Below are 57,671 nucleotides of genomic sequence, written 5' to 3'. Positions count from 1 at the left end.
AAACTAGCTGCAAAGTAGCCAGTTGTAGTTGATTCAAATAGTTTTGTACCAACAATCTTGGTTAGTAAAGTGGAAGCCATTATAAAGAGGATATTAATAAATTGAAAAGTTTTGATATCTGTCCCAAATAGTTGACCAATGAAAAAGTTGAGAAAATAAATAAACCGATTATTTTTGTTTGAAGATAGGTAATTTGACATATTAGCAGCTTTAGGATGATCGATTCCTGATAAAAGGCCACCAGCATCAAAATTAGGAGAAGCCTTCAGATAGTGAAGTAAGAACAGTTGATATAAAAACACAGAGAGGAAGAGAATCCAAAAAATGTAAGATTCTTGCTTATGAAGTCCAATTAATATTGATTTTAGATATTTTTTTTTGACGAAGAGAATAGAAATAAAGAGTACGATAAGAAAATAAAATAAAAACTTAATAAATAGATTTGTTAGCTTATCTATCGATAAAATGTCAGATTGTAAAGAAAAAAATAATGATATACCAATTAAGATGACAAGAATGGTGTTGATAAGTTTGTAAAATATACGGTTAAACTTTGTATAAGACATTTTGGCTCCTTTTTATTGCTATAGTATTGAATTAGTATAACATTATTCTAAGATTCTTTTTTTATTAATTAGTAATACAGAAACTTACCTCACAAAGGTGTATTCGTAAAAATGGGGTATAAGAAAGGATTTGGACAGGAAGAGGTCTTTTAATTTAAAAGTAATTCTAGTATTATTAAAAAGAAGTGGCCTTATTTGAGCTATATTGATATTTATTCAATATTAAAACAAGTTAGCACTTTTAATAAATACATATCCTAATGGGGGAAAGAACTAGATAATTAGTTAGAAGGTGTCTTTTTTTAGATACGAAGACTTGAATGAGGAGAATTTGAATGAAATTAATTAATCGAATTGCAATTGCCATAATCATCTTATTGCAAGTATCTTTCTTCTCGATTATTGAAACCACACCGAGAATGTTTTTGCTAAACTCAACTGTTTATAAGACGTTAACAATATTTTTGGTGATGTGTTTATTGATCTTTAATATTATCTTTAATTTTGATAGATTAAATAAGCCGAGAAGATATCATTTTATATTGTTTGTGGTTATCTCAATAATGGCATATTTACTTGTCTTGTGGGGGTCGCAGTGTGCGTATCAACAAAGTGTATTGGTCACTTTAAAAAATAGTTATGTTTATTTTATGTTTGTTTTATATTTGGTATTGGTTCTTTTCTTTAATGATGAACGAGAAACTAACTTTTTGTTGCAAGTTGTTAAGTATGTGGGAGGCATTTATTCAGTAGTACTTATTGTACAAGCAGTCCTTTTCAACCGTGGAATTACATTCTTAGATTTTGGATCATATGGATTGAACCCAATTTATGATAGTTTTGGACCAATATTCCACTTCATTAGAATTGCAAACGCTGCTGATTTTATTTCTTTTGCAATGCTAGTTACAGGTGTTGATGTGCTAATTCATAAAGAGAAAAAAAGAATGTTAATCGGCATTGGGCTATTATTGATTGACTATTTATACATTGTATTTGTTTCAGGAACTCGAATGTATATGATTGCAGATATGCTAATTATCATGGCGATAGTTGTCATTGTCGCGGTAAAAAAATATAAAGGATTAATATTTGGGTTACTGACAGTTATGACGGTTGGTGGATTTATGGGAATTCCGTTAGTAATCAATTCATTTATTGGTGGAAAGCGAAAATTAAGTTTTGATATGAGACTTGGTGAAATACAGTATTATGCAGATAAAATTTTTCATAACGGCTGGTTCGGAATAGGTTTTCCAGATTCAAAAAGATATGATCAATTGTTGCACGGCCCGGCAAATAGTCATATTCTGATGGCAAATGCGAACTATTTTCTTGAAGATATCGGAATTTTAGGGATAGTTGTTGTTTTCGGAGTTTTAGGGTTAATAGGCTTGATTTATTTTGGTTACTTATTAGTAACTGCGTTTATCCAAGCACAAGGTCGGTATAAGCAGGCAATTTTGCTAATTATTTTGTACTTAGTATCAACTGCTGCAACATTATCATTATTGGATCCACAAAGAATATTCTATTTATTCTTTATTGTCTACTTAATTGAATACCTAACAAACCACGCGCCATCAAAAGATTTGGAGGAAATATAATGAATTTATCAGTACATTCACATAGTGTAAAAGGATTATTAAAGGGAATGCTAAACTCATGGCGATTATTTGTTGCGACATTTGTTGTCTTGACACTTATTCTCGAAGCGGGAACATATGTCTACTCTCGTAGAGGGGTTGCTACAAACACTTATAGTGCGACTTCTAAAGTATTATTGACACCGAATAATAAGAAAACACTTGATGGTGGTAGCTTACAATTGTATTTAAATACTGAAAAGGCAATGATTGGATCAGAATCTTTTGCGAACTATGTTTCAAAACAAGTGACTGCAAAAGAAAAATTTTCTAAGTCTGAAGTTACTAATTACCAAATTGAAAGTGAAAATGGCACTTCAATTTTGAGTATTACAGCAACAGCTAATTCTGCTCAAAAAGCAAAACAGATTAGTAATTTTGTTTTAGAAGTGGTAGCCAATGCTTCAAGTGAGCAGTTACAAGGTGGTAATGCTACCGTGGTTGAAACAGCTGAAACAGCTAAGGTATTAGGTGGACAAAGTAATCGTAAGTTGTACGTTGTTGCCGGGTTAATGGCAGTAATCTTAAGTTTCATGGTTCTCTTTATTCGGGTATATTTCGATAATCGAATTTATGATTTTGAGATCGTTAAGATTGCCTTTCCAACAGCTGTTTTTTATGAACCAGCAGATGAAAATGAGTTTAAAAAGAATATTGCACGAATTTTTAAGGGGATAAAACAAAATGAAAACACGGTAAAAACAGATATTACAATCTTTGATGGTTTTTCAAAAATTATGGGACTGTTAAATGTGGAGGGCACTACTAATGTTTATAGTAATCAAAAATTAGCAATGCCAGAAGGCATGACTCAAATGAGTTTAGATAGCTTATATGAACAGCACGATGCAAACTTGAATGTCATTGATGCAACTGAGAAAGTGGCAATGGGTTTAAGTGAAACTCAAATTTTAGTATTTAATGAAAATGATTGTACTAAGAAGCAAGTATTGAAAGTGCTGCAAGAACTTAAGCAAATTTCCAATCTCAAACTAGTTGTTATTGGTTTAAAGTGAGGCCTTAAATGGAGAAATTAGTTGTAGTCATTGTTACTTATCGTCGTAATTTTACAGATACGCCAAGTGCTAATCTATTATTAAAGCAAGCTAGAGATAACCAAATAACGTTGGTGATTTATGATAATGAAAAAGTTGGTGCTAAAGTTATAGGCAAGAATATTATTAACATTCAAAATAATAGTAATGAAGGGTTAGTAAAAGGATACAACGTTGCATTAGAAGTTGCTAAAGACAAGGGTGCTCAATGGTTATTATTGTTAGATCATGATACGAAACTATCCACGGATTATTTTGATGAACTCTTTGCCAGATTAGATTCGAAGCAACCTGTTAAAGCAATTTTGCCAACAATCATTAGTAATGAAATAATTGTGTCTCCTTTAGAGTCGGATAAATATATTTCGTTAAGGACAAGTCAAGTGCTGCAACCGGGACAATTTAATGGTCAACTAATGGCTATTAATTCTGGAAGCACATTATCTGTCGATGCTTTACAATCAATCGGCGGTTTTAACGAAGCCTTCCCACTTGATTTTCTAGATCATTGGCTGTTCTGGCGGCTTAACCAAATTGATCAGCCTTATTTAATTTTGGAGACACAGCTTAAACATTCATTATCAGTGCAAACACCAAGTGCAATGTCGACAACGCGATATGCTAGTATTTTAGCGGGTGAAGCGTTGTACTATAGCCAATACAATCTCGATGAATTCAGTAACTATCGAAAACATCTAATGTTAAGAAGTGCTAAACAATTCCTGAAGTTTAAGAATCGACAGTTATGGCGAATGTCGCTCAAAACACTTATTCAATTGAGAAGGGGTAAATAAATGATTTCTGTTTGTATGGCAACTTACAACGGGCAACGCTCAATTCGTAAACAGTTGCAATCAATTATTGAACAGCTATCGGCTGATGATGAAATTATTATTGTCGATGATTCTTCAACAGATGAGACAGTGGCGATTATTGAAGCAATGTTAGCAGAGCATCCTGTTGCACATCAGATCATTGTTAATGACAACAATAGAGGGCCAATTGGTAGTTTTGAGGTAGCACTTCAAAAAGCTAATGGAGACTATATTTTCTTGTCAGATCAGGATGATATTTGGTTTGATAACAAGGTATCGACTGTGATGCAGGCATTTAAAGCTGGTGCTCAATTGGTGGTTCATGATGGGACAGTAGTGGACGGTGAAGGTAATGTGATTGATACATCTTGGAATCACTATAATCACAATCAAACAACACAATCGATTATGAGTAATATTGTTAAAAATGGCTATACGGGTGCGATGATGGCTTTTACTAAGCAGGTCAAAGAAGCCGCTTTACCATTTCCTAAATCCATAGTGATGCATGACCAGTGGCTATTTCAGGTTAGTAAATTAAGAAAACTTAAGATAATGTCCATTGACGAGCCGTTAATGTATTATGTAAGACATGGTAATAATGTCACTGGTATGCGTAAAAGAAAGAAGTCAGAACAATTAATTGATCGCTTAAATATGGTAAAATGTCTAATGTATGTAAATAGAAAGTGAGGCTTTAATAATGAAAGGTATTATTCTAGCAGGCGGTTCTGGGACACGTTTGTATCCCATCACACGCGCTTTATCAAAACAATTGATTCCAATCTATGACAAACCAATGATTTACTATCCAATGTCAGTGCTCATGTTGGCCGGGATTCAAGATATTATGATTATCTCAACCCCAACTGACACACCACGTTTCAAAGAGTTATTTGGCAACGGCAATGATTTGGGGTTAAACATCGAATACGCCGTTCAAGAACAACCCAATGGTTTGGCAGAAGCTTTCGTGATTGGGGCGGACTTCATCGGCGATGATTCAGTATGCTTAATCTTAGGTGACAATATCTATTATGGTGGTGGCCTTTCAGAAATGCTCCAAAGAGCGGCTCAAAAAGAATCAGGCGCAACCGTTTTTGGTTATCATGTGAATGATCCAGAACGCTTTGGCGTTGTTGATTTTGATGAAAATATGCATGCTAAATCAATCGTTGAAAAGCCAGAACATCCGGCAAGTAACTATGCGGTGACGGGGTTATACTTCTACGACAACCAAGTTGTCGACATTGCAAAGAATATTAAACCTTCACCACGTGGCGAACTAGAAATTACAGACATCAACAAAGCGTATCTTGAAAAAGGCCAGCTAGATGTTGAATTAATGGGCCGTGGGTTTGCTTGGTTAGATACTGGAACCCACGATTCATTACAAGAAGCCAGCAGTTTTATTGCGACCGTTCAAAAACGGCAAAACTTGAAAGTGGCGTGTCTAGAAGAAATTGCTTACCGCATGCATTACATCGATAAGGCAAAAGTGATTGAATTGGCACAACCACTCAAGAAGAACGACTACGGCCAATATTTATTGCGATTAGTAAAAGAAGATTAGGGGTAAGTAATCATGGGTAAGTTAAAAGTCACAACAACTAAATTACAAGACGTTAAAATTATTGAACCAGCCGTCTTTGGTGATCATCGTGGATTCTTTACAGAATCTTATTCAGATCGCGATTTCAAAGAAGCGGGCATCGATATTGATTTCATTCAAGATAATCACTCACTTTCAACGCAAGCAAGCGTTTTACGAGGTTTACATTTCCAACGCGGCAAAGCTGCGCAAACGAAATTAATTCGCGTAGTGACTGGGGCTGTCTTAGATGTCATTGTTGACGTTCGTGCAGGTTCACCAACTTACAAACAATGGGAAGGGTACATCCTTTCTGCCAGCAATCACCGTCAATTACTTGTTCCAAAGGGCTTCGCCCATGGCTTTGTCACTTTGACGGATAACGTTAACTTCTTGTATAAATGTGATGGCTACTATGATGCAGAAGCTGACGGCGGTATTTCATTCAAGACACCAGAATTAAACATTGATTGGCCAATTGATTTTGACCAAGCAATTACGTCTGAAAAAGATGCCAACCAACCAACCTTTACTGAATTTGAAAAAGATAATCCGTTTGTTTACGGTGAAATTTAAGGAGATCAACACACTATGAAAAATATTATTGTTACTGGTGGGGCCGGCTTTATCGGTTCTAACTTCGTGCATTATGTGGTGAATAACCACCCAGAAGTTCACGTGACGGTTTTAGATAAATTAACTTACGCTGGGAACCGTGCGAACTTGGCCGGTTTACCAGCAGACCGTGTGGAATTAGTTGTTGGCGATATTTGTGACGCTGAATTAGTCGATAAGTTAGTTCAAAAGACAGACGCAGTTGTACACTATGCTGCCGAAAGTCACAACGATAACTCTCTAAAGGATCCTTCACCTTTTATTCAAACGAACATCATCGGTTCATATACGTTGATCGAAGCTTGTCGGAAGTATAATGTGCGTTATCACCACGTTTCAACTGATGAAGTATACGGTGATTTACCATTGCGTGAAGACTTACCAGGACACGGCGAAGGCGTTGGTGAAAAATTCACCCCTGAAACGCGCTATAACCCAAGTAGTCCTTATTCATCATCAAAGGCGAGCTCAGACTTGTTAGTCCGGGCATGGGTGCGTTCATTCGGCCTACAAGCAACTATTTCAAACTGTTCAAACAACTATGGTCCTTACCAACACATTGAAAAATTCATTCCACGTCAAATTACCAATATTTTAAGTGGGATTCGACCAAAACTTTACGGTTCAGGTCAAAATGTGCGTGATTGGATTCATACGAATGATCATTCAAGTGCCGTTTGGGCAATCCTAACCAAAGGTAAAATCGGTGAAACTTACTTAATCGGTGCCGACGGCGAACAAAACAACAAAGATGTTTTGGAATTAATCTTAGAATTAATGGGGCAACCCAAAGATGCTTATGATCAAGTTAAAGACCGCCCAGGTCATGACTTACGGTATGCCATCGATTCAGCGAAATTACGTGAAGAATTAGGTTGGCAACCAGAATTCACTGATTTTAAATCAGGCTTACAACATACCATCGACTGGTATCGTGACAATGAAGACTGGTGGCAAGCAGAAAAAGCAGCCGTGGAAGCCAATTACGCTAAAAACGGTCAATAGGATTAAACAAAGGCAGTGCTAAAGCATTGCCTTTGTCTTTAGATAAAGTGAGGAAGCACATGATTTTTAATTATTTATATAATATGCTTTATCAGATTTTCGTTTTGATTGTTCCGCTAGTGACAATGCCTTATATTTCCCGGGTTATCGGACCAACCGGAATTGGTGTTAACACCTTTACTTATGCCATTACACAATATTTTATTCTTTTCGGGACTTTGGGTGTTAATTTGTATGGTAGTCGAGAGATTGCTTATCGTAGAGGTGATAAACATAAACTCAGTAAAGCCTTTTGGGAGATTGAAACGTTACTAATAACATCAATTACGATTGCGACCGTTGCATTTTTAGTTTATGTTTGGTTTTCAAAAGAATATCAAATGTACTATCTAGCGCAAGGTGTTGCACTGGTTGCTGTTGCATTTGATATTTCTTGGTTTTTTATGGGCTTAGAAAATTTCAAAGTAACGGTCACTCGGAATATTTTGGTTAAAGCCATCTCTTTAGTATTGATTTTCACGTTAGTTAAGAGCAAAGATGATTTATTCATCTATATTCTGATTACATCACTGTCAGTATTAATCGGAAATATCACATTGTGGCCGTATTTACGAAAACAAGTGACAATGATTAAGTTCTCTGAATTATCACCTATAACACACTTAAAACCATCATTAGTTTTATTCATTCCACAAGTTGCGATTAATGTTTATGCGCTACTGAATAAACCGATGTTGAAAATTTTTGATTCGATTCAAGGCACAGGATTTTTCGATAGTTCAGATAAAATTATTAAATTATTAGTCGCCTTACTGACTTCTTTAGCAACAGTTGTGATGCCTCGTGTGGCGAACAGTTTTATTAACGGGGATAATGAACAAATTGAACGCTTATTACGAAAAAGTTTCGATTATATCTCATTCTTATCGATTCCCTTGATGTTCGGATTGGCAGCAGTTTCTAAAAGCTTCTCCATTTGGTTCTTTGGACAAGAATTTGCGCCCGTTGGACAAGTATTACTGATTCAGTCAATGGTCATTCCAATCATTGCATGGGCAAGTATTACTGGGAATCAATATCTATTACCAACCAATCACAACAAGGAGTACACGATTTCAGTAATCGCTGGAGCAGTTGTTAACTTGATTTTAAATATTCCATTGATTATTAAGTTTGGTGTGTTTGGCGCGACGGTTTCTACTATTATTGCTGAATTAGTTGTTACAGGAATTCAAGTATATTACGTTGGCCAAGAGTTCTCTATTCGAATGTTATTTAAGGGGGCATGGCGCTATTGGGGTGCAGGGATACCGATGTTTGTTATCGTGTATTTATTAGATGCTCGCTTACCGATTTCTTTAGCTAGCCTAGTTATGGAAGTTATGTTAGGAATTTGTATATATTTTGTATTGTTGATTGCCATGAAAACACCAATCTTGAAAGATATCTACCAAATGCTAAGAAGTCGAATAAAACGTGTATAATAGTTTACAAAATAGCTTAATTTAGATAAAGGTCGTGACGATTATTAAACCGAGAGTTGCTGTTATTATTTTAAATTATAACAACCCAACAGATACAATCAGTTGTTTGCAAAATATCCGTGAAATCGATTATGATAACTTTCAAACAATCATCATTGATAATCATTCGACGGATGATTCTGTTAGTCGGATTAAGGACGCTTTATTGCCTTCCGAATTATTTATCAAAGCGCCAATTAATAAAGGCTATGCGGCCGGTAATAATTTAGGTATTAAGAAAATGCAAAATCAAGGAACAGATTATTTTTGTATTTTAAACAATGATGTTGAAGTAAGTCCGAATTTTCTTGATATTTTAGTAACAAAGATGACTGAAAATCCTAATTTAGGAATTGTAGGACCTAAAATCTGTGATTTTGATAACCGAGATTTGGTTCAAGCAACGGGATCCATTGTAGATATGAATTTTGGTCGTGCAACCGAGTTGAATAAGAATCAACCTGTAAGGGAAGTGGCCTCTGAAGTGATTAGTTGTGATTACGTTGGTGGGGCCTGTATGGTAGTTCGAAGTAAAGTAATTGAGCAAGTTGGATTGATTCCTGAAGATTATTTCCTATTTTATGAAGAGAATGAGTGGTGTGCTAAAGTAAAACAAGCAGGGTATCAAATTGCTTGTGTGACAGACGCAACTGTTTACCATAAGGGTTCTCATACGATTAATCAAATTAGTGGCTTATCAGAGTACTTTATGTATCGTAATTTGGTTATTTTTGTAAATCGAAATGGTTCCTTCAAGAATAGAATAATTTTCTTAACTTATTTCATCGGTTTTTGCTTTAAATCGTTGTTATTTAAGAAGCATGGTGGTCGATTCTTCTGTTACTTCTGGGATGCTATCACAGGAGTAAATCGTTATCAATATTTGCAGAAATGACGAGGGGATATTGAAGTGGAACCTAATGTAAGTATTATTATTCCCGTTTATAACGGTGAAAAGACAGTTGAGAGAGCGATTCGATCATGTTTAAATCAAACTTATCAATCGCTAGAAGTATTAGTAGTTGACAATGGTTCTGTAGATCAGTCTACTCAAATTATTGAGAATTTGAGTAGAGTTGATAAGCGCGTTAAGCTTGTAAAGTTAACCAAAAAGGGTCGAAGTAATGCACGCAATGTAGGTTTGAATCAGACCAAAGGAAAATTTATTCAGTTTTTGGATGCAGATGATGAGTTGCTACCTCATAAAATTGAAGCAGCAGTCAATTTTTTAGAAGCGCATGCTGCTTGTTTTGCATATGGAACTGGAATCGAATATGTAACTAATAAAGGTTCTATAATTCGAATTCCTGACACCAGCAATAATATTGAATTACTGATTCATAATATATTTCCAATTAATACGCTTGTTTTTCGGAAAAATCCAATTCGTTTTGATCGAATGATTGAATTTGATGAAGATTGGTTGTATTGGGTGGAGTTATTTAAAGATAACATGTCAGGTGTTACAATGACGCCAGAAATCGGGGCACGGGTGCATGTAACTGGTGAAAATACAATGAATGACACCAGTCGCATGTTATACTATGAAATTTTAATCCGAGGTATCATTCGCCAGAAATATCCAATCTCAAACGGCATATTATTGAAAACCGATGTTAAAAAGATGTTAATGCTAAATAGTTTGGCCCATTTTGGTAATATTACGAATAGTCAGTACGATGAAGCGGCTAAATATTTTATGAACCTAAACAAGGTAGCGAAGGTGTTATATACAATACCTATTATTCGAAGAAAAACTAATCAAGGTGTTAATGGTATTCTAGAAAAACAAACCTATCAAGGGTAAAATTTAGAAAGATAGAGGGCAATTTTACTATGAAAATTTTAATCACTGGTGCAAATGGTCAATTAGGGACCGAATTACGACATTTATTAGACGAAAACCAAATCGAATATGTGGGGACAGATGCAGCCGAATTAGACATTACTAATGCAGACGCAGTCACAACATACTTTGAAAAGAACAAGCCTGAATTGGTTTATCACTGCGCAGCTTATACAGCTGTCGATGCTGCTGAAGAAGAACCTGGCAAGTCAATCAATTACAAAGTGAACGTGGTTGGAACGCAAAACATTGCCAATGCTGCTGAAGCAATCGGCGCAACGCTTGTTTACATTAGTACGGATTATGTCTTTGATGGTACGAATGATCAAATGTACACAGAAGAAACCCCAGCTGCACCTAAGAATGAATATGGTCGCACAAAATTGGCTGGTGAAGAAGCCGTTGCAAATACAATGAGCAAATACTACATCATCCGGACTTCATGGGTCTTTGGTGAATATGGTAAGAACTTCGTTTACACGATGTTAAATCTTGCGAAGACGCATGATCATTTAACGGTTGTGAGTGATCAAGTCGGTCGTCCAACTTGGACCCGGACGTTGGCTGAATTCATGTTATACGCTGTTCAAAACGACGTGCCGTATGGCTTGTATCAACTTTCAAATGACAATTCATGTACTTGGTATGAATTTGCGAGCGAAATCTTGAAGGATAAAGACGTAGAAGTGAGTCCGGTAACATCAGACGAATATCCTCAAAAAGCATTCCGTCCAAGACATTCAATCATGGATTTAACGAAGATCAAGGCAACTGGATTCGAAGTACCAACCTGGCAAGATGCATTACAAAAATTTATGGCAAAAATTGATTAGGATGAGATGATGAGTAATAATCTGGATAAAACGGTGACGATTAGTATTGTGACCTATAATAGTCAATACGTCTTTAAGACGTTAGATAGTATCAAGGCAACTGTCTTGGGGCAATACCCGGTAAAAGTATTGGTTCATGATAATGGGTCAACACCTGGGTATTTGGCGCAATTAAAAGCCTATGCTGCAGATGATGTTGAAATCATTGAAGGCCAAGAGAATCTTGGGTTCGGTCATGGGCATAATGCCAACCTGAAGCTGACGGCATCCGATTATTTTCTGATTTGCAATCCGGATATTATTTTAAATCAAAACGCATTTGAACAGATGTATCGGATTTTAGCGGATCAAGATGCTAATGATAGCTTAGGGATGCTAACGCCGAAGATTGTTGGTCCGGATGGTACGACCCAACATTTAGTACGGCGGAAGCTAGATGTCTTCGATTATATGCTGCGCTTTGTACCTTTTAAATGGGTTAAGAAGCTATTTGAAAAACGCTTGGCGGCTTATGAATGCCGGAATTTAACGGATCGACGGCAAGTGATTCAATATGGATCTGGTGCGTTCATGTTTACGCGGACTGATGTGATTCGGGCTATTGATGGTTTCGATGAACGCTTCTTTATGTATTTCGAAGATAATGACCTTTGTGATCGAATTAACCAAAGCGGTCATACGATTTTATATGTACCAGATGCGGTTGTCACTCATTTTTATGGAATGGCATCCCACCGCAGTTTCAAGGGATTTAAGATCTTCTTGAAGTCCATGGCACAGTATTTTAATAAATGGGGTTGGCGTTTCTTCTAGTCTCAAACAAAAAAGACGGTTTTCTACCGTCTTTTTTTGTATGCCTCTTTTATTTTATGATATAGTTATACCAAATATATCTCTAATTAGGAGCTTAACATGCCAAACTTATACCCTGATGACAGTCTTTTGTTGCATACAGACTTGTATCAGCTGAATATGATGCTTACTTACTTTAAAAAGGACTTGCACAATCGCACAGCAGTTTTTGAATGTTATTTCAGAAAATTACCATTCGAAAATGGTTACGCAATTTTTGCTGGTTTAGAACACATCGTGAATTATCTAGAAAACTTACACTTCACCGAAAGTGACATCGCTTATCTACGTGATGAGGTGGGGTATCCAGCTGATTTTCTTGATTATTTAGCCAATCTTGATTTTGATTTAACAATTCGTTCAGCAGTTGAGGGCGAATTGGTTTTTGGGAATGAACCGATTTTACAAATCGAAGGGCCATTGGCGCAATGTCAGTTAATTGAAACGGCCTTGTTAAACATCATCAATTATCAAACACTAATCGCTACGAAAGCTGCACGGATTAAGTCCGTTGTCGGTAAGGATCCTGTTTTGGAATTCGGGACGCGCCGTGCCCAAGAAATGGACGCTGCCTTATGGGGCACTCGTGCCGCTTATATCGGCGGTTTTGACGCTACAAGTAACGTACGTGCTTCAAAGATTTTTGGGATTCCAGCCAGTGGGACGCATGCGCATTCACTCGTGCAAGTCTATCGCAATGATTATGAAGCATTCCGCGCTTATGCTGAAACGCATCACGATTGTGTTTTCTTGGTGGATACGTATGACACCCTCAAAAGTGGTGTGCCAAGTGCGATTCGGGTCGCTCAGGAATTTGGTAGCAAGATTAACTTCCAAGGGGTGCGGATTGATAGTGGCGACATGGCCTATATTTCAAAACGCGTGCGCCAACAATTGGACGAAGCCGGTTTTACCGATGCTAAAGTTTACGCTTCAAATGATTTAGATGAAAAGACCATCCAAAACTTGAAGATGCAAGAAGCCAAAATTGACGTTTGGGGTGTCGGCACGAAATTGATTACGGCTTATGATCAACCCGCGCTAGGGGCTGTCTATAAGCTTGTTTCGATTGAAAACGGCGACGGGAAGATGGTCGATACCATCAAGCTTTCAAGTAATGTTGAGAAAGTTTCCACACCAGGGCGCAAGCAAGTTTGGCGAATCACTAAAAAAGTTGATGGTAAATCTGAAGGGGATTACATTACGCTTTGGGATGAAGATCCACTGGAACAAGATTCAATTTATATGTTCCACCCAAATTACACGTACATTAATAAAACTGTGACGGACTTTAATGCGCGGCCAATTCTACGGACGATTTTTGAACACGGGCAACGCGTTTACAAATTACCCGAACTTGGCGCGATTAAGAAGTTCTGTAGTGAAAATCTCGACTCGTTATGGGATGAATACAAGCGGGACTTGAACCCGCAAGATTACCCAGTTGACCTTTCACAACGCACATGGGATCACAAAATGGCCCAAATCAGAAGAGTCAAAGAAGAAGTCCAAAATCAGAGTGGTTCATTCAACGGTTAGCTTTTGAGTATAGTGAAGTCTGGTGAATAAGTGCGCTAGCGCTTATTTGCCGGACAAAGCTGTTGAAGGAAGCGCGTTTCAAAAAAGTTAGCAATCTAACATTTAAAAAAGGTGGTATTTAATCATGAGACATTTACAAGCTGAAATTATCGCGGCCTTAAAGACCCAACCTACAATCGATCCGAAAGCGGAAATTCGACGGTCAGTTGATTTTCTAAAAAATTATTTAAAAAAGAATACATTTTTAAAAACATACGTCCTCGGGATTTCTGGTGGCCAAGATTCAACATTAGTCGGTGCTTTAGCTGAACAAGCGGTCCGTGAGATGCGTGCTGAAACGGGTGATGAAACCTATCAATTCATCGCTGTTCGATTACCATATGGTGAACAGGCAGACGAATCGGATGCAATGGCTGCCATTGATTTCATGCAAGCGGATCAGGTCCGGCGTGTGAATATCAAAGCGTCAGTGGATGCAATGGTTCAAGCACTGGCGGAAACAGAAGTGACAGTCAGTGATTTTAATAAAGGTAATATCAAGGCACGTGTGCGGATGATTGCGCAATACGGTATCGCTGGTGAAATGAAGGGTGCGGTTTTAGGCACGGATCATTCTGCTGAATCAATTACCGGTTTCTATACGAAGTTCGGTGATGGTGGTGCTGATCTCGTACCGATTTTCAGATTAGATAAGCGTCAAGGCAAAGCGATGCTGGCGGAATTAAAGGCACCAAAACACCTTTACGAAAAGATTCCAACCGCCGATCTTGAAGAAGACCGCCCAGCATTGCCAGATGAATTAGCACTCGGTGTCACTTATAATCAAATTGATGATTATTTAGAGGGTCGTGAAGTGGCAGAAGAGGCTGCTACCAAGATTGAAAAGTGGTACCAAAAGACAGCGCACAAGCGGCATTTACCAATTACTGTTTTTGATACATTTTGGCGTTAATCGGCTGGATTTTGTTTATCCGCTAAATTAATTGGACGTCAGAATAATGTTTTACTTGCGTTTTAGATTGGTTCTGTCTTATAATTAGTTTAACGATAAGGGAGTAACTAGCAGCTTGTCTGCGATAACGCCACCAACAAGGCAATATTCTGGTGTTATCTTAATTAGTGAGACTTATGGGGGATTCTTTGAATTCTCTATAGGTCTCTTTTTTTACCCCGAAATCTATCTATAGGAGGCACGACAATGACAGATCAACCAAGTTCATTCTTTACCCAATCAACGGATGAGACTTTAAAAAGTTTAGCCACAACAACTGATGGGCTAACGCAAGACCAAGTTGCTGAACGACTCGCTAAATACGGGCGTAATCAGTTGACTGAGACTAAACGAAAAAGCTTGTTCGTTCGTTTTTTAGAACAGTTCAAAGATTTCATGATTATCGTCTTATTAGTAGCGGCAATGATTGCCGGCTTTTTAGCACATGAATGGCCAGATGCGATTATTATTCTCGCCGTTGTTATCTTGAATGCCGTTTTTGGTGTTTTCCAAGAAGCCAAAGCGGAACAAGCAATTGATGCTTTAAAAGAGATGGCAACCCCGGACGCACATGTACGCCGTAACGGGCAGATTGTTAAAATCAAGAGTGAAGAACTGGTTGTCGGTGATATCGTGCTATTAGAAGCGGGCGATATCGTCCCAGCTGATTTACGCTTGTTAGAATCAGCGGCTTTGAAGATTGAGGAATCGGCTTTGACGGGTGAATCGGTGCCGGTCGATAAGACTGTTGCAACGTTAACCGATCCTGAAAGTGGGATTGGCGATCGGACCAACATGGCATTCATGAATAGTAATGTGACTTACGGTCGTGGTGTCGGGGTTGTGACGGGCACTGGGATGCAAACTGAAGTTGGTAAAATTGCTGGGATGTTAAATCAAGCTGGTGAAACCACAACGCCATTGCAAATGAATTTAAGTCAACTTGGTAAGAGTTTAACGATTATGATTTTAATCATTGCGGCTGTTGTATTTGTGGTCGGCTACTTACGCCACGCGCAATCACCAATTAATATGTTATTAACCTCAATCTCATTAGCGGTTGCCGCAATTCCAGAAGGATTACCGGCAATTGTGACGGTTATTTTAGCCCTTGGGACACAGAAGATGGTTAAACGAAATGCGTTGGTACGGAAGTTACCTGCTGTGGAAACACTGGGGAGTACCGACATTATTGCGTCCGATAAAACTGGGACGTTAACGATGAATCAAATGACGGTAGAAAAGATTTTTACCAATAATCAGTTGCAAGAAGCATCAGCCGACTTGGCAAGCGATGATTTAGCGTTAAGCATTATGAACCTTGCCAACGATACGAAAATCACAGAGGATGGCCAGTTAATTGGTGATCCAACGGAAACGGCTTTAATTGCTTATGGGCGTGATAAAGGCTTCGTGATTCAAGATGCCCTAGCAGCAGCACCACGCGTGGGTGAAGTGCCGTTTGATTCAGAACGGAAGCTGATGACAACGATTCATCAAGCCAAAGATGGTCAACTATTGATGACCACCAAGGGTGCACCGGATGAATTACTCAAACGCGTGAGTCATTTTATTGATGCCAATGGCGATGTTCAACCGTTAGATGAAGATGAACGCCAATTTTTACTCAAAACAAACCACGATTTAGCTAAACAAGCGTTACGTGTCTTGGCATTAGCGTATAAACCGTTAGATAGCTTACCAGCAACAATTGATCCGACGATTGAAGATGAGTTAATCTTTGCTGGTTTAGTCGGGATGATTGATCCAGAACGACCAGAAGCCAAACAAGCTGTAACTGATGCGCATTCAGCAGGGATTCGGACGTTAATGATTACCGGTGATCACCGTGATACTGCAGAAGCCATCGCCCTTCGTTTAGGGATTATCACACCTGAACAAGATGCGGATGCGGCCGTTGTGACAGGTGCCGAACTGGATCAAATGGATGACGAGACATTTGCTAAAAAAGTCAGTCAGTACGCAGTTTATGCGCGAGTTGCGCCAGAACATAAGGTGCGGATTGTTAAAGCTTGGCAAAAACATGGTAAAGTCGTTGCGATGACCGGGGATGGTGTCAATGATGCGCCAGCCTTGAAGTCCGCAGATATCGGGATTGGGATGGGGATTACCGGGACAGAAGTATCAAAAGGCGCCAGTGATATGGTGCTTGCCGATGATAACTTCTCAACGATTGTCGTGGCTGTTAAAGAAGGTCGTAAAGTCTTTGCCAACATTCAAAAATCAATTCAATATTTATTGTCAGCTAACCTAGGTGAAGTCCTTACCTTATTCATGATGACGATTTTAGGCTGGCAAATTCTGCAACCGGTGCACATCTTATGGATTAACTTAGTGACGGATACATTCCCAGCGATTGCGTTGGGGGTTGAGCCCACTGAACCGGGGATTATGAATCAAAAACCACGTGGGCGCAAGTCAAACTTCTTCTCCGGCGGTGTCTTCCAAGCGATTATCTATCAAGGTCTCTTAGAAGGTGGGATTACGCTTGGTGTGTATGCCTTAGCGATTACGTACCCAGTGCATCAAGCGAGCGGCTTAGCACATGCTGATGCGTTAACGATGGCCTATGCAACGTTAGGGATGATTCAACTCTTCCACGCGTTTAACGTGAAGTCAGTGCACCAATCAATCTTTACAGTTGGCTTTTTCAAGAATAAAGCTTTCAACTGGGCTGTCTTAGCTTCATTCCTCCTGTTAGCCGCAACGATTATGGTACCTGGCTTAAACGGCCTATTCCACGTGTCACATCTCGATATTCACCAATGGGGAATTGTCCTAGCAGCCTCATTCTCATTGATTGTGATTGTGGAAATTGTGAAGTTCTTCCAGCGGAGAATGGCTAAATAATTTGTTGCCAACCTTGTAAAGTGCTTGTCAATTAAACTATAATAAAGGTGATTAAATAACTTTTATGTTAGTGAGTTTTGTAAGGAGGATTACGTATGCAAATATTCTTACAGTTTCTGATATCACTTTTCATCTTTGGTGGTCTGGAACGGATTACTCACGTTCAAAATAATTGGTTGTTGAGTTTCTTACTTTATTTAGTTATTTTCGCTTGTATCGACTTATTGACAAAGTTAATGTTTGGTCAGTCGTGGACGAGTAGAATGTTGAAGAGAAGATAGGTAATAATCGACGCTAGTGACAAACGAGATTTTGTCGCTAGCGTTTTTTTAATGAGGTAAATGTCCTTTGATGAACTAAGCATGCCTTTTCTATTAATGACACATGCTTTAATATTTTAATTGCAAGCCGATTGGGAAATTAGTATACTAAACCATAGGAAACTAGGAGGATGGACATGAATAAAACGCAACAAAAGCTTGCCAAATACGGCCAAGCTGTCAACGATTTAATCGATAATACTGAAAAAGTACAAGAAGGGATGAGTAAGTATTTCACCCCTTTAAAAGCAGCCGTTGCTGATGGTAAGTTAGCCGAAATGAGCGAACAAGACTATCAAAAGACAGCACAAATCTTCAGAGATGGTGTTGATCAATATCACGAATTCTTAGCACAATTCAAAACAGTTGTTGCGCCCGCTCGTTTGATGGGGAACAACCAACGTTTAATCGGTGCTTACGCTGATTTCATTCAAGGCTGTGAAGATTTAATTACAAGCATGCATGATGATCAAACCGTTGATATGCAAGCTTTTGCAGCTTCAGAAATGAATCAAGACAAAGCAACGGAACGGATTTCTAAATACATCCAAAATATTTCAAGAATCGCTTAGGGCGAAAGTTGACAGTTCCCAAGTCGGGGGCTGTTTTTTTAATTGAAGCAAAAGGAGTGCAATCAGATGCCTGATATTCAAAATCTTGTGATTCAACAATTAACACAGTATGGACCACAACAAATCAAAGCAACGTTAGGTCTTTTAGAAGAAGGCAATACCGTACCGTTTGTTGCGCGGTATCGAAAAGAACGAACGGGAAGCCTCGATGAAGTTCAAATTCGTGAAATTGAAAGCACATTTCAATACTTAACGACGCTCGAAAAACGTAAAACCGATATTTTGAAAAATATCGCTGAACAAGAAAAATTAACGCCAAAACTCAAACAACAAATTGAAACGGCAACGCAACTGCAAGCTTTAGAGGATCTGTACTTACCCTATAAACAAAAACGACGGACCAAAGCAACCATCGCTAAAGAAGCCGGCTTGGAACCTTTTGCGCAGTTTATCGCAGGGTTACCTAGCTTAACCGAACAAGCATTATTGGCAAAAGCTGAAGCTTACCTCAATCCAGATCAAAAAATCAATGATACAGCTGCTGTTTTAGCTGGTGTTCATGAAATATTGGCGGAAAATATTAGTGAAACAGCAAAATATCGGAATTGGGTGCGCCAATATACTTGGCAAAATGGTCAGTTGGCCAGTCAAGTTAAAGACGAAGCAGCCGATGAGAAGCAAGTTTATCAAATCTATTATGATTTCACTGCCGATTTAACGAAGGTAGCGGAACATCAATATTTAGCGATTAATCGTGGTGAAAACGAAGGTATTTTGAAAGCTAAAATTATGATTGACGATCAAGTAATTGCCAGTCGAATCATCCAAGATCTGTTGTATGGACAAGATTCAGCGTCAGCAATGGTCATCAAGTCTGCGGTTGAAGATGCCTATAAGCGGTTTATTGGACCGGCAATTGAGCGTGAATTACGCAAGCAATTAAAGAAAAAAGCTGATCAACAAGCGATTAGTGTCTTTGGTGATAACTTGAAGCATCTCTTGTTGCAACCACCATTGAAGGGTAAAGTTGTATTAGGCTTTGATCCCGCTTATCGGACTGGGTGTAAATTAGCCGTTGTCGATGGTACTGGAAAATTCTTGGATAAGTTAGTCATTTACCCACACAAACCAGCTTCAGCTGACAAACGATCAAAAGCGGCGGATGAATTCACTGCTTTACTCGAGAAATATCAAGTTGAAATGATTGCAATCGGTAATGGGACTGCGAGTCGTGAATCAGAAGAATTCGTAGCGACGTGTTTGAAATCTATTTCCCGGGAAATTTTCTATGTGATTGTCAATGAAGCGGGGGCTTCTGTTTATTCTGCGAGTGATGCAGCACGGGCAGAATTTCCAGATTTACACGTTGAAGAACGAAGTGCGATTAGTATTGCCCGTCGTTTGCAAGATCCGTTAGCTGAATTGATCAAGATTGATCCACAAGCAGTGGGGGTTGGACAATATCAACACGATGTGGCGCAAAAAGAGCTCACTGTGCAACTCGATACAGTGATTGAGGATGTCGTGAATAGTGTGGGAGTCAACCTGAATACGGCTAGCCCTCAGCTGCTACAACATATCTCAGGGTTGTCAGCAACTACTGCTCAAAACATTGTGCAATATCGCAATGAAAACGGTCTTTATCAAAAGCGGAGTGCTTTGAAGAAAGTACCACGCTTAGGGCCTAAAGCTTATGAACAATCGGTCGGATTCTTGCGGATTATTAATGGGGACAATCCACTCGATAATACTGATATTCATCCAGAAAGTTATCCAACGGCTAAAGCCATTTTGAAATCATTTGGGTTAACCGTTGCTGCTTTAGGAAGCGATACGTTGAAGACGGCGATTGCACAAGTGCAAGTACCGGCTCTAGCGGCTGAATTAGAGGTCGGGATTGAAACAATCACCGACATCTTAAGTAGTTTGCAAAAACCAGGGCGTGATTTACGGGATCAGATGACGGCGCCATTGTTACGTCATGATGTCTTAACCTTGGCGGATTTGAAACCGAATATGGCGTTAGAAGGCACAGTCCGCAACGTGATTGATTTTGGGGCCTTTGTCGATATTGGTGTGAAACACGATGGCTTAGTGCACATTTCTCAACTGGCAAACCACTTTGTTAAACATCCTTCTGATGAAGTGGCAGTTGGCGACGTCGTTCAGGTTTGGGTGATGAGTGTTGATCAAGAACGTGAACGCGTACAACTGACAATGAAAGCGCCAAAGGCAAATGACTGATCAAGCCTTAACTGAATTGATTGAACGGTTATCGTTGCAGTTTTTTAATCGGCCGTTTGTGCATCAAGCAAATTTCAATCGGCGTTTAAAAACAACCGGCGGGCGCTATCATTTACAGGATCATCATATCGATATCAATCCAAAGATGTTGACCGAACATGATACACAGACCTTAGAAGGGGTGATTAAGCATGAGCTTTGCCATTATCACCTGCATCTGTTGCATCGCGGTTACCGTCATCGAGACGCAGAGTTTAAACAATTACTTGCACAAGTCGGGGGTGCGCGCCATGCACCAGCTGCACAAAAGACAGCTAAATCGAGCAAAGTTGTGATTTATAAATGTTCAGACTGTGGGCAAGTCTATCCACGTCGCCGTCGAATGAATACGGCTCGCTATGTTTGTCGGCGGTGTCATGGACGACTGATTTATCAAACCACACAAATTCAATGAAAAAAGGCCACCCCTATGTTTAGGGGTGGCCTTTTTTTAGTTGGCGCGTAAAGTTTGATTCTGAGTGGTGTAGCCCAGCTTCTGATAGAGGGCCAACGCAGCCGGATTATTCCCTAACACGGTTAGTTCTAAATAATCGAGCGCTTGTGTTTGTTGCCATTGCTTTGCGGACGATAGCAGTTGTGTAGCGACGTGGTGGCGGCGTGCCTCTGGTGCAACATACAGTGTTGTGAGATAAGCAAAGCGGTGTGCGATAAACAAGGGTGAGGGACTTGTTTGGGCTGTTGTAACGTGACAAAAGGCATCGATTTGCGCATCTTGGTTTTGATGAACAAAGACTGCTTGTAGTGGATCAGTTATCATTTGTTGCCAGTCAAAGAACTCAGGCGTGTAATCAGCTTGGTAATTAGTGGGTTGTAGCACATGCATTTCAGTCGTTAATTGTTGATACAGGGTGGTTAATTTGGCAATATCAGTTAGTTTAGCGGGGATAATGGGCATGTAATCGTCTCCAAAGTAAAATTTTAATTGACTTCAATCATCGTTTCTCTTATACTAATGTACGTGGCTTAAAGTGATAAAGCAAGTTACGCGGGTGTGGCGGAATGGCAGACGCGCAAGATTAAGGATCTTGTCGGGAATTTTCCCGGTGGAAGTTCGAGTCTTCTCACCCGCATCATAATTCAGTTAGGTAATTCCAATTGGAATTACCTTTTTTTGTCCCTTGATGTAAATGATTGAAACTAGGGTGACAAATCGCTATAATGAGCAATAAATTCAGTTTAGGAGTCAGTTAGGATGACACATAAAAATTCATCAGCTTATACGATTAGTATTATGGCGATTTTAACCGCTTTTTTAATCATTCAAAGTTTTATTCCGATGGTCGGTTATATTAATATCATTCCTGGGCTACCAGCCGTAACAACAATTCATTTAACGGTCATTATTGGGGCCGTGATCCTGGGCACACGCCAAGGGGCGATTCTAGGATTAATTTGGGGTTTGATTTCATTATTTAGAGCCTATACCTCTCCAGGCGATCCGCTTTCACTTTTAATCTTTCAAAATCCAATTATCGCTATTTTACCGCGGTTGATGGCTGGGATGATTGCTGGTTTTACGTTCCAACACTTATATCAAACTAAAATTCGTAAAACCGGTGCAATGGCTTTAGCTGGGATTTTCGGGGCTTTAATCAATACCATTTTAGTAATTGGCTTAACGCGTGTGCTTTACGGACACCAAGCGGCAGGGATGTATCATACTGATCCGACCCATTTAATCATCGTGATGCTTGGCGTTGTTGCGTTAAATGCTGTAATGGAAGCAACCTTAGCAGCTGTGGTGACACCACTAGTCGCAACACCACTCATGCGGTTTAAACGGACGCAATAACAAGTGCGGGTAGCTACAGCCGACGATTGTGGTCCGCCACGGGTTGAATAATTAAAGATTGAAAAAAGGAGTTGGACAAACGTGACTTTGTCCAACTCCTTTTTTGTTTATTCCAGTTGTTTTTGCACTTTCTTAGCATGCGCAGCAACTGTGTTCATGTTAACCTTAGCAATTTCGGCTTGTTGATAAACTGAACTGTAATATTGATTTAAACGATTGATTGGTGATTTAAGACTGTCTTCGTCTGCATCAGCATCTGTATGGTCGCTGTAAAATTTATCAGATGCTTTAGTGGCCGCGTTGTAGAAGGTGGCCAAGGTTGTATAATCAAGTGTCGAAATCTTAAGACTTTGATTTAAATCTTTGACTTGTTCAATCGGCAATTCATCGTTTTCTTGCTTGACCAGTTTGGTGAGGCGTTTAATGACCGGTTTGAGCACAGCTTGTTGTTCTTTAAGACTTTGAAAGGCTGCTTCGCGCTTGGCCGCAGTCGTCGCAATCTTAGTATCTTCAATCGTTAATAGATTTTCGTCGGGATATTTTTTTTGAATCGTGAGATAGTTATCAGGAACTGGATCGCCGATTGTTTCGAGGGTTGAAAGAGCTGTTCGTTGTTGCTTAGTCGCATTTTCAACGGTTTGCATATCGGCTTGGAGTTGATGTTTAGTATCCATCGGTTTTTGGCAAGCGGCTAGGCTTACCCCGATGAAGATAATTGGTAATAGCCGTTTCAATAGTTTTAGCATAAGCAAGCACTCCAATGAGAAAAAGTTATACTGCTATCTTAACGTAATTAAAGCAAAAAGCCAAATTATTTAGGGCATGATTCAACATATAAAATAACACTTGTCTAAAAACACGGATGCTGATTGTTCGTGATAGAAAACGGTTTATTTTTATTGCCAAATGGTTGCCAATGGTTGTTGCCTGTGTTACACTATGTTTGTACTTTTTGAATGGTTGCGGTACGAATGTTTCCAAAAGAACTTTCTTCCATCGGACCACCAGAAATACACAAATTTATAATGTGTCATCGACACAAGGAGGATTTTTCTCATGGAAAACGGAACTGTAAAATGGTTTAACGCAGAAAAAGGTTACGGCTTTGTAACTCGCGAAGATGGTAGTGATGTATTCGTACATTTCTCAGCTATCCAAGGTGAAGGCTACAAGACTCTTGAAGAAGGTCAAAGCGTTTCTTTCGATATCGAAGAAAGCGACCGCGGCCCACAAGCTGTTAACGTAAACAAAAACTAATTTAAAAATTAACCTAGGGGTCGCGGCAAAAGCAATTTTGTCGCGACCCCTTTTTTTGATTGGGTGGTGAGCTGGAGATGTTAACGTATCAATTGATTGAGGGCGCAGCACGGCGACAGTGGCTGGATGATCTATTGTTAGCGGATGAAGAAGTCGGCATGATTGAACGCTATTTGATGCATGGGCAATTTTACACCGTAAGCGATCAGCAGCAAGTCATCGGGGTCTTCCATCTGATGGCACTCAACAATCAGCAGGTAGAACTTAAAAATATTGCGGTACGGCCAGAATGGCAGCATCGAGGATTCGGTGGGCAAATGATGACTCAAATTCAGACGATTGCAATTGACCAAGGGTTTCAATCATTGCTAGTTGGCACTGAGGACGGCAGTTTGGCAGCAATTGGTTTTTATTTGCGTCAAGGCTTTCGGTTCGAACAAATTCGCAAAAACTTCTTCGACCAATATCAAACGCCAATCTATGAAAATGGGATTCGCCTAAAAGATATGGTGGTTCTCGCTAAAATACTCTAAAAAAACCTGACCAAATTGGCCAGGTTTTTTGAATGGATTAATTGAGATCAGTGCGTTTTTCAAATGGATAGACAAAGCCCCATTCAGCACGTGCGTCTGACATGATGTCCATGACATCGCTTGATAATTCGAGGGTATCGTTTGATTGATTTCCGCGCACTATTTCTTGGAAATCATGGAGTTCATAGTTCATTGCGTTGGTTGCGTCACCCGCTTGAATGGTCTCAACGCGACCATCTGGGAAAGTGAGGGTGGCTTTGTCAGGCCGTGGATAATCGTCAACGGTGACATAGCCATTTTCATAAACGAGAACACCTTGTTTAGGCATCTTCGCATGAATGTTTAAGGTAACAGTCACCATTTCATGCTTGGCATTATTTAAAAGTAATGTTGATTGCTGATCAACACCGGATTCTGATGGCACCCATTGCGTCGCTACAAGTTCTGGTTTAGCAGTTAACATCCGACGTGCAAATGAGAGGGCATAAACACCAATATCAAGCATTGCACCGCCGGCAAGTGCGGGACTGAAGAAGCGATTGTTTGGATCAAGCTCTTTATAACTTCCAAAAGAGACTTGAATTGATTTTAAAGCGCCCAAGTGATTAGCGACTTGTTGGCGTTCAATCTCAGCAAACAATGGCATGTGATAAATGGTCATTGCTTCAGCTAATATCAAGTGCTTTTCGTTAGCAAGAGCCTTTGCTGCATTGAGTTCGCGGCGGTTCATCGTAATCGCTTTTTCACAGAAGACGTGTTTACCGGCTTCAAGACTCGCCATAATGCTTTCGAAGTGATAATTGTGGGGGGTTGCAATGTAGACGATGTCGATGTTGTCATCATCGAGCATGTCGGCATAACTACCGAATGCATGTGGAATATTGTATTGGTCGGCAAAGGCTTGTGCCTTATCAAGTGAACGAGAAGCAGCCCCATAAATGTGACCATCAGGTTGGTTAAAATAAGTTGCGAAACTATTGGCGATATTGCCTAAGCCGATAATTCCCCAGTTAAGCGTTGTCAATAAAATCAGTCCTTTACTATCGTAATCGGTTACAGCCAATATTATAGCAATAAAAGCGCTAAATAGAAATTAAAGGGGGTACAAATTAAAGATTGGTGTTCTGAATGAATTTGTGTACAATATAGAATAGATTCAGATAAAGTTGAGGCAGAGGATTGGCAAAAAAACGTAAACGCAAGACGACAAAACGCAAACCAACAGCTAACTACTATTCTAAGAAGAGACGCCACCCAACCGATTGGCTAGTGGTCGTTTTAGTGAGTCTATTTATTCTCGGAATTGGGCTCGTTTTATTAGTTCGGTATAATGGACAAAAGGCCCAAGAAGAACTTGCCGATCAAGCCAGACAGGAACAACAATCGCGCCAAGCTAAGAAGCAAGCGTTTATTAAAAAAATGGTGCCATATGCCCAAGAATTACAGACGAAATATCATGTTTTACCAAGTATTACTTTAGCGCAAACCATTTTAGAAAGTGATTGGGGGAAGAGCTCACTTGCTGCGCAATACCATAATTATTTCGGTATTAAGGGTGATAATGAGGCCAACACCAAGGAAATGACGACCAAGGAATATTTAAATGGTCAGTGGGTAACGACAACAGCGCGTTTTAGAGTATATAACAATTATCAAGAATCGATGCTTGACCATGTACAATTGTTTGCTTATGGGACCTCTTGGAACCGGACGCAGTATGCACACGTAATCGCGGCCACTAATTATGAGCAAGCTGCCCATGCTTTACAACAAGACGGCTATGCGACTGACCCTGATTATCCAGCGAAGTTAATTGAGCTCGTTAAGGCTTACCACCTCGACCAATATGATCAATAAAGAATGCTGTGAAACAAATCATGGGAAATCTGCTACTAATTAATCTCAAAAGAGCCTGCCACAAATTTCGGTTTGTGACAGGCTCTTTTCCAATCGCTGAATAACTGGATTTGAGCTTGTTGTGTTGCTTTTTTTGTGGTAATCTATTTTTAATTCAATTTCAGAAAACATTATTAGTCGTTACTACTATCGGTAGTGATGTTTAACGATGCTACAAAGGAGGGTTCAGTGTGCGATTATTAGAGGAACGCATTAAAAAAGATGGTCAAGTATTAGGTCAAGACGTATTGAAGGTCGATAACTTCTTAAATCACCAAGTGGATCCAGATTTAATGGCTGCAATGGGTGAAGAATTCCAACGCTTATTTAAGGATAAGAAGATTACTAAAATCCTAACGGTTGAATCATCTGGCATTGCGCCCGCTGTTTTCGCGGGCTTAGCATTCCACGTTCCCGTTGTTTTTGCAAGAAAGCACAAGAGTTTGACGTTACAAGATAACATGTACAGTGCAACGGTTTATTCATATACGAAGAAAGTGAATAACCACATTTCAATTTCGAAGAAGTTTCTGAATGCAGACGATCGCGTTTTAGTGATTGATGATTTCTTAGCCAACGGGCAAGCGGTTGAAGGCTTACTTTCTATTATTGAAGAAGCCGGCGCACAACTTGAAGGTGTCGGGATTGTCATCGAAAAGACTTTCCAAAAAGGTCGCGAATTGTTAGATCAACGCGGCATTCAAGTGGAATCTTTAGCACGAATTGCAGCGTTTGAAGACGGTCAAGTCGTCTTTTTAGACGAAAATAAATAAATGTTATTTAACGGAGTGCTGAGAGGCACTCTTTTTTTGTCTAAAAATTTGTTATCATGGAAGAAAGTATTAGGCAGACAACGCTTAAATTCGCTATAATAAGGGTATACAGTTTGGTGAACAGGAAAGCAGGTAATATGATGCCAGTTATTTATCCAGGACAAACCATCGGAATTATTGGAAATGATCAACGGGCCTATATGTTGGCGCTCAAAGCAAAAGAAATGGGGTATCGGGTAGCCGCGATTGTGACCCCGCAGATGCAAAATACCTCATTTGCACGTTTAATTGATAGTCAGATCGATGGTGAATTCAATGATTATCAAACATTAGTCCAACTCGGTGAAGTCAGTCAAGTGTTGACCTATACGAATGAATTATTAGATGAGACGGTGCTCGAACAACTGGCACAACATTATTATCTACCTCAAGGCAGTAATGTGTTGTCTGTGACGCAAGATCGGTACCTCGAAAAAGTCTTTTTGAGTGATTTAAATATCAATATTCCGCCCTATGCGACAGTTGTTGATGTAGATGATATTCAAGATGCAATCGATTCAATCGGATATCCATGTATCTTAAAACCCATTCAAAAAGGTTACGGTAAGCAGTATCAACGTTTTATTCAACAACCGAGTGACCTTGAAAACATTGAAGCTGCCCTTGAGTTGGGGACTTATATTTTGGAATCTTGGATTCCCGACGCACAAGAACTATCAGTGATGGTCGTTAAAACTGAAGATGGTAAGTGTGTGACACTGCCAGTCATCGAAAATGAGTTTGAAGATCATCGCTTGAAAATGTCGCTTGTGCCAGCACGGATTAATCAAGATGTTGCGACTGAAATTAATCGATTAGCCCACTTAATTGGGGAAAAATTAGACTATACAGGTGTTTTTGGGGTTGAATTCTTTTTAACACCCGCTATGAATATTTATGTGAAACGAATTATGCCAACACCGCACGCAACGGGCGATGTCTTGACACATACCTTGAATTTCTCGCAATATGAATATCATTTGAAGGCCATCTGTCAGTTGGCAGTCGGCCCATCACGCCTCAATAATGCGGGGATGACCTTAGGGATTCAAGAAGCACAACGGTCATTAATTCAAACACAGATGAAGATCAAACCGGATTGGTACTTTAATTTGCACAACGTCACGACCAATCAACAGATTGGATCGGTCACAGCAACCGGACAAGCCATCCAACCCTTAATCGATAATTACGAAGCGGCAGACTTATATTAGAGTGCGACAGCGGGCGGTTATCTTTTGAGGACTAGCATAGGCCGGCGAATGAGCGACGCAGTCGATCGTTGGACGGACGTAGCTAGCCGCAGAAAGATGCCCGATGGAGCACGTTTCAAAACAGAGTGCATTTGTGGCGGTTATCTTTTGAGCATTAACTGGATTTGACGAGTTGGTGATGCAATCGCGAATTTGGCAAATTTGGTTAAGCACAGAAAGATGCCACAAAAAGCACGTTTTACCATCACCAGCATTTAGGTAGTATTTGGAGGAGAAGTTTATGTTAGAACGTTATACACGTCCCGAAATGGGCGCCATTTGGACAACGGAAAATCGGTATCAAGCTTGGTTGGAAGTTGAAATTCTAGCTGTCGAAGCGTGGGCAAAATTAGGCGATATTCCCACAGAGGATGCGCAGAAAATTCGCGCGAATGCTAGCTTTGATTTGGCAGAAGTCAATCGCTTAGAAGCCATCACACACCATGATGTGGTTGCATTCACCCGTGCCGTTTCAGAATCCTTAGCGGATGAAAAAAAGTGGGTCCACTATGGTCTAACTTCAACGGACGTTGTTGATACAGCACAAGGGTATATTTTGAAACAAGCGAACGATTTAATCCGGGCTGATATCGCCAATTTTATGGCTGTTCTAAAAGATAAAGCTTACGAATACCAAAATACCGTGATGATTGGGCGGACGCATGGCGTGCATGCTGAACCAACGACGTTTGGGTTAAAACTAGCAACCTGGTATGCTGAAATGAAACGCAATCAAGACCGTTTTGAACGCGCAGCAAAAGGCGTTGAAGCCGGTAAAATCAGTGGTGCAGTTGGGACTTTCGCCAATATTCCGCCTGAAATTGAAGCCTATGTGACAGAACACTTAGGGATCCGGGCCCAAGATATTTCAACGCAAGTGCTCCCACGAGATCTACATGCTGATTACATTAACACGATGGCGGTCGTGGCGACCTCAATCGAACATTTTGCGACTGAAATCCGGCATTTACAACGAACAGAAGTCCGCGAAGTGGAAGAATTCTTTGCTAAAGGTCAAAAAGGCTCATCAGCGATGCCGCATAAACGCAATCCTATTAGTTCTGAAAACGTTAGTGGCTTAGCCCGTGTGATTCGCGGTCATGTGATTACCGGGATGGAAGATGTGTCATTATGGCACGAACGCGATATCTCACATAGCTCAGCTGAACGGATTATTTTACCCGATACTACGATTTTATTGGACTACATCTTGAATCGCTTCACGCGGATTGTGAAGACGTTGACGGTCTTCCCTGAAAAGATGAAGGCTGACATGAACATCACCCATGGTTTAATTTACAGCCAACGTGTCTTGTTGAAGTTAGTGGATGCGGGTCTGAGCCGTGAAGCAGCCTATGATTTGGTCCAACCGAAGACAGCCTTAGCATGGGATGAACAAAAAGATTTCCGCCAATTATTAGAAGCCGATCCGAAAGTGACGAGTGAACTTTCAAAAGCCGATTTAGACGACGCCTTTGATTACCAATGGCACTTAAAACAAGTTCAAACAATTTTTGATCGGGTGTTTGCATAAGCATCCGACATAAAAAGCCACCTTAGCCTAAAAGTTAGGTTAAGGTGGCTTTTTTTATGGCAAAATAAATTCTGATTCGAAACGACAAACTTGGTGATGGTTACTGAGGGCGACTTCAAACGCTTTTTGCCCTAGGGTGAAGAAGTGATGGTCAATTGTTGGCAGTTACAATAAAAAACTGGATAATTGTTTTTCTTGACCAATTAAAAGCGGGGTCGGCAGTTGATGATCCAGATGATATTGGCGGACACCAGCGGCAATGTCGTCGCCATTTGTAAAATAGCAAGTGAGGGTTGGCTGTTTTTCAACCAGTTGTTCAGCGGCACGATAGCCATCTTCAAATGAACGCATGCCACCGACCATTAACTCGGAATCAGGTTGGCAGTTGAAAACTTGTTGATAAGCGTTCGTGACGGCAATCCAGGTCGGGCTTTGCGCTAAATTACGACTTAATAGTAGACCAATTTGCTGTGCTTTGTGGGCTTTAAGGTACTTGAATGCCGCTAAATAGGCGGGCTCACGGTGAGAATAAACGGCCGAGATATGATGGGTCCCCGGGTCTTCACAACAGACAATTTGACCATAACGCGTGTACTCTGCTAAGACTGAGAGTGAAATACCATGTGAAGTAAAAATGAGTGCGGTAAAATTCTTACGTTTTAATTGTTCGAGATAATCTAGTTCGACTGCTTGATTATATTCGGAAGGTAGGAGCACAACGTGATAGCCGCTTGAAAACGCGGCATCCATAATCCCGTTTAAGAGTTGGTTGAAATACGGATGGTCATTGTGCGGTAGGACGACCCCAATATTTTTATTTTGACCGAAGCTTAAATCGCGCGCTAAGCTATTAGGCACGTAATCGAGTTGTTTAATGACCGCTTCGATTGCCGTTTTGGCAGGTTCAGAGACGTATTTTTGATGATTTAACACACGGGAGACGGTCGAAACCGAATAGCCGCTTTTGCGGGCAATATCACGAATTGTTGGCATAATCCTAACCTACTTTTTGATTAACTTTAGTAATGTATTTCTTTAGACCATAGCTGAAGCCACTGTGATGATTAGTCTTCGTAATGAATTGACCCGCCATCTGGATTTGATCACTGGCATTGCCCATGACGATGGGGTGGCCAACTAGCGATAACATGGCTAAGTCGTTTTGACCTTCACCAAACGCGGCGCAATCAGCGACTGTTAGTCCAGTGTTTTCTAAGATGGTGGTTAATGCGTTAGCTTTGGTGGCTTCATGACTCGTAATTTCTAAGGTCATTGTACCTGATTGTTGTACTGAAAGACCAGGCAAGTGGTATTGGTTGATGAAATCAGCAACAGTTGCCCGTTGTTGTGTCGTTTGCATAATCAGTTGAATTTTGAAAAGCTTGAGAAATGGATTTTGCAATTGATCACTAAAATTGATGAGCGTCGGCAATTGACCGGTTTGCTTAGCGATTGCCTCAATACCAACGTCAATTGTCTGCGTGTACCAGTGGTGTAAGTCATACGCACTTAAACTGATGTCACTAAATTCAGATTGTAATGCGGCAATTAATGTTGCGACAGCAGAGGTTGCAAGTGGATATTCTGCTAAAACCATTGGGAAAAGATCTGTCGGTTGATAAATTAACCCCCCGTTAAAAGCGACTTGGGGTGTCGTTAACGCTAACTGATCAATCGTAGCTTGCATTTCTTGTGGTGAACGCGCAGAAATTAAGGAAATTGGGAGTGGGCTTGCTTTGACAGCCGCAATATCTTTTTCAGAAAGCTGTCCGTCTTGGTTTAACAATGTACCGTCTAAGTTAGAAAAAATGTATTTAATCATGATGCATACCACCTTTCTTGGATTAAGGTGAGTATAATTTATGAAACGCGTCCCAGGTCAAGGCAGAAGATTGCGAAAAATTAGAATCCGTTTTACTAGGTCGTGTTCGCTTTTTTCTACCTATCTAGTTTGGTATAATATAGGCTGATTGTATTTACGGAAGGATGACTAATTTGTCTGAAAAAGAATTGTTACAAGGGATGAACGATAAGCAAGCTGAAGCGGTCCTCACAACAGAAGGCCCGCTTTTAATCATGGCGGGTGCTGGTAGTGGGAAGACCCGGGTGTTAACGCATCGGGTCGCTTATTTAATTGAAGAAAAGCACGTTTTACCATGGCGCGTGCTGGCGATTACGTTTACGAATAAAGCGGCGCGTGAAATGCGTGAACGGGTCGGTAACTTACTCGGCGAAGGGGCTCAAGATGTTTGGGTATCTACCTTCCATGCCCTTTGTGTGCGGATTTTACGTCGGGAGATTGAACAAATTGGCTACAATCGCGCGTTTACAATCGCGGATCCTTCTGAACAATTGACGTTAATGCGCCATGTTTGTCGGGATTTAAACATCGACACGAAGAAGTTTGAACCAAAGGCGATTTTAGGCACGATTAGTAACGCCAAAAATGAACTCCAAACACCAAGCGACTATGCGGGTCTAGCAAACGGACCATTCGAAAAAATTGTGGCCCAATGCTACACCGAATATCAAAAACGACTCCAACAAAATCAAGCGCTCGATTTCGATGATTTAATCATGCAAACGATCCGCTTATTTAAAGAAAACAAACCAACGCTTGAACACTATCAAGAAAAATTCCAATACATCCACGTTGATGAATACCAAGATACCAATGAAGCGCAATACACATTGGTTAACATGTTAGCTGAGAAATACAAGAATCTCTGTGTTGTTGGGGATGCCGATCAGAGTATTTATGGTTGGCGGGGCGCTAACATGGACAACATCATGAACTTCGAACATGATTATCCAGATGCTAAATCAGTGATGTTGGAACAAAATTACCGTTCAACCAAAACGATTCTAGAAGCAGCCAACGGTGTGATTAACAATAATCAATATCGTAAACCTAAGGAATTGTGGACTGAAAATAACGAAGGACAACCAATTACTTATTATCGGGGTCAAAGTGAACGTGACGAAGCACTCTTTGTCATTACGAAGATCCAAGAAGAAATGCAAAAGAACCAACGTAAATTCGGCGACTTTGCCGTTTTATACCGGACAAATGCCCAATCACGGTCAATTGAAGAAGCGTTTGTCAAAGCCAACATGCCATACAAGATGGTCGGCGGGCATAAGTTCTACGATCGTAAAGAAATCAAGGATATCTTGGCTTACTTACGCCTAGTCGTGAATGCGTCTGATTCAATGAGTTTTGAACGGGTTGTTAACAGTCCGAAACGGGGAATTGGCCCCGGCACTCTCGAAAAATTAACGCAATTCGCGGATGATCATCAATGGTCATTACTTGAAGCAGCGCAAAATGCGGAACTCTCAACCATTCCAGGTAAGAGTCGCAAGACGTTGATCGATTTTGGCAACGTCATTGGTGACTTAGCGAAGATGCGCGAATTTTTAAACGTGACGGAATTAACGGAACAATTATTGGATAAGACTGGCTACAAAAAAGCGCTCGAAGTTGAAAACACCCTCGAAGCGCAAAGTCGTTTAGAAAATATTGAAGAATTACTCTCAGTTACGAAACAATTCGACGAACATTATGAACCAGAAGAAGATGACAGTGATTTATTTGTGGACTTCTTAGCCGAATTATCATTGGTCTCTGATTTAGATTCAGTCGAAGAAGAAGCCAGTGAAGTGACCATGATGACCTTGCATGCTGCTAAAGGACTTGAATTTCCAGTTGTTTTCTTGATGGGGATGGAAGAAGGCATCTTCCCACTATCACGTGCTTTATTAGAAGAAGACGAACTGGAAGAAGAACGCCGTTTGGCATATGTTGGGATTACCCGTGCTGAAAGCAAATTGTATTTAACCAACGCTTATTCACGGATGTTATACGGCCGTCAACAAAGTAACCAAGCGTCCCGATTTGTCGGCGAAATCGATGATAAATTATTGGATTACGCAAATGGCAATGCTGGCAGTATTCCAGAACGCAATGTGCCATTTGGTAAGAGCAATCGTTATGCACGCGCAACGGCTACAACGTACAATGCAAATAAAACAACGACGAGTCACAAGATTGCCGACACAACTGGCGGCGATAACAGCGGTGCTTGGACAGCCGGCCAAAAAGTCCAACACAAGAAGTGGGGCATTGGCACAGTTGTCAAGGTCAACGGGACCGGCAACGACCAAGAACTAGATATCGCCTTCAAAGAACAAGGCGTTAAAAGACTACTAGCAAGCTTCGCACCAATTGAAAAAGTAGAATAGAGTGCGTTTCCGACGGTTATCTTCTGAGGATTAGCACAGTGTTGTGAATGACCGACAAAGTCGGTCGTTTGCAATACGAAGCTAAGCACAAGAGTCAGCTTTAAAAAGCACATTTCAAATCATAAACAGTGAGGAGTCTTCATTATGGGATTAGCTAAACCAATCGATCAATATACGCAAACTGAAGCGGCAGCGGCGGCCCAAGAACTCCGCCAGACATTAGCTGAATACAGCGAAGCCTATTACACCAAAGATGCCCCAGTTGTCGAAGATCACGTGTACGATGAATTGTATCGCGACTTAGAAACGTTAGAAGCGGCCTTTCCAATCATTGTTACTAATGACTCGCCCACTCAAAAAGTCGGTGATCAAGTTCTGCCTGGCTTTAAGAAAGTGACGCATGAAGTACCGATGTTATCAATGGGCGATGTTTTTTCTGAGGAAGAACTCGCGACTTTTGATAATCGACTTCAAAAAAACGTTGAGCATGCCATCGAATATAATGTCGAATTAAAAATTGATGGACTCGCGATTGACTTGATCTATGAAAAAGGGCAATTTGTCCGTGGTGCGACGCGAGGCAATGGGACGATTGGGGAGGACATTACCCAGAATCTTAAGACCATCAAGGCGATTCCGCAAACATTAACCAAGCCAGTCTCTATTGAGGTCCGTGGTGAATGTTACATGCCCAAAGCCTCTTTTGCGGCATTAAATGAAAAACGGGAAGCAGAAGGCCAACCGCCATTTGCAAACCCGCGGAATGCGGCTGCTGGTAGTTTACGGCAATTAGATGCCAAAATAGCGGCTGAGCGGAATTTGAGTGCCTTTATGTACACGATTGTCACCTTTGACGATGTGCAAGCGACAACCCAGTACGAAGCGCTTGAAGTGCTTGCAGAACTCGGCTTTAACGTCAATCCAACCGCTGAAGTTTGTCATAATATGACAGAGGTAAAGACCTTTATCGAGCGCTATCAAGCAACGCGGGATGACTTAGAATACGGCATCGATGGGGTTGTGTTAAAAGTTAACGACTTAGCTTTACAACGCCAACTCGGTAATACGGTTAAAGTGCCACGGTGGGAGATTGCTTATAAATTCCCGCCTGAAGAAGCGGCAACCATTGTTCGTGACATCGAATGGACAATTGGTCGGACAGGGGTTGTCACGCCAACCGCTGTGATGGATCCTGTCCAGTTGGCTGGTACAACAGTCGCGCGCGCCTCATTGCATAACGCTGATATGTTACGTGATAAAGATGTCCGTTTGTTGGACACGGTTTTATTACACAAAGCGGGCGACATCATTCCAGAAATTTCACAAGTAGTACTGGCTAAACGGCCGGCTGACAGTCAACCGTATGTGATTCCGACAGAATGTCCTTCGTGTGGTCATGAATTGGTTCATTTGGATGAAGAAGTTGCATTGCGGTGTATTAACCCAATGTGTCCGGCACAAGTGAAGGAACAGTTAACGCATTTTGCTTCCAGAAATGCGATGAATATTGATGGCTTAGGTCCACGGATTATTGCCCAATTATTGGATCAAGGATTGGTCCATGATGTTGCCGATTTATACCGCTTAACGGCCGATCAACTTGCGCAACTGGATAAGTTTAAAGAAAAATCTATTAATAATTTGTTAAATGCAATTGAAGCTAGTCGCCAGAATTCGCTAGAAAGGTTATTATTTGGATTAGGGATTCGCCATGTTGGTGCCAAAGCAGCCCGTTTATTAGCGGAACATTTCTTGACGATGGAGGCTTTGATGGCCAGTGATCAAGAAGAAATTATGTCGGTTGATACGATTGGCGAGACGATTGCGGATAGCTTAGCGACTTATTTTGCTGATGATCAAGTACAAACTTTAATTCGTGAATTGGCTGAAGTGCAAGTCAACCTGACCTATACTGGGGTGACAAAGGCACAAGCTGAAAATAGTGATAGTTACTTTAACGGAAAAACGGTTGTCTTGACCGGTAAACTATCGCAATATACCCGCGGTGAGTTGAAACAACAACTTGAAGATAACGGCGCTAAAGTGACCGGCTCAGTTTCGAAAAAAACAGATATTTTGATTGCTGGAGAAGATGCCGGCAGTAAATTAACCAAGGCGCAAGCATTGGAGATTCCAATTATCAACGAAGCAGACCTAGATAGTTATTTGGCGCAATAAGCGAATCAATTAGGACTTATAAGGAGGCCATTTTCAGTGGCAAAGTATAAATTATGGGTAGTTGCAGCCGCAACGGTTTTATTGTTGGCAGGTTGTACAAGTTTACAAAGCAATTTGAGTTCGTCATCATCAATTAAGTCGACTAAAAAGCTACAAACGACCGGGAAAGTGACTGACAGCATGTATGAAGGGGTTATTGATAATAACCAATACAAGACAAGTCAGACACGTGGATTAACCACACAACAAAGTAACACGGCATTTGATGTGAAGAGTTTGGAAAGTGGCTTATTAAACATTTCTAAAAAACAATTCCCTACTGATAAATACCTCTACCAAGAAGGTCAAACCATCAAAACGGCGGAAGCGCAAAAATGGTTGGCACGTCAATCAAAAGATAATACACTTGGCTTAAATCCAGAAGATAATGGTGAAAAAGAACCGGATAAGCGGAATCCACTGTATCTCCAACAAATCTTAGAACAAGACTTCTTAGGGGCAGATGGTGCGCTTGAAGGGATGAGTATTGGTCTTGGGATGAATCAAGTGGATTACTATGCCAAGGAACAATATGGTGCTACTTTTGAAACCAAAATTTCTAGTGCCATGATGGCGCAACAAGGTAAACAAATGGCTAATAAGGTCTTAACGCGTTTACGGCAGAAAAAAGGTTTGAGTAAGACAACCATCGTGGTGGGGCTTTACAAACAAGCACCTAAAGATAGTTTAGTGGGCGGAACCTTCTTCGCTTATGGGGTCAGCAAAAACGGTAGTACAACGATTGATTCATGGCACAAAATGAACCAAGCCAACCAAGTTTTCCCACTCGTTAATGATGAAAAAGCGGTCAATCAAAGTGATGCGGACGCGTTTACTAGTTTTAAAGGACAAGTCCAAACCTTCTTCCCGAACTTGAGTGGTGTCACGGCTCAAGCACACTATGAAGATGGTGTATTGGCTGGGATGAACATCACCGTTAATACACAATTCTACAGTGAAACAGAAATCATGAGTTTCACACAATACATTGCAACCGCTGCTGATAAATATTTACCACAAAATATTCCATTAGATATTTCAATCTCGTCTGCAGAGGGGGTGCAAGCTTACGTAGGCCGAGCAGCCGGCAGTAAAGGGTTCTCAACCCACGTATTCGGGAGTTATTAATTAAAGAGTGCGACAACAGTCAGTTATGACTGATAGGCAAAAAAATAGCGTCGACAACTAACGCAGGTGTCGATGCTATTTTTTTGGACCTTTAAAAGTCAGTGGTTGTAATTTTAAAAATAACAGTGTACAATATGTAATATTGTTGTTATTTTATTTATTACACCAAAGGAGAGCATCATGAACGAGTTTAAAACAGCACGGAATTGGCTAGACAATGCGGATGCCGTCATTATTAGTGCTGGTAATGGGCTATCAATTACGGAAGGTTACAATATTTTTGCACACGACGAAGCGTTTATGACCCACTTTGGGACTTTTTATGAACGCTACGGGATTATGAATATTCTTCAAGGGGCTTTTTACAACTATCCAACAGTGGCTGAAAGAGATGCATTTTACAAAGTATTGTTCGATTATATGGTTGATCACTATGAAAGTACACCTGTCTTTCGCGATTTAAAGCAGTTGGTGGGCGGTCATGAATACTTTGTTGTCACATCAAATGGCAACATGCATTTTCAACTGAGTGGATTTGACGAAGAACGGATTTTTGAAGTGGAAGGTAATTTTGGTAACAATCAAAATCCAATGCCGATGATTCAAAAGCAACAAGCTAAGTTTAACGCATTTGTTCAAAAGTACCGTTCACAAAACGTGGTGATTCTGGAATTAGGAATTGGTGCTAATAATCAGTACGTTGAATTTACCGCACGAAATCAATATTCCCGCAGCCGGCATGTCGGCTGCGGCTGGTCCCGATTGGTACAATCCCGGCGATTTATGGGGCTTTAAGCTGTCTTTAATTCATTTTGTTTTACATGAACCAGTTTACCAACCGTATCAGGACTTGAAAGCCATTTTAAAGGATAGAGACTATGATTTGATAACGACGAATCAAGACGTGCAATTCTCGAAAGCTTTTCCAGATAAAGATGTCGCCACGATTCAGGGTGACTGGTCCTATTTTCAATGTGCCGATAAATGTCATGATCAAGTCTATCCTAATCAGACAGTTGTTGATCAATTATTTCCGCAAATTGAAAATGGCCATTTACCCGAAAACTTAATTCCGCGGTGCCCTAAATGTGGTGCTGAAATGTTGGAATGGGTCCGTGGTTATGAATTCCTTGAAGGACAACACTACAACAAGCAATACGCAAAGTATCGTCAATTTATTCAAAAAGCTGAAGGTAAAAAAACGGTCTATTTAGAACTAGGTGTGGGTATGATGACACCGATGTTTATTAAGGAACCGTTTATGAATCTGACGTACCAAAATCCACAAGCAACATATATCACCGTTAATCCCAAAGATGCGATTGTGCCACGTGAATTAATGGACCGCGGTATTGCAGTTAAGTATGACTTAGTAAAGGTACTAGCAAATCTAAAAGAGTGCGGCATCAGCCGGATATCCGCTGAGGATTAACACAGAATGGTGAATAACCGGGTTAGCGATTGTTTGCCATTCAGGGTTAACCGGAAGCGGTTGGCTGATAGAGCACGTTTAAAAGAAAAGAGTGCGGCATCAGCCGGATATCCGCTGAGGATTAACACACAAAAAGGTTGGGCAATTTGCCCAACCTTTTTGTGTGTTAGTTTTCGTAAAGTTTTAATTCTGGATTTTCAACGAGACGTTGTTGATATTGTTCGATAATGTCGGCTAGTTTGATGGCTTGCATTTGCTGTTCAGCAGTTTCTTGGATTTGATCGTAATAGGTAGCAAGCGATAATTGAATATTTTGTCCGGGGCCGCAACTAGGATCAATTTGGGTATCGATGTTCAATAACCGGGTATCATCGACGGCTTTATAGATATCACAGAGCGAAATTTGGTCAGGAGCTTTCGTTAGTTTGGGCTCGGCATGGCCCTTAACGCTCGTCAATAGGCCAGCTGTCTTAAGTTGTCCCATGATTTGGCGAATAAAAGAGGGGTTAGTATTGATGCTTTTAGCAATGCGCTGACTAGAAAGGTTATCAAACGGGTTTAAAGCAATCAGGGTCATCAGGTGGACGGCATTGCTTAAACGGACTGATTTTTTCATGATAGACTCCTTTTAAAAAGATGTTATTAAGAGTATAACACCTATTGAGGTGTTCTGCTGTAATCAGGCTAGCCAGAGTCTGCCGTAAATGAAAATTACATGAAGGGAGTTCAGACTGGATACCGATAATACAGCCCGATAATCAATTAAGTTGCTTCTATCAGTAGGTTTGGGTTCTTTTATGAGCATGAAATAAGTTGTGAAATGTCCATTAAAATTAGACTTATTTTTGAAAAATCATTAAGCAATAAAAAAATTCACCCAAAATTTTGGGTGAACTCATCAAACTTTAATGAAATCATTTTAGCAGTGGAGTGGTTATAAACGTTTAAAATAGGAAAAAAACAATTCTAAATAGTTTAGTAACTTCTAGTATGGGTAAATCCGTAAGTTACACCGACAGACTATTGAGTGTTGCTTTTGAAACTACTCAAAACTGGGGATGCTTGGTTACAATACTTGCCGCTTAGCTAATACTGAGTGTTATTTGTTAAGTTGGAAAGCCTTAGTGATTAAGTCTTCCAATGATGACATGATTTGATTGCTAGCCCAATCTGTTGTGAGTTGTTTGAAAGCAATTGCTTTTTGATCGATGTCATGTTTCTTAGGCATTGGTTTGAAGTTTTCGGCTGGTTGGTCTTCTTCAACTGCTGTTTCTTCAAATTGTTCAGGTGCTACTTCCGGTGCGGCTACTGTTTCGTCTTGAGCTTCCGCGGGGGCAGTTGTGCTTCGTGAGCCATCTGCTGATTCCCAGTAGTGAGTTGTTTGACCGCCAATTGTTTCGGTAACTTCTACAGGTTCGCTGTCATCGATTTCTGTTTGTAACCATGCTTCTTCTAAAGCGGCTTGTTCTGCGGCTGCTTCTTTGGCTTTAGCGGCCATTCCAGGTGTTACACCAGTGATAGTTACACCAACCGAAGTGGTCGCTGCTGAAACGGTCGTACTTTGTAAGACAATGCCACCCATTAAACTTAAAACTGCTACTGCTACAAGGTGTTCCGAGATATTGATTTTCATATTATAACACTTATCTATAAGTTAATGATAATCTTGTACATTATTCACAACTTATTATCTGTACTCAGAATATAAGATTAAACGAATGCTTATATATGATAAATTATTATAAAACATATCGCCTTCTAATGAATTGCATAACATTCAATTACGCTTTTAAAAAGAAAGTAAAAATATATTTCAATATCTGCTGAAACCGGTAAAGATTAGGAAAAACTAGTAAATTCCAAGGGATGTCACTTTCTTATACGTTAATATATGGTAAAATTAATCAGAATGGATAAAAGTGACAGAATTAGAAGAGGGGTTTACTCATGATTGATAAAACACAAGTTCAGCATGTCGCAGAACTTTCAAAACTAGCTTTTAGCGATGCTGAGTTAGAACAATTTACTGAACAACTTGCAGACATCATGAAAATGACTGATGAATTAAATAAAGTTGATACAACGGGTGTCCCAGTGACGACCCACGTGAATAACCTTCAAAATATTGTCCGCGAAGATGTGGCTCAAGCTGGCACAGATCGCGAGATTTTAATGAAGAATGCACCAGATTCAGCGGACGGCTTATTGAAAGTCCCTGCCATTATGGATAAGGAGGAAGACTAGCCGTGAACTACTTATATGAAGATTTACAAAGTATCCATGCCAAATTAGTGGCTGGTGACTTAACTGCTAGCCAATTGGTAACTGAAACAGTTGCTGAAATTGACAAGAGAGAACCACAAGTTGATGCTTTTTTAGCAATCGATGAAGCTGGTGCACAAGCTGCGGCTGCCAAAGTGGACGCCCAACCAATTGATGCAGATAACTTATTAGCTGGGATGCCAATTGGGATTAAAGATAACTTATTAACAGATGGCTTAACAACTACTGCTGCCAGCAAGATGCTTGAAAATTTCACGCCGGTTTTTGATGCAACGGTTGTTGAAAAATTAAAAGCTAAAGATGCAATTGTGATCGGTAAAACCAACATGGATGAATTCGCAATGGGTTCATCAACAGAAACATCAGCCTTCAAGAAGACAAAGAACCCTTGGAACTTAGACAAAGTACCTGGTGGTTCATCAGGTGGTTCTGCAGCAGCAGTTGCGGCCGGTGAAGTCATCGCTTCTCTAGGGACAGATACGGGTGGCTCAATTCGCCAACCAGCTGCATTTAATGGGATTGTCGGCATCAAACCAACATATGGCCGTGTGTCACGTTGGGGTGCGATCGCTTTTGCTTCAAGTCTTGATCAAGTTGGGGTCTTTAGTCGGACAGTTGCTGATAATGCGACTGTTTTACAAGCCATCAGTGGTCATGATGAAAAAGATAGTACGAGTGCTGATATCCCAGTGCCTGATTTCCGTGCCGCTTTAAATGGTGACATCAAAGGTATGAAGATTGCTGTTGCCAAAGAATACATGGCAGAAGGTGTCGAACCAGGCGTTAAAGCCCAAATCGAAACAGCCATTGAAACTTTGAAATCATTAGGGGCAACCGTTGACGAAGTCAGCTTGCCAAATTCTAAGTATGCCGTCCAAACTTACTACATTATTGCTTCAAGTGAAGCTTCATCTAACTTGTCACGTTTTGACGGGATTCGTTATGGTTATCGTTCACCTGAAGCCAAGACACTTGAAGATGTGTATGTTAAATCACGTTCTGAAGGTTTCGGTGATGAAGTGAAACGGCGGATTATGTTAGGGACGTTTGCCCTTTCATCAGGCTTTTACGATGCTTACTTCAAGAAGGCTGGTCAAGTGCGGACATTAATCGTGCGCGACTTTGAAAAAGTTTTCGCAGACTACGACTTAGTGGTTGGACCAACAACACCAACCACCGCTTTTGACTTGGGTCGCAAAGTATCGGATCCAGTGACAATGTATATGAACGATATCTTAACAATTCCTGCTAACATGGCTGGCTTACCAGCAATGTCAGTGCCTGCCGGCTTAGTAGATGGCATGCCAGTTGGTTTACAAATTATTGGGAAAGCATTTGATGAAGAATCTGTTTATCGCGCAGGTTATGCCTTTGAACAAGCAACTCAATTTAACAAGAACGTTCCAAGCTTCAAAGGAGGAAAAGCCTAATGAATTTCGAAACAACAATCGGACTTGAAGTGCATATTGAATTAAAAACCAATTCAAAAATGTACAGTCCATCTCCTGTAAACTATGGTGCAGAACCGAATACTAACACGAATGTGATTGACTGGGGTTATCCTGGGACATTGCCAACCTTGAATAAAGGGGCATACACACTTGGGATGATGGTTGCGACTGCCTTGCACGCTGATATTGCGCGCGATACGCATTTCGACCGGAAGAATTACTTCTATCCAGATAATCCAAAAGCTTACCAAATCACACAATACGAACAACCCCTTGGTAAAGATGGCTATATCGAAGTCGAAGTCGATGGCCATACAAAGCAAATCGGGATTGCCGAATTGCACGTTGAAGAAGATGCCGGGAAGAATACCCATGGCTCTGACGGCTATTCATATGTCGATTTAAACCGTCAAGGGACTGCCTTGATTGAAATTGTTTCAAAACCTGATATGTCAACGCCTGAAGAAGCCTATGCTTACCTTGAAACGTTACGCCAAATTGTTCAATTTACTGGCGCATCTGACGTTAAGATGGAAGAAGGTTCAATGCGGGTAGATACTAACATTTCTGTGCGACCAATCGGTGCGAAGCAATATGGTGTGAAATCAGAATTGAAGAACTTGAACTCCTTTAATCACGTCCGTTTGGGGTTAGCTTATGAAATCAAGCGTCAATCACAACTTTTGATTGCTGGCGAAACAGTGCGCCCTGAAACCCGTCGTTTTGACGAAAAAACAGGCGAAACATTCCTCATGCGGGTTAAGACCGGTGCGGATGACTATCGTTATTTCCCAGAACCAGATCTACCACCATTACACATTGGTGATGATTGGTTACAAGAAGTTCAAGACAATATGCCTGAAATGCCGGCTAAACGGCGTGCACGCTATGTGGATGAATTGGGCTTGCCTGAATACGATGCGGGTGTCTTGACGAACACCAAGGAAATGTCTGACTTCTTTGAAGCAGCTGTTGCTGATGGCGCCGCACCAAAACAAGTTTCTAACTGGTTGATGGGTGAAGTGAATGCTTACTTGAACGACAAACAAATTGACCTTCAAGAGACAGCCCTCACACCTGCCCACTTAGCCCAAATGATCAATTTGATTAAAGACGGGATTATTTCATCGAAGATTGCTAAGAAAGTCTTCCAAGAAATTATCCAAAATGACACGGATCCAAAAGCCTGGGTTGAAGCTAAAGGCATGGTCCAATTATCAGACCCTGCTAAGTTGACACCAATCATCACAGGTATTTTAGATGACAACCAACAATCAATTGACGATTTCAAGAACGGTAAAGACCGCGCAGTTGGGTTCTTAGTCGGTAAGATTATGAAGGAAACACGGGGTCAAGCTAATCCGAAAGTTGTCAATGACTTGTTGATGGCCGAATTGAACAAACGATAATTGATATTCTAGGAGATTCGAATGCAAAAACGTGCACGGTTAATTTATAATCCAACTTCAGGACATGAAGTGATGAAACGTAGTATCGCTGATATTCTGGATATTTTGGAACAAGCGGGTTATGAAGCGAGTGCTTTTCAAACAACGCCTGAAGAAGCTTCAGCGCAAAAAGAGGCCACAAGAGCAGCAAAGGCGAACTTCGATTTAATCGTTGCCGCTGGCGGTGATGGGACAATTAATGAAGTCGTCAACGGCATTGCCGGCTTGGAAAAACGCCCAATGATGGCCGTGATTCCTGCTGGGACAACAAACGATTATGCTCGGGCTTTGAAGATTCCGCGTGATAATCCGGTTGAAGCAGCCCGCGTGATTTTGAAGAACCAAACGCTTAAGATGGATATCGGTCAAGCCAATGACAATTACTTCATGAACATTGCTGGTGGTGGTTTGCTAACCGAATTGACCTATGAAGTCCCCTCAGACTTTAAGTCAATTTTTGGCTATCTCGCGTATGTCGTAAAAGGTGCTGAGATGTTACCCCAAATTAAACCGATTAAGATGCATCTGGAATATGATGAAGGTACGTATGATGGGGAAGCTTCCCTATTCTTACTTGGTTTAACCAATTCAGTTGGTGGATTTGAACAGATTGCGCCGGATGCACAACTGAATGATGGTAATTTCTCGTTGATTGTGGTTAAGACAGCCAACATGGCCGAATTAGTCCATTTAATCGCACTCGTCATTAAAGGTGGCAAACACGTTAATGATCCACGGGTCATTTATACCAAGACGTCAAAACTAGTTGCGCGTCCTGGTGATGATGACGTTAAGATGATGATTAATTTAGATGGTGAATACGGTGGCGATGCACCAATGACCTTTACCAACTTGCAACAACATATCGAGATGTATGTGAATAAGGAAGATATTCCAGATCACGCTATTACATCAGAAACACCTACTCAGCAGTCTGCCGAAGATTTATTCGTAAAGGAAGTCGAAGCGATTTCTGAAGAAGACATAGACGGCGATGGTAAAATAGGTTAAACTGAAACATTGGATAACGTGAGCGGATTGACCGCACACTTGTAGCTAAGAAAAGAGTCCGAAGCAAAACTCAGTTTTGTCTCAGACTCTTTTTACACAATTAAAAAGAGGTAACTATGAAAATACAAGCACCTGTAAGAAAAAATGAAACATTGACGGTTGATATTATGGATTTAACCTATGAAGGCATGGGGGTCGCTAAAGTCGACAACTATCCGTTGTTTATCGAAGACGTTTTGCCTGATGAACAAGCTGAAATCCAAGTCACAAAGGTCAATAAACAATATGGTTTTGCGCGCTTAGTTAATTTATTGAAGAAAAGCCCAGACCGAGTTGAATCAAAAGCTAACATTTACTCACAAACTGGGATTGCGCCATTACAACACTTGGCATACCCAGCCCAATTAGATTTCAAGCGTAACCAAGTCTTGAACGTCTTCCAAAAAGCCCATTTAGATATTCCAGTGCAACCTGTTTTAGGGATGGATGATCCAACGGGTTACCGGAACAAGGCACAAGTTCCTGTTCGGTTTATCGATGGTGCTTTAACAACTGGTTTCTACCGGAAACACAGTCATCAAGTGATGCCAATGGAAGACTTCTACATTCAAGATCCTAAGATTGATGAAGCTATCAAGGTCATTCGTGATATCTTGCGTCGTTTTTACATTGATCCATACAACGAAGATACGCATAAGGGTGTTTTGAAGACCATTATGGTTCGCCGTGGTTATTACAGCCACGAAATGATGATTGTCTTCATCACGCGGAGTAAGAAATTACCGGCTGCCCGTGAAATCGCCGTTGAAATCAAAAAAGCTTTACCAGAAGTGGTCAGCATCATGCAAAACGTCAATGCTGCTCAAACGAACGTCATCTTTGGTGACGAAACAAAATTAATCGCTGGTCGCGACTTTATTCGTGATGAATTAATGGGCTTGAAGTTCGAAATTTCAGCACAATCATTCTACCAAGTGAACCCAGTGCAAACGGAAGTCTTGTATAACAAGGCGATCGAAGCTGCTGAATTAACCGGGAACGAAACAGTCATTGATGCTTATTCAGGGATTGGGACGATTTCATTAGCAGTCGCTAAACATGCTAAGCAAGTTTACGGTGTTGAAGTTGTTGAATCAGCTGTTATGGATGCGCGGCACAATGCCAAGATTAACGGCATCGAAAACGTTGAATTTACACTCGGTAAAGCCGAAGAAGTGATGGCGCAATGGCAAGCAGATGACTTAAAAGTCGATGTTTTGATTGTTGACCCACCACGTAAAGGGTTGGAAGCTAGCTTCATTGAAGCCGTTGGTCAATTAAAACCAGCCAAGATGGTCTATGTCAGCTGTAATCCAGCAACATTGGCGCGTGATTTAGAACTATTGGCAGCCCAAGGCTACCAAGCAGAAAGCACACAACCAGTCGACATGTTCCCACAAACGCTACACGTCGAAAGTGTCACTAAATTAGTATTAAAATAAAGTGCGTTTGTGGCGGTTAACTTCTGAGTATAGCCTAGGCTGGCGAATAACCAACAAGTTGGTTATTTGACAGACGTAGCTAGACGGAAGAAGATGGTTTATGGCAGCGGGTCGTTATTATCCAGAGATGGAAAGTAGCGACCCGTTTTTTGCGTTCAGACGTGCATTTAAGCGGAAGGTCGGCTAGAATGAAATTATCAAAACATGTTTAGAGGGTTAACGCATGAATGTCAAAAAACAATCTATAATGATGCGCTTAGCGCAACATTTTAACCGATTCCAATCCGCGGCGGTCTATCAGATTATGCAGCGAAGTTTAACGTTGTTATTTCCATTTGTCTTGATTGGGAGTATCAGCCAACTCATCCAGCTAGCACTTTTTAACCGGAATAGTTTTGTTGTGAATGTATTTCATCTTTCGAATTGGTTGAGTAAACGGAATATCTTTCAGATGATGTTTGACAGCATTACGAGTTTGACGTTAGGAATCGTTGCGGCATTAGCAGCGATGTGTGCGGCGCGCTATACAGCCAAACACTATAAGCGTGATGAACAATTAGCCAGCATTACGGGGCTCATTGCCTATTTAATCTTAGCGTTACGGTTGACGCCAAATGAGGGCTTATCTTTCAATAGCCAGATGTTGGGAATGGGGGGCTTATTTTTTGGCCTATTAGTCGGCTATCTGACTGGATTAGCCTTCAAAAAATTAGGGCGACCTCATCGGCGTGATTTACCGCTGAATGGGTCAGCAGTAGGACGTTCATTGGATTCTATGTGGGCGATTTTATTGGTGCTCGGCGTCATTTTAGGGCTGAGTGTCCTGCTAAATTGGTTGGCGATTTCAATCTTGCCAGATCAAGTCATCTTACGATTACAATCACTAAAAGCAAATCAAACGGGTCTGCTTTTCACGTTGGGGACTGGTTTAGCGGCCACTAGCTTAACTTTTTTTGGATTAACGAGTATGCCAACATTGGCCCAATTTGGGCGTGAGGGAATCGCATCTTCGGCCAACTTAAACTATGCGTTTAGTCATCACACGGCTTGGCACGTTCCATATCCGTTCACGTTAGGGACTTTGTATGAACCCTTTGGTGCGATTGGCGGGACGGGTGGGACATTAGCCTTAGTGATTGCCGTTTTCATCTTCAGCAAACAAAGGGATTATCATTTGATTGGTCGATGGTCGTTGTTGCCCGTTTTATTTAACTTTAATAGCGCGGTCCTTGTGGGAATGCCTGTCATTGGAAATGGCTTGTATGTGATTCCATTCTTATTGGTACCACTGGTAAACATGGGGATTGCATCGGCAGCAGTTGCATTGAATCTCATGCCGTCGGTAGTCTTCACGGTTCCACTTGGGACCCCCGGCTTATTGCAAGCGTTCATGGGCACCAACGGTGATTTAGTCGCGCTGGCGGTGACGGTATTAAACGTTGTCGTCGGTGTGATGATCTACAAGCCGTTTGTCCAATTGGAAGATCAATTAGCACTCGTAAAGGAGGCGGCATAAATTGGCCAAATTAAGAAAAAAAAGCCTCTGGTTGTTAGTCATTAGTTTGGCCTTGATCGGCGGATTAATGTGGCCAGCTGCTCAATGGAGTCGCCAGAGCATTATGACCTTAGCTAAGCGCCATGATTCACGAATGTCACCGGTAATTTTTATTCCAGGGAGTAGTGCAACCCAAAATCGGTTTGATGAATTAGTGGCTAAATTGAACGCTAACCGCGGGAATCGGCACAGCTTGTTAAAACTAACTGTGCATGAAAATAATCAGATTAGCTATTCAGGGGAAATTAAACCGCGGGATAATGAACCGTTTATCGTGGTTGGTTTTGAAAATAATAAGGACGGTTACAGTAATATTCAAAAGCAAGCTAAATGGTTTTCGCTGGCGTTTACCGCGTTGACTAAGAAGTATCAATTTAATAACTTTAAAGCGGTTGGCCATTCCAATGGTGGCTTAATTTATACAGCTTTTTTAGAAGATTATTTTAATCGCGATGATATTACAGTGAAGAAGTTGATGACGATTGGTTCGCCGTATAACTTTTCCGAAACGTCGATTACGCATAAGTCACAGATGCTGACGGATTTCATTAAGAAACGTAAAAATATTCCGACGAACTTATCGATGTATTCAATTGCGGGAACGGAAAACTTTGAAAATGATGGGATTGTACCCGCGCGTAGTGTAGAGGCGGGAAAGTACATTTATCAAGGACAAGTCAAGCACTACACCGAAATTACAGTGACAGGTGACCAAGCACAACACTCTGATCTACCACAGAATCAACAGATTGTGGCCTTGTTAGAACAATACATTCTCAGCAAAAAGAACACCCGCAATACACAACCAACACCTAAGGATTCAACACCTTCAGAAGACCAATAAAAAAAGCCCCAGAATAGCAGTAAGGTTGTTATTCTGGGGCCTTTTTTATTGGCACTCATTAATTAGAATGCTTGGTACTTTCTTTTTGAACCAGAGCACCAATTGCTGGCAAATTACCCAAGCTATCGATTGACTTATTTGGCAAGACAATGGTGTTATTTTGACCGTCTGCGATGTGTTCCATCGCTTCAATATTCTTATATTGAAGATAGAGTTCGCCGTTATTGACTAAGCTGGCATTGATCAAATTAATTTGATCTTTAACAGCTTCGGCAATTGTTCGTTCACTTTGAGCTTTCCCTTCAGCTTCCAAAATTTGTGTTTGTTTATTGGCTTCGGCTTCTAGAATATTCGCTTCTTTTAACCCTTCAGCTTTACGGATTGCGGCGGCTTTGAGCCCTTCGGCTTCCATAATATTGGCTTCTTTTTCACGCGAAGCACGGAGCAATTTATTCATTGATTCTTGGATGTCGTGGGCCACTTGAATTGAATCGATATTGACCCGATCAACGTTTAAGCCGTAGCCGGCTGTTACTTCGCTAAGTTGTTCAAAAAGGGTTTGGTTAATTTTTTCGGTGCCATTTAAAACATCGTTCAAGTCCATGTTCCCAATAATCCCACGTAATTGTGCACGGGTGTCTTGGACCATACTTAGGACGGAATCTTTATTTTTATAAACGTACGCGTTGACGTCAGTGATGTGATATTTAATCGTTTCCGAAATCATAACAACCACGTTGTCTTTGGTAATGACTTCTTGTTCAGCGACTTTTAAGGGGATTTGTTTCATATTAACGATTTCTGTGATGTGATAAATGAATGGAATGACCAAATGGAAACCAGGATCAAGCGTTTTAACGTAGACCCCTAAGCGTTCCAAAATCCCAACTTCCCCGGTATGAATCAAGGCAAATGATGAAAAAAGGGTGACTGCAACAATCACTAAAACAAGAATGACTAAAATACTGATGAAAATACCCATAATAAAAACTCCCTTTTGTCTGGCTTAATACGCCAGAATATTGTGGTGTGCTGTCACGATTAAAGCTAAAGGTGTGACGGCCGTTACCATGACGAGTAAGCCAGCGCTAGCTGGTCCTTCGACACGGTAATGATATAAGATGCCAAAAAAATTAACGGTGCCGGTTGATTTAGCATCCTGTAAAGTAAACGTTAACCCCACTAAGCGTTCATCTAACATATTCCGCCTCCCTTTGTTCACATTGTATCTGATTACCAATAAAAGGCAACTCTAAGTGACAGTAACGAACAAAATTGTTAGGTGGCTTGTCTCGAATGCATGAAGATAGTAAACTAAGCGTACTAAGGCTGGAAATGGAGGAACCGTGGATGAGACGAAAAGTGACGCCGATTTTTCAAGACAGTTTCCAAAAGCGCTATTGGCGACAAATAATTATCGGCATTATCGCGGTAGCTCTGTGTCTTGGTGGTGCTATCTGGTGGTTGAAACACCGTTCGGATCGACCAAGCGCGACGCAATATCCGATTCTAGGGATGCAATTAAGTCAGTCAGATGGTTACCAAGATTTTGACGGGTTAAAAAAGGACGGTATTCAGTTTGTTTATTTAAAAGCAACTGAAGGGGCCAGTTACAAGGATGATAATTTCGACACCAATTACAGTCGAGCAAGTGGCACTGGCTTACGCGTGGGCATCTTTCATTTTTTTAGTTTTGATAGTTCGCCTGAACGCCAAGCTGACCAACTTTTTAAAGCAGTTGGCAGCCAGACGGGTGATTTACCAATTATGATCTATTTGGATTATTATAACGACTATGCACAACAACCGCCCGCACAAAAGAAAACGCAAATGGCACTGGCGCAGCTAGTGACCTTGATTAATCAACATTATCATCAAAATTGTCTCATTGGTGGTGCACCCAGCTTATTAAAACGGTATGTGCCACACAAAGGAGACTATCCATTGTGGCAAACTACGCGGGAACAGCCAACATTGGCGACTAAGAACGGGTTCTGGCAATACACAATGGCTAGTCGGATTCCAAACAGTGATAATCAGACGAACTATCAGTTAGCAGTTTTTACTGGCACCAAGCAGCAATGGCAGACTATTAAATAGAAACGGAGAGAAAATAATGATTAAACACAAAGGCTGGTTATTATTAATCGCAATCGTGGTGGTTTTCATCGGTGGTAGTTGGGGAATTCATAGCTATTATTACGGTGGGGAAGCTTACTATACACAGATTGTTTCAAACGGAACACGAATGGAAGAAAAGGATTCAGCAGGGGAAACGGTTATCGATTATAACTATCAACAAGCAGCTTATAATGAAGATGGTGTTACCAAAAAAGTTGATTTTAATGGTAACAAATCAACGCCGCTTAAACGAAATGCGTACCTCAAATTAATCGTCAATAAAAATAAGGGTGTGGTTTCATGGGAAAAGGTTGCCAAAAACGAAATCCCAGATAAAGCTCAAAAAATGTTGAACCAATAAAGAATAACTAAAAAGGCCCATAACGCTGAGCATTATGGGCCTTTTTTAATAGCTATTCGATTAGATAATCCATATCTTCGGCTTCATCGTAAATTGAAACGGGCCGTTGATTTTCACAAGTAATTTTTAATTGATAGCCGTAGTGATCGAGAAAGACCAATTCGTTTTCCGTGAGGGAAATGACTTGACCACTCAATGGCTTATGATCGATTTGCACCAACAAGTTCGGAGTAATTTCTAATGTGTGTTTTTTTCGGGTTTGGTTGTCATTAAAAGACCAGTGTCCAGCATAAAAAGTCGCTACTTTACTCGCTTGAGTCGTCCGAACTTTTTGCTGATACTGGTGAATGGTTCGATTTAAAATTGCTTGTGGTTTTTGAAATTTAAAAAATCGCATAAGTCACACCCCAACTTACTATTATTCTACCACGAAATAGTTAGTTTGCGGACAATTAATTATCGGACTCACGACTGTTTTTTTAAGGAATGGTTAAAGAAGTGAATAGTGGCGGAATTCTTATCAGTAGAAAAACTTTTCGATAGGCTTCTAGATCTAAATCCCGTATACTGGCAGTATTAAATAAGGGAGCTGATTATAATGCAAACACTTGGGATTATTGGGACTAACTGGATTACGGGACAATTTGTTGATGCGGCCCGGGAATCTGAATCATTTAAGTTAACAGCTGTTTATTCACGGACGGCAGATAAAGCCGACCAATTTAAAACGAAGTATCACGCACCAGAAGCCACAAGTTACACTGACTTAGACGGGTTTATGAATGCCAATGAATTTGAAACCGTCTACATTGCATCACCTAACAGTCTGCACTTTGAACAAGCGAAGCAAGCAATTTTAGCGGGTAAAAATGTCATCGTGGAAAAACCTGCCTTCAGTAATCCGGCTGAAATGGCAGCCATGCAAACATTATTAAAGCAACATCCAGACCAATTCTTATTCGAAGCAGCACGTCATATTCATGAGGCCAACTTTAAGATTGTACAACAAGCCATCAACGCATTACCGGCGATCAATGGCGCGACCTTGAGCTATATGAAATATTCATCACGCTATGACGCTGTTTTAGCAGGTGAAGAACCGAATATTTTCTCACCACATTTTTCTGGAGGAGCTTTACAAGATCTCGGCGTGTATGTCGTCTATGATGCCGTCAGCTGGTTTGGTGTGCCCGATTCAGTCGATTATCAAGCTGAATTGTTACCAACTGGAGTGGATGGTAAAGGGGTCGCAACACTGCGTTATCCAACCTTTAACGTCACGTTGATTTTTGGCAAAACCGTTGATTCCTATCTAACGTCTGAAATTTATGGTGGCCAAACGACGATTGTCCTCGATAATGCCGGCACAATCGGCAGTGTTGACCGCTACAGCGAAGGTGGGCAAAAGATTGAGTCACTAGGGGAACAATCACTTGCTAATCCAATGGTTGCTGAGGCAGAAAATTTCGCGGCGATGATTGCTAATCGTGACACAAAACGGTATCATGAATTATTACAGCTAAGTGAATCGGTCAACCAAGTTTTATATCAATTAAGACAGTCGGCCGGAATAACATTTGATGCAGATTAACATGACGGAGGCAATACATGAGCGTTTCACCACTATTTCAAGCACTATGGGATGAACAAGGATTTACAGAAATGTCACCCATCCAAGAGGCAGTTTATCAACCACTGAAAAAAGACCAATCAATTCTAGGACTGGCACCCACGGGTTCTGGGAAAACCCTCGCGTTTTCATTGCCGTTATTAGAAAAAATTATGCCGGGCGAAGGGCTACAAGTCTTAATTTTGGCCCCTTCACAGGAATTGGTGATCCAAACACGGGACGTCATTCAACCTTATGCCAAGGCAATCGACTGTAATGTCCAAGCGATTACGGGGAAGGCAAATGTTAAACGCCAAATCGAACGGCTTAAGGCCAAACCAGAGATTATCGTGGCAACGACTGGTCGGTTATTAGAATTGAGCGAACAACGGAAAGTGAAATTCCATACACTCCAAGCGATTATTATGGACGAAGCTGACGAATTATTGACGGATAGCGGGCTTTCAGAAACCCGCCATATCGTGCAAGAATCACCTGCCGATGTGCAACTTGGCTTCTTTTCAGCAACATCAACCGATATCTTATTAGAGTTGGAAACATGGTTCGGCGTGCCAATCGAAACAATCGACGTGCGTGGGATTGATAAGACGGGTGGGGAAGTGTTGCATGCATTTATCCCAACTGGTAACGCTCAAAAAGTGAACGTCTTACGCCATTTAGCACATCAAAAGAATTTTAGAGGATTGGTCATTTTTAACCAATCCGCGCAACTCTTACAAGCTGCACAAACGTTAAAACATCAAAAAGTAACGTATGCCGCACTCTCAGGGCAAGGTCGCCAAACAGAACGCCAAAAAGCGCTCAAAGATTTCCGTGAAGGTAAGATTCAACTCTTACTAGCAACGGACGTGGCTGGCCGTGGCTTGGATATCACCGACTTACCTTATGTGATTAATTTTGATGTACCAAACGCAAAAATCACTTACATTCATCGTGCTGGTCGGACTGGTCGGATGGGACGCACCGGGACTGTTTTGACGTTGGGCAATCAACACGATGGGCGGAATTTGCGTAAGTTATTGGCGCCTGAATATGATCTTGTGACCCGTTATTTGGTTGGTGATCATTTGGAAGCCGAAAAACCAGTGACGCCTAAAGTAGCACCAGTTGCTGCAACGAAAGCAACATCTGCTGTACCAACTACTGGTGAAGCAACAGAAGGACAAGTACAAAAGGCTACGCCGACGACAAGCGCGCGCAAAGCCAAATTAGTACCAGTTCGCCAACAGCCAGCTGTACCATTAAAACCAAAACATAAGAAAAACCGTAAACGAAATCAAAAGAATAAGGGCTACCATAAGAAAAATAATGACTAGTGGTCTAATCCAGATTGAGCGAGAAACCTTAACAACCTGTTAAGGTTTCTTTTTTTTGGACTAGTCCGTTTGTGAAAAGGTTATCAGTAATTAATTGACAAATCTTAGGAAGCGATTACAATATAAGTAAGGGTTTTCTTTTGCTTCGTAAAATGCGATAGTGGCGAACTCTCACAATCAGGAACTAATTTTTGAAAGCCTTTTAATGGATTGGTTAGTCATTCTCGAAGAAATATCTAGACCAATTAATGAATGGTTACGAAAGTGGTTCACGATGAGATGATCATAGGAGGTGCCATACTATGGCAGAAGAACAGAACTTAGAAGCAATCATGGGATTAATTATCAACGGTGGGAACGCCAAGAGTAGCTCAATGGAAGCAATCATGGCCGCTAAGGAAGGTGACTTCGAAACAGCAGCTGCCAAACTTGCAGAAGCGGATGCTGCTTTATCAGAAGCCCATAATTCACAAACAGATATGTTAACCAAAGAAGCAAGTGGCGATCACATGCAAGTGACATTATTGACGGTTCACTCACAAGATCACTTAATGAACGCAATTACTTTCCGCGATTTAGCAGGCGAAGTCGTTGACGTTTACAAGAAGATGGCCGGTGTACCAGTCGATTAAAGTTTGGCTAATGAACAAAAGGGCTAGGACAAAATGACTTTTGTTCGAGCCCTTTTTAGTTAAAAGCAACAAATGGCACATTGAAGAGAAGAGTGGGAACGGGATGGAAATTAAATTAAATTTAAAAATGCCAGCTAGTTATTTTTATCAGAAGATTCTGGAATCAGTGTTGTTTGATATTAAGCAACAAACTGGGGATAAACTAACTGAAGCGCAGTTGCCTAATTATTCGTACGACAAGCAATTTGGCAAGAATCGGGCGACACTGAAGATTACGCAACTGATTAAAGATCAGAGCTATCACTACGAAACGACTTCTACCCGGGGGAGCTATCAATCAAGTTACGATATTTTCGCGAATGGACCGCAGTCTATTGAAGTCATCTATCGCGCAAATGCCAAAGTAAATGGCAAATTACAACAAACCAATGATATGTTGATGGCCTTTGTCATGGGTTTCATGCGTAAACGCGGCTTTAAGAAAATGTTGAAACAAATCGAAAAAGCATATCAAGCAGAACAATAAGCAATGACTTTGAGAGAAAGTAGGATGACCAGTAATGGAATACCATCAATTAGCAAGCACCATTTCCTAAAGATTTTTTGTAGGGTTCAGCTTCTGCAGCCTATCAAATTGAAGGGGCCTACCAAGAAGATGGTAAGGGCCGGTCTGTGTGGGATGAATTTGTCCGCATTCCAGGCAAAACGTTCAAAGCCACGAATGGTGATGTGGCGGTGGATCACTATCACCGTTTCGAAGAAGACGTGGTACTAATGGCACGCGCTAGGCTCAAAGCCTATCGTTTTTCGATTTCATGGCCACGGGTCTTACCAAATGGTAAAGGCGCTGTGAATGAGGAGGGCTTAGCCTTTTATGATCGTTTAATTAATACATTAATTGCCAATGATATTGAACCAATCGTGACGATTTATCATTGGGACTTACCGCAAGCGTTGCAAGCCGAATATGGCGGTTGGGAATCGCGTCAAATTATTGAAGATTTTACCAACTACGCAGGCTTATTGTTCGAACGCTTCGGCGATCGTGTGCAACATTGGGTTACCTTGAACGAACAAAATATCTTCATCACTCACGGCTATTTAACAGTGGAGCATCCGCCAGCAGTGACTGATGCTAAGCGAACTTATCAAGCTAATCATATGGCAAACCTTGCCAATGCTAGTGCGATTAAATTATTCCATGAAAAAGGCTATCAAGGGGGCATCGGACCTAGTTTTGCCTACAGCCCAACTTATGCGCTGAATGCGGACCCAGAAAATCAAATTGCGGCTGATAATGCTGAACAAATTAACGCTGATTTGTGGATGGACGTTTATGCTTGGGGCCGTTATCCGAAATTAGTGATGACTTATCTCGAACGAAACGGGATTGCACCCGAAATTACTGAAGCGGACCAAGCTTTATTAGCCGATCCACTCGCACATCCCGATTTTATGGGGTTGAATTACTATCAGACGATGACGGTTACGACTAATCCATTAGAAGGTGGCGTTGGCTTGACCAAGCAAAATACTTCCGGTAAAAAGGGCACTAGCCAAGCAAGTGGGTTGCCAGGCGTCTATAAGACCGCTGATAACCCCTATATGCAACAAACTGACTGGGATTGGAATATTGACCCAGAAGGAATCCGAATCGCACTCAGACGTATTGAGAGCCGTTATGGACTGCCGGTCTTAATTACTGAGAACGGTTTAGGGGCTTATGACACCTTGAAAGAAGGCGGGCAAGTGCACGACGACTACCGGATTGCCTTTTTAAAGGCGCACGTTCAAGCCATCCACGAAGCTATTACCGATGGCGTTTCGGTCATCGGTTACACGACATGGAGCTTCACAGATTTATTAAGTTGGACAAACGGCTATCAAAAACGCTATGGCTTCGTCTACGTGGATCGCGACGAAACAGAAGAAAGAGAACTAAACCGCTATCCAAAAGACAGTTTCTACTGGTACCAAAAAGTCATTAAAAGCAACGGGGAAATACTATAGAGTGCGCAGTCGAACGGGTTGGTTTTGAGGATTAACAGAAAAATACATATTATGGCGGGTTTAAGCCATAGTATGTATTTTTAGGTTAACCGGAAAAGGCAGTTCGAAGCAGCACGTTTAAAACAAGAGTGCGCAGTCGAACGGGTTGGTTTTGAGGATTAACAGAAAAATACATATTATGGCGGGTTTAAGCCATAGTATGTATTTTTAGGTTAACCGGAAAAGGCAGTTCGAAGCAGCACGTTTAAAATAAGAGTGCGCAGTCGAAAGGGTTGGCTTTGAGGATTAACAGAAAAATACATATTATGGCGGGTTTAAGCCATGATATGTATTTTTAGGTGGCTCCTATGATGGAATTACGGACAAACTGTTCGATATAATACATCATAAAGGAGCTTTTTATTATGGCAATTAAATATTCAAATGAATTTAAAGAATCGATTGTTAGCTTAAGTCAGACTGGCCGTTCGGCCAACTCACTGGCT

Annotated in this window: 53 protein-coding genes, 1 tRNA gene and 2 pseudogenes (1 of these 56 running past the window's edge); 45 read left to right on the top strand and 11 right to left on the bottom strand. The window is 40.9% G+C overall.

The annotated features are described in order from the left end of the window. Positions 1-302, bottom strand: the beginning of a protein-coding gene (locus ACF1X7_RS05445) for a hypothetical protein (protein WP_411162513.1). It extends 952 nt beyond the left edge of the window; only the first 302 of its 1,254 coding nucleotides appear in the window; the start codon lies at positions 300-302; its stop codon lies off the left edge, out of view. A gap of 599 nt (positions 303-901) precedes the next feature. Between ACF1X7_RS05445 and ACF1X7_RS05440 the strand changes: the two genes are divergently transcribed. From ACF1X7_RS05440 to ACF1X7_RS05355, 18 genes are all read left to right on the top strand, one after another. After that, positions 902-2,173, top strand: coding sequence for a hypothetical protein (locus tag ACF1X7_RS05440; RefSeq protein ID WP_411162512.1), 1,272 nt, complete (start codon positions 902-904; stop codon positions 2,171-2,173). Next, positions 2,173-3,228 carry a hypothetical protein gene (locus ACF1X7_RS05435; protein ID WP_411162511.1) on the top strand — a complete coding sequence of 352 codons (1,056 nt, stop codon included), beginning with the start codon at positions 2,173-2,175 and terminating at the stop codon, positions 3,226-3,228. The genes ACF1X7_RS05440 and ACF1X7_RS05435 overlap by 1 nt, the downstream gene beginning before the upstream one ends. A gap of 8 nt (positions 3,229-3,236) precedes the next feature. Then, the gene (locus ACF1X7_RS05430) at positions 3,237-4,061 is read left to right on the top strand and encodes a glycosyl transferase family 2 (RefSeq protein WP_277847805.1); all 825 of its coding nucleotides are present in this window, start codon (positions 3,237-3,239) and stop codon (positions 4,059-4,061) included. After that, positions 4,062-4,775 (top strand): glycosyltransferase family 2 protein, encoded by a 714-nt coding sequence (locus tag ACF1X7_RS05425; protein ID WP_076801628.1) that lies wholly within the window; start codon positions 4,062-4,064, stop codon positions 4,773-4,775. Positions 4,776-4,785: 10 nt separating this feature from the next. Beyond that, positions 4,786-5,655: a glucose-1-phosphate thymidylyltransferase RfbA gene (rfbA, locus tag ACF1X7_RS05420; RefSeq protein WP_146954995.1), complete on the top strand. Its 870-nt coding sequence runs from the start codon at positions 4,786-4,788 to the stop codon at positions 5,653-5,655. 12 nt (positions 5,656-5,667) lie between these two features. Continuing rightward, positions 5,668-6,249 (top strand): dTDP-4-dehydrorhamnose 3,5-epimerase, encoded by a 582-nt coding sequence (rfbC, locus tag ACF1X7_RS05415; protein ID WP_411162510.1) that lies wholly within the window; start codon positions 5,668-5,670, stop codon positions 6,247-6,249. 15 nt (positions 6,250-6,264) lie between these two features. Further along, positions 6,265-7,293 carry a dTDP-glucose 4,6-dehydratase gene (gene rfbB / locus ACF1X7_RS05410; protein WP_411162509.1) on the top strand — a complete coding sequence of 343 codons (1,029 nt, stop codon included), beginning with the start codon at positions 6,265-6,267 and terminating at the stop codon, positions 7,291-7,293. A 59-nt stretch (positions 7,294-7,352) separates the two neighbouring features. Further along, positions 7,353-8,777 carry a flippase gene (locus tag ACF1X7_RS05405; RefSeq protein ID WP_411162508.1) on the top strand — a complete coding sequence of 475 codons (1,425 nt, stop codon included), beginning with the start codon at positions 7,353-7,355 and terminating at the stop codon, positions 8,775-8,777. Positions 8,778-8,811: 34 nt separating this feature from the next. Then, on the top strand, positions 8,812-9,711 hold the full coding sequence (locus tag ACF1X7_RS05400) for a glycosyltransferase family 2 protein (RefSeq protein WP_004270150.1): 900 nt from the start codon (positions 8,812-8,814) through the stop codon (positions 9,709-9,711). Between the two features lie 15 nt (positions 9,712-9,726). Then, positions 9,727-10,623: a glycosyltransferase family 2 protein gene (locus ACF1X7_RS05395; RefSeq protein WP_411162507.1), complete on the top strand. Its 897-nt coding sequence runs from the start codon at positions 9,727-9,729 to the stop codon at positions 10,621-10,623. A 29-nt stretch (positions 10,624-10,652) separates the two neighbouring features. Then, a complete protein-coding gene (gene rfbD / locus ACF1X7_RS05390) occupies positions 10,653-11,495 on the top strand; it encodes a dTDP-4-dehydrorhamnose reductase (RefSeq protein WP_039098264.1) in 843 nt (280 codons plus the stop codon). A gap of 9 nt (positions 11,496-11,504) precedes the next feature. Beyond that, the gene (locus tag ACF1X7_RS05385; RefSeq protein ID WP_411162506.1) at positions 11,505-12,308 is read left to right on the top strand and encodes a glycosyltransferase family 2 protein; all 804 of its coding nucleotides are present in this window, start codon (positions 11,505-11,507) and stop codon (positions 12,306-12,308) included. A 99-nt stretch (positions 12,309-12,407) separates the two neighbouring features. Next, positions 12,408-13,886: a nicotinate phosphoribosyltransferase gene (locus ACF1X7_RS05380; RefSeq protein WP_039098267.1), complete on the top strand. Its 1,479-nt coding sequence runs from the start codon at positions 12,408-12,410 to the stop codon at positions 13,884-13,886. A gap of 124 nt (positions 13,887-14,010) precedes the next feature. Next, entirely contained in the window at positions 14,011-14,838 is an 828-nt protein-coding gene (gene nadE, locus ACF1X7_RS05375) for an ammonia-dependent NAD(+) synthetase (RefSeq protein WP_271260090.1), read from the top strand. Between the two features lie 246 nt (positions 14,839-15,084). Next, a complete protein-coding gene (locus tag ACF1X7_RS05370; RefSeq protein WP_076801182.1) occupies positions 15,085-17,748 on the top strand; it encodes a cation-translocating P-type ATPase in 2,664 nt (887 codons plus the stop codon). 457 nt (positions 17,749-18,205) lie between these two features. After that, positions 18,206-18,640 (top strand): hypothetical protein, encoded by a 435-nt coding sequence (locus ACF1X7_RS05365; protein WP_039098271.1) that lies wholly within the window; start codon positions 18,206-18,208, stop codon positions 18,638-18,640. Between the two features lie 66 nt (positions 18,641-18,706). Next, positions 18,707-20,884 (top strand): Tex family protein, encoded by a 2,178-nt coding sequence (locus ACF1X7_RS05360; protein ID WP_411162505.1) that lies wholly within the window; start codon positions 18,707-18,709, stop codon positions 20,882-20,884. After that, positions 20,877-21,338 carry a SprT family protein gene (locus ACF1X7_RS05355; protein WP_146955031.1) on the top strand — a complete coding sequence of 154 codons (462 nt, stop codon included), beginning with the start codon at positions 20,877-20,879 and terminating at the stop codon, positions 21,336-21,338. The genes ACF1X7_RS05360 and ACF1X7_RS05355 overlap by 8 nt, the downstream gene beginning before the upstream one ends. Positions 21,339-21,374: 36 nt before the next feature. On the opposite strand, the gene ACF1X7_RS05350 is transcribed toward ACF1X7_RS05355, so the two are convergent. Then, on the bottom strand, positions 21,375-21,839 hold the full coding sequence (locus tag ACF1X7_RS05350; RefSeq protein ID WP_004270164.1) for a GNAT family N-acetyltransferase: 465 nt from the start codon (positions 21,837-21,839) through the stop codon (positions 21,375-21,377). Positions 21,840-21,929: 90 nt separating this feature from the next. Between ACF1X7_RS05350 and ACF1X7_RS05345 the strand changes: the two genes are divergently transcribed. Then, positions 21,930-22,014: transfer RNA gene (locus ACF1X7_RS05345), tRNA-Leu, on the top strand. Between the two features lie 122 nt (positions 22,015-22,136). Next, positions 22,137-22,736 carry an ECF transporter S component gene (locus ACF1X7_RS05340; protein WP_004270151.1) on the top strand — a complete coding sequence of 200 codons (600 nt, stop codon included), beginning with the start codon at positions 22,137-22,139 and terminating at the stop codon, positions 22,734-22,736. A gap of 107 nt (positions 22,737-22,843) precedes the next feature. On the opposite strand, the gene ACF1X7_RS05335 is transcribed toward ACF1X7_RS05340, so the two are convergent. After that, positions 22,844-23,482 carry a hypothetical protein gene (locus ACF1X7_RS05335; RefSeq protein ID WP_411162504.1) on the bottom strand — a complete coding sequence of 213 codons (639 nt, stop codon included), beginning with the start codon at positions 23,480-23,482 and terminating at the stop codon, positions 22,844-22,846. A 310-nt stretch (positions 23,483-23,792) separates the two neighbouring features. Here ACF1X7_RS05335 and ACF1X7_RS05330 point away from each other — a divergent pair, with 310 nt between their 5' ends. Both ACF1X7_RS05330 and ACF1X7_RS05325 read left to right on the top strand, forming a co-directional pair. Next, positions 23,793-23,993: a cold-shock protein gene (locus ACF1X7_RS05330; protein WP_004270163.1), complete on the top strand. Its 201-nt coding sequence runs from the start codon at positions 23,793-23,795 to the stop codon at positions 23,991-23,993. A gap of 77 nt (positions 23,994-24,070) precedes the next feature. Next, entirely contained in the window at positions 24,071-24,526 is a 456-nt protein-coding gene (locus ACF1X7_RS05325) for a GNAT family N-acetyltransferase (protein WP_411162503.1), read from the top strand. Positions 24,527-24,563: 37 nt separating this feature from the next. Here ACF1X7_RS05325 and ACF1X7_RS05320 read toward each other — a convergent pair whose 3' ends face one another. Continuing rightward, positions 24,564-25,589, bottom strand: a complete 1,026-nt coding sequence (locus tag ACF1X7_RS05320; protein ID WP_411162502.1) for a Gfo/Idh/MocA family protein — start codon at positions 25,587-25,589, stop codon at positions 24,564-24,566. Between the two features lie 116 nt (positions 25,590-25,705). Here ACF1X7_RS05320 and ACF1X7_RS05315 point away from each other — a divergent pair, with 116 nt between their 5' ends. The 4 genes from ACF1X7_RS05315 (at position 25,706) to purB (ending at position 30,021) form a co-directional block, all read left to right on the top strand. Then, positions 25,706-26,383 (top strand): glycoside hydrolase family 73 protein, encoded by a 678-nt coding sequence (locus ACF1X7_RS05315; protein ID WP_039098278.1) that lies wholly within the window; start codon positions 25,706-25,708, stop codon positions 26,381-26,383. Positions 26,384-26,613: 230 nt separating this feature from the next. Then, on the top strand, positions 26,614-27,195 hold the full coding sequence (locus ACF1X7_RS05310) for a xanthine phosphoribosyltransferase (protein WP_056967026.1): 582 nt from the start codon (positions 26,614-26,616) through the stop codon (positions 27,193-27,195). A 140-nt stretch (positions 27,196-27,335) separates the two neighbouring features. Further along, positions 27,336-28,448 carry an ATP-grasp domain-containing protein gene (locus ACF1X7_RS05305; protein ID WP_100069769.1) on the top strand — a complete coding sequence of 371 codons (1,113 nt, stop codon included), beginning with the start codon at positions 27,336-27,338 and terminating at the stop codon, positions 28,446-28,448. Positions 28,449-28,728: 280 nt separating this feature from the next. Then, on the top strand, positions 28,729-30,021 hold the full coding sequence (gene purB / locus ACF1X7_RS05300) for an adenylosuccinate lyase (RefSeq protein ID WP_004270142.1): 1,293 nt from the start codon (positions 28,729-28,731) through the stop codon (positions 30,019-30,021). Positions 30,022-30,075: 54 nt separating this feature from the next. On the opposite strand, the pseudogene ACF1X7_RS05295 reads toward purB, so the two are convergent. Beyond that, positions 30,076-31,014, bottom strand: a pseudogene (locus ACF1X7_RS05295) (LacI family DNA-binding transcriptional regulator). A gap of 4 nt (positions 31,015-31,018) precedes the next feature. Next, a complete protein-coding gene (locus ACF1X7_RS05290) occupies positions 31,019-31,843 on the bottom strand; it encodes an HAD-IIB family hydrolase (RefSeq protein WP_411162501.1) in 825 nt (274 codons plus the stop codon). Positions 31,844-32,043: 200 nt separating this feature from the next. On the opposite strand from ACF1X7_RS05290, the gene pcrA reads away from it, so the two are divergent. The 5 genes from pcrA to ACF1X7_RS05265 all read left to right on the top strand — a co-directional run bounded on the left by pcrA (position 32,044) and on the right by ACF1X7_RS05265 (position 39,043). Further along, positions 32,044-34,266: a DNA helicase PcrA gene (gene pcrA, locus ACF1X7_RS05285; protein WP_372507390.1), complete on the top strand. Its 2,223-nt coding sequence runs from the start codon at positions 32,044-32,046 to the stop codon at positions 34,264-34,266. 144 nt (positions 34,267-34,410) lie between these two features. Next, a complete protein-coding gene (gene ligA / locus ACF1X7_RS05280) occupies positions 34,411-36,444 on the top strand; it encodes an NAD-dependent DNA ligase LigA (protein WP_259770057.1) in 2,034 nt (677 codons plus the stop codon). Between the two features lie 36 nt (positions 36,445-36,480). Continuing rightward, positions 36,481-37,611, top strand: a complete 1,131-nt coding sequence (locus ACF1X7_RS05275; RefSeq protein ID WP_089541967.1) for a CamS family sex pheromone protein — start codon at positions 36,481-36,483, stop codon at positions 37,609-37,611. 180 nt (positions 37,612-37,791) lie between these two features. After that, positions 37,792-38,406, top strand: a complete 615-nt coding sequence (locus ACF1X7_RS05270; RefSeq protein WP_411162500.1) for a hypothetical protein — start codon at positions 37,792-37,794, stop codon at positions 38,404-38,406. Further along, positions 38,312-39,043 carry a hypothetical protein gene (locus ACF1X7_RS05265; protein ID WP_411162499.1) on the top strand — a complete coding sequence of 244 codons (732 nt, stop codon included), beginning with the start codon at positions 38,312-38,314 and terminating at the stop codon, positions 39,041-39,043. The genes ACF1X7_RS05270 and ACF1X7_RS05265 overlap by 95 nt, the downstream gene beginning before the upstream one ends. A gap of 166 nt (positions 39,044-39,209) precedes the next feature. Here the strand turns inward: ACF1X7_RS05265 and ACF1X7_RS05260 are convergent, their stop codons facing one another. Together ACF1X7_RS05260 and ACF1X7_RS05255 are read right to left on the bottom strand one after the other, a co-directional pair. Then, the gene (locus tag ACF1X7_RS05260) at positions 39,210-39,659 is read right to left on the bottom strand and encodes an Rrf2 family transcriptional regulator (RefSeq protein WP_004271312.1); all 450 of its coding nucleotides are present in this window, start codon (positions 39,657-39,659) and stop codon (positions 39,210-39,212) included. 483 nt (positions 39,660-40,142) lie between these two features. Further along, on the bottom strand, positions 40,143-40,676 hold the full coding sequence (locus tag ACF1X7_RS05255; protein ID WP_089541970.1) for a hypothetical protein: 534 nt from the start codon (positions 40,674-40,676) through the stop codon (positions 40,143-40,145). 314 nt (positions 40,677-40,990) lie between these two features. Here ACF1X7_RS05255 and gatC point away from each other — a divergent pair, with 314 nt between their 5' ends. The 7 genes from gatC to ACF1X7_RS05220 all read left to right on the top strand — a co-directional run bounded on the left by gatC (position 40,991) and on the right by ACF1X7_RS05220 (position 49,116). Further along, on the top strand, positions 40,991-41,287 hold the full coding sequence (gene gatC, locus ACF1X7_RS05250; protein ID WP_004270869.1) for an Asp-tRNA(Asn)/Glu-tRNA(Gln) amidotransferase subunit GatC: 297 nt from the start codon (positions 40,991-40,993) through the stop codon (positions 41,285-41,287). A gap of 2 nt (positions 41,288-41,289) precedes the next feature. Then, positions 41,290-42,756, top strand: coding sequence for an Asp-tRNA(Asn)/Glu-tRNA(Gln) amidotransferase subunit GatA (gatA, locus tag ACF1X7_RS05245; protein WP_039098229.1), 1,467 nt, complete (start codon positions 41,290-41,292; stop codon positions 42,754-42,756). After that, positions 42,756-44,186, top strand: a complete 1,431-nt coding sequence (gatB, locus tag ACF1X7_RS05240) for an Asp-tRNA(Asn)/Glu-tRNA(Gln) amidotransferase subunit GatB (protein ID WP_004270862.1) — start codon at positions 42,756-42,758, stop codon at positions 44,184-44,186. The genes gatA and gatB overlap by 1 nt, the downstream gene beginning before the upstream one ends. Positions 44,187-44,207: 21 nt before the next feature. After that, positions 44,208-45,236 carry a diacylglycerol kinase gene (locus ACF1X7_RS05235; RefSeq protein ID WP_039098230.1) on the top strand — a complete coding sequence of 343 codons (1,029 nt, stop codon included), beginning with the start codon at positions 44,208-44,210 and terminating at the stop codon, positions 45,234-45,236. Positions 45,237-45,352: 116 nt separating this feature from the next. Further along, positions 45,353-46,717, top strand: coding sequence for a 23S rRNA (uracil(1939)-C(5))-methyltransferase RlmD (gene rlmD / locus ACF1X7_RS05230; RefSeq protein WP_064777409.1), 1,365 nt, complete (start codon positions 45,353-45,355; stop codon positions 46,715-46,717). A gap of 223 nt (positions 46,718-46,940) precedes the next feature. Then, a complete protein-coding gene (locus ACF1X7_RS05225) occupies positions 46,941-48,233 on the top strand; it encodes a PTS transporter subunit EIIC (protein ID WP_146955020.1) in 1,293 nt (430 codons plus the stop codon). 67 nt (positions 48,234-48,300) lie between these two features. Beyond that, positions 48,301-49,116 (top strand): alpha/beta hydrolase, encoded by an 816-nt coding sequence (locus ACF1X7_RS05220; protein ID WP_411162517.1) that lies wholly within the window; start codon positions 48,301-48,303, stop codon positions 49,114-49,116. Positions 49,117-49,174: 58 nt separating this feature from the next. On the opposite strand, the gene ACF1X7_RS05215 is transcribed toward ACF1X7_RS05220, so the two are convergent. Beyond that, positions 49,175-50,098: an SPFH domain-containing protein gene (locus tag ACF1X7_RS05215; protein WP_004270863.1), complete on the bottom strand. Its 924-nt coding sequence runs from the start codon at positions 50,096-50,098 to the stop codon at positions 49,175-49,177. Positions 50,099-50,122: 24 nt separating this feature from the next. Continuing rightward, positions 50,123-50,317 carry a hypothetical protein gene (locus tag ACF1X7_RS05210; protein WP_004270864.1) on the bottom strand — a complete coding sequence of 65 codons (195 nt, stop codon included), beginning with the start codon at positions 50,315-50,317 and terminating at the stop codon, positions 50,123-50,125. Positions 50,318-50,466: 149 nt separating this feature from the next. Between ACF1X7_RS05210 and ACF1X7_RS05205 the strand changes: the two genes are divergently transcribed. Both ACF1X7_RS05205 and ACF1X7_RS05200 read left to right on the top strand, forming a co-directional pair. Continuing rightward, complete coding sequence (locus ACF1X7_RS05205; protein ID WP_089541972.1) at positions 50,467-51,216, top strand: GH25 family lysozyme; 750 nt, start codon at positions 50,467-50,469, stop codon at positions 51,214-51,216. A 16-nt stretch (positions 51,217-51,232) separates the two neighbouring features. Then, entirely contained in the window at positions 51,233-51,598 is a 366-nt protein-coding gene (locus ACF1X7_RS05200) for a YxeA family protein (RefSeq protein WP_411162498.1), read from the top strand. A gap of 52 nt (positions 51,599-51,650) precedes the next feature. On the opposite strand, the gene ACF1X7_RS05195 is transcribed toward ACF1X7_RS05200, so the two are convergent. After that, entirely contained in the window at positions 51,651-51,995 is a 345-nt protein-coding gene (locus ACF1X7_RS05195) for a DUF4828 domain-containing protein (protein WP_146955016.1), read from the bottom strand. 201 nt (positions 51,996-52,196) lie between these two features. Between ACF1X7_RS05195 and ACF1X7_RS05190 the strand changes: the two genes are divergently transcribed. From ACF1X7_RS05190 to ACF1X7_RS05170, 5 genes and pseudogenes are all read left to right on the top strand, one after another. Further along, positions 52,197-53,189: a Gfo/Idh/MocA family protein gene (locus tag ACF1X7_RS05190; RefSeq protein ID WP_039098236.1), complete on the top strand. Its 993-nt coding sequence runs from the start codon at positions 52,197-52,199 to the stop codon at positions 53,187-53,189. A gap of 17 nt (positions 53,190-53,206) precedes the next feature. Next, positions 53,207-54,544 carry a DEAD/DEAH box helicase gene (locus ACF1X7_RS05185; protein ID WP_039098237.1) on the top strand — a complete coding sequence of 446 codons (1,338 nt, stop codon included), beginning with the start codon at positions 53,207-53,209 and terminating at the stop codon, positions 54,542-54,544. 302 nt (positions 54,545-54,846) lie between these two features. Next, the gene (locus ACF1X7_RS05180; RefSeq protein ID WP_064777404.1) at positions 54,847-55,176 is read left to right on the top strand and encodes a PTS lactose/cellobiose transporter subunit IIA; all 330 of its coding nucleotides are present in this window, start codon (positions 54,847-54,849) and stop codon (positions 55,174-55,176) included. Between the two features lie 103 nt (positions 55,177-55,279). After that, on the top strand, positions 55,280-55,702 hold the full coding sequence (locus tag ACF1X7_RS05175) for a DUF3284 domain-containing protein (RefSeq protein WP_039098239.1): 423 nt from the start codon (positions 55,280-55,282) through the stop codon (positions 55,700-55,702). A gap of 77 nt (positions 55,703-55,779) precedes the next feature. Beyond that, a pseudogene (locus tag ACF1X7_RS05170) lies at positions 55,780-57,186 on the top strand (glycoside hydrolase family 1 protein). Positions 57,187-57,671 lie beyond the last annotated feature (485 nt).

Source organism: Latilactobacillus sp. VITA-14, assembly GCF_046580785.1.
Classification (GTDB): Bacteria; Bacillota; Bacilli; order Lactobacillales; family Lactobacillaceae; genus Latilactobacillus; species Latilactobacillus curvatus.
This window is presented reverse-complemented; position numbering and strand designations above follow the sequence as displayed.

Coding starts and splice junctions, on each gene's coding strand:
- ACF1X7_RS05380 (WP_039098267.1), top strand. CDS start 12,408: ATGCCAAACTTATACCCTGATGACAGTCTTTTGTTGCATACAGACTTG.
- rfbC (WP_411162510.1), top strand. CDS start 5,668: ATGGGTAAGTTAAAAGTCACAACAACTAAATTACAAGACGTTAAAATT.
- rlmD (WP_064777409.1), top strand. CDS start 45,353: ATGAAAATACAAGCACCTGTAAGAAAAAATGAAACATTGACGGTTGAT.
- ACF1X7_RS05180 (WP_064777404.1), top strand. CDS start 54,847: ATGGCAGAAGAACAGAACTTAGAAGCAATCATGGGATTAATTATCAAC.
- purB (WP_004270142.1), top strand. CDS start 28,729: ATGTTAGAACGTTATACACGTCCCGAAATGGGCGCCATTTGGACAACG.
- ACF1X7_RS05175 (WP_039098239.1), top strand. CDS start 55,280: ATGGAAATTAAATTAAATTTAAAAATGCCAGCTAGTTATTTTTATCAG.
- ACF1X7_RS05355 (WP_146955031.1), top strand. CDS start 20,877: ATGACTGATCAAGCCTTAACTGAATTGATTGAACGGTTATCGTTGCAG.
- ACF1X7_RS05210 (WP_004270864.1), bottom strand. CDS start 50,317: ATGTTAGATGAACGCTTAGTGGGGTTAACGTTTACTTTACAGGATGCT.
- ACF1X7_RS05215 (WP_004270863.1), bottom strand. CDS start 50,098: ATGGGTATTTTCATCAGTATTTTAGTCATTCTTGTTTTAGTGATTGTT.
- ACF1X7_RS05190 (WP_039098236.1), top strand. CDS start 52,197: ATGCAAACACTTGGGATTATTGGGACTAACTGGATTACGGGACAATTT.
- ACF1X7_RS05360 (WP_411162505.1), top strand. CDS start 18,707: ATGCCTGATATTCAAAATCTTGTGATTCAACAATTAACACAGTATGGA.
- pcrA (WP_372507390.1), top strand. CDS start 32,044: ATGAACGATAAGCAAGCTGAAGCGGTCCTCACAACAGAAGGCCCGCTT.
- gatC (WP_004270869.1), top strand. CDS start 40,991: ATGATTGATAAAACACAAGTTCAGCATGTCGCAGAACTTTCAAAACTA.
- ACF1X7_RS05260 (WP_004271312.1), bottom strand. CDS start 39,659: ATGAAAAAATCAGTCCGTTTAAGCAATGCCGTCCACCTGATGACCCTG.
- ACF1X7_RS05365 (WP_039098271.1), top strand. CDS start 18,206: ATGAATAAAACGCAACAAAAGCTTGCCAAATACGGCCAAGCTGTCAAC.
- ACF1X7_RS05185 (WP_039098237.1), top strand. CDS start 53,207: ATGAGCGTTTCACCACTATTTCAAGCACTATGGGATGAACAAGGATTT.
- ACF1X7_RS05220 (WP_411162517.1), top strand. CDS start 48,301: ATGTGGCCAGCTGCTCAATGGAGTCGCCAGAGCATTATGACCTTAGCT.
- ACF1X7_RS05405 (WP_411162508.1), top strand. CDS start 7,353: ATGATTTTTAATTATTTATATAATATGCTTTATCAGATTTTCGTTTTG.
- ACF1X7_RS05370 (WP_076801182.1), top strand. CDS start 15,085: ATGACAGATCAACCAAGTTCATTCTTTACCCAATCAACGGATGAGACT.
- ligA (WP_259770057.1), top strand. CDS start 34,411: ATGGGATTAGCTAAACCAATCGATCAATATACGCAAACTGAAGCGGCA.
- ACF1X7_RS05335 (WP_411162504.1), bottom strand. CDS start 23,482: ATGCTAAAACTATTGAAACGGCTATTACCAATTATCTTCATCGGGGTA.
- ACF1X7_RS05225 (WP_146955020.1), top strand. CDS start 46,941: ATGAATGTCAAAAAACAATCTATAATGATGCGCTTAGCGCAACATTTT.
- ACF1X7_RS05255 (WP_089541970.1), bottom strand. CDS start 40,676: ATGAAAATCAATATCTCGGAACACCTTGTAGCAGTAGCAGTTTTAAGT.
- rfbD (WP_039098264.1), top strand. CDS start 10,653: ATGAAAATTTTAATCACTGGTGCAAATGGTCAATTAGGGACCGAATTA.
- ACF1X7_RS05205 (WP_089541972.1), top strand. CDS start 50,467: ATGAGACGAAAAGTGACGCCGATTTTTCAAGACAGTTTCCAAAAGCGC.
- ACF1X7_RS05385 (WP_411162506.1), top strand. CDS start 11,505: ATGAGTAATAATCTGGATAAAACGGTGACGATTAGTATTGTGACCTAT.
- ACF1X7_RS05350 (WP_004270164.1), bottom strand. CDS start 21,839: ATGCCCATTATCCCCGCTAAACTAACTGATATTGCCAAATTAACCACC.
- gatB (WP_004270862.1), top strand. CDS start 42,756: ATGAATTTCGAAACAACAATCGGACTTGAAGTGCATATTGAATTAAAA.
- ACF1X7_RS05330 (WP_004270163.1), top strand. CDS start 23,793: ATGGAAAACGGAACTGTAAAATGGTTTAACGCAGAAAAAGGTTACGGC.
- ACF1X7_RS05305 (WP_100069769.1), top strand. CDS start 27,336: ATGCCAGTTATTTATCCAGGACAAACCATCGGAATTATTGGAAATGAT.
- ACF1X7_RS05195 (WP_146955016.1), bottom strand. CDS start 51,995: ATGCGATTTTTTAAATTTCAAAAACCACAAGCAATTTTAAATCGAACC.
- ACF1X7_RS05425 (WP_076801628.1), top strand. CDS start 4,062: ATGATTTCTGTTTGTATGGCAACTTACAACGGGCAACGCTCAATTCGT.
- ACF1X7_RS05270 (WP_411162500.1), top strand. CDS start 37,792: ATGAACGAGTTTAAAACAGCACGGAATTGGCTAGACAATGCGGATGCC.
- ACF1X7_RS05435 (WP_411162511.1), top strand. CDS start 2,173: ATGAATTTATCAGTACATTCACATAGTGTAAAAGGATTATTAAAGGGA.
- ACF1X7_RS05440 (WP_411162512.1), top strand. CDS start 902: ATGAAATTAATTAATCGAATTGCAATTGCCATAATCATCTTATTGCAA.
- rfbB (WP_411162509.1), top strand. CDS start 6,265: ATGAAAAATATTATTGTTACTGGTGGGGCCGGCTTTATCGGTTCTAAC.
- ACF1X7_RS05290 (WP_411162501.1), bottom strand. CDS start 31,843: ATGATTAAATACATTTTTTCTAACTTAGACGGTACATTGTTAAACCAA.
- ACF1X7_RS05235 (WP_039098230.1), top strand. CDS start 44,208: ATGCAAAAACGTGCACGGTTAATTTATAATCCAACTTCAGGACATGAA.
- ACF1X7_RS05340 (WP_004270151.1), top strand. CDS start 22,137: ATGACACATAAAAATTCATCAGCTTATACGATTAGTATTATGGCGATT.
- ACF1X7_RS05430 (WP_277847805.1), top strand. CDS start 3,237: ATGGAGAAATTAGTTGTAGTCATTGTTACTTATCGTCGTAATTTTACA.
- nadE (WP_271260090.1), top strand. CDS start 14,011: ATGAGACATTTACAAGCTGAAATTATCGCGGCCTTAAAGACCCAACCT.
- rfbA (WP_146954995.1), top strand. CDS start 4,786: ATGAAAGGTATTATTCTAGCAGGCGGTTCTGGGACACGTTTGTATCCC.
- ACF1X7_RS05200 (WP_411162498.1), top strand. CDS start 51,233: ATGATTAAACACAAAGGCTGGTTATTATTAATCGCAATCGTGGTGGTT.
- ACF1X7_RS05325 (WP_411162503.1), top strand. CDS start 24,071: ATGTTAACGTATCAATTGATTGAGGGCGCAGCACGGCGACAGTGGCTG.